This is a genomic window from Limnobacter sp. (assembly GCF_036846585.1).
Taxonomy (GTDB): Bacteria; Pseudomonadota; Gammaproteobacteria; order Burkholderiales; family Burkholderiaceae_B; genus Limnobacter.
Map to the genome: position 1 here is coordinate 56031 of NZ_DAIUBR010000007.1, position 54684 is coordinate 110714.

Annotated in this window: 51 protein-coding genes (1 of these 51 cut by a window edge); 19 read left to right on the forward strand and 32 right to left on the reverse strand. The window is 54.4% G+C overall.

Annotation, left to right across the window (positions count from 1 at the left end; genetic code table 11):
* A protein-coding gene (locus V7028_RS05210) for an acetyl/propionyl/methylcrotonyl-CoA carboxylase subunit alpha (RefSeq protein WP_334119045.1) crosses the window boundary here: on the reverse strand, positions 1-1581 show its 5' portion. The gene continues 474 nt to the left of window position 1, outside the view; the window shows 1581 of its 2055 coding nt (coding positions 1-1581); its start codon is at positions 1579-1581; its stop codon lies beyond the left edge, outside the window.
* A 213-nt stretch (positions 1582-1794) separates the two neighbouring features.
* Between V7028_RS05210 and V7028_RS05215 the strand changes: the two genes are divergently transcribed.
* Positions 1795-2346, forward strand: a complete 552-nt coding sequence (locus tag V7028_RS05215) for a porin family protein (RefSeq protein WP_334119046.1) — start codon at positions 1795-1797, stop codon at positions 2344-2346.
* A 7-nt stretch (positions 2347-2353) separates the two neighbouring features.
* Here V7028_RS05215 and V7028_RS05220 read toward each other — a convergent pair whose 3' ends face one another.
* The 4 genes from V7028_RS05220 to V7028_RS05235 form a co-directional block, all read right to left on the reverse strand.
* Positions 2354-3151, reverse strand: a complete 798-nt coding sequence (locus V7028_RS05220) for an enoyl-CoA hydratase-related protein (RefSeq protein ID WP_442918684.1) — start codon at positions 3149-3151, stop codon at positions 2354-2356.
* 30 nt (positions 3152-3181) lie between these two features.
* On the reverse strand, positions 3182-4792 hold the full coding sequence (locus tag V7028_RS05225; protein ID WP_334119047.1) for a carboxyl transferase domain-containing protein: 1611 nt from the start codon (positions 4790-4792) through the stop codon (positions 3182-3184).
* A 2-nt stretch (positions 4793-4794) separates the two neighbouring features.
* Positions 4795-5403, reverse strand: coding sequence for a 2-hydroxychromene-2-carboxylate isomerase (locus V7028_RS05230; protein ID WP_334119048.1), 609 nt, complete (start codon positions 5401-5403; stop codon positions 4795-4797).
* Between the two features lie 82 nt (positions 5404-5485).
* Positions 5486-6154, reverse strand: a complete 669-nt coding sequence (locus V7028_RS05235; RefSeq protein WP_334119049.1) for an exopolysaccharide biosynthesis protein — start codon at positions 6152-6154, stop codon at positions 5486-5488.
* Positions 6155-6333: 179 nt separating this feature from the next.
* Here V7028_RS05235 and V7028_RS05240 point away from each other — a divergent pair, with 179 nt between their 5' ends.
* A complete protein-coding gene (locus V7028_RS05240) occupies positions 6334-6819 on the forward strand; it encodes a hypothetical protein (RefSeq protein WP_334119050.1) in 486 nt (161 codons plus the stop codon).
* 145 nt (positions 6820-6964) lie between these two features.
* Complete coding sequence (locus tag V7028_RS05245) at positions 6965-7579, forward strand: hypothetical protein (RefSeq protein ID WP_334119051.1); 615 nt, start codon at positions 6965-6967, stop codon at positions 7577-7579.
* A 41-nt stretch (positions 7580-7620) separates the two neighbouring features.
* Here the strand turns inward: V7028_RS05245 and V7028_RS05250 are convergent, their stop codons facing one another.
* On the reverse strand, positions 7621-9144 hold the full coding sequence (locus V7028_RS05250) for a flavin-containing monooxygenase (RefSeq protein WP_334119052.1): 1524 nt from the start codon (positions 9142-9144) through the stop codon (positions 7621-7623).
* 132 nt (positions 9145-9276) lie between these two features.
* Between V7028_RS05250 and V7028_RS05255 the strand changes: the two genes are divergently transcribed.
* Positions 9277-10026 (forward strand): nitroreductase, encoded by a 750-nt coding sequence (locus V7028_RS05255; RefSeq protein ID WP_334119053.1) that lies wholly within the window; start codon positions 9277-9279, stop codon positions 10024-10026.
* Positions 10027-10125: 99 nt separating this feature from the next.
* Here the strand turns inward: V7028_RS05255 and aceK are convergent, their stop codons facing one another.
* Complete coding sequence (aceK, locus tag V7028_RS05260; protein ID WP_334119054.1) at positions 10126-11955, reverse strand: bifunctional isocitrate dehydrogenase kinase/phosphatase; 1830 nt, start codon at positions 11953-11955, stop codon at positions 10126-10128.
* Positions 11952-13136, reverse strand: a complete 1185-nt coding sequence (locus V7028_RS05265) for an isovaleryl-CoA dehydrogenase (RefSeq protein ID WP_334119055.1) — start codon at positions 13134-13136, stop codon at positions 11952-11954. The genes aceK and V7028_RS05265 overlap by 4 nt, the downstream gene beginning before the upstream one ends.
* A gap of 95 nt (positions 13137-13231) precedes the next feature.
* Here V7028_RS05265 and V7028_RS05270 point away from each other — a divergent pair, with 95 nt between their 5' ends.
* The 3 genes from V7028_RS05270 (at position 13232) to dksA (ending at position 15798) form a co-directional block, all read left to right on the forward strand.
* Positions 13232-14254 (forward strand): MBL fold metallo-hydrolase, encoded by a 1023-nt coding sequence (locus V7028_RS05270; RefSeq protein WP_334119056.1) that lies wholly within the window; start codon positions 13232-13234, stop codon positions 14252-14254.
* Positions 14255-14351: 97 nt separating this feature from the next.
* Positions 14352-15320, forward strand: coding sequence for a CobW family GTP-binding protein (locus V7028_RS05275; RefSeq protein ID WP_334119097.1), 969 nt, complete (start codon positions 14352-14354; stop codon positions 15318-15320).
* Positions 15321-15372: 52 nt separating this feature from the next.
* Positions 15373-15798: an RNA polymerase-binding protein DksA gene (dksA, locus tag V7028_RS05280; protein WP_334119057.1), complete on the forward strand. Its 426-nt coding sequence runs from the start codon at positions 15373-15375 to the stop codon at positions 15796-15798.
* Between the two features lie 111 nt (positions 15799-15909).
* Here the strand turns inward: dksA and rsmI are convergent, their stop codons facing one another.
* A complete protein-coding gene (gene rsmI, locus V7028_RS05285; protein WP_334119058.1) occupies positions 15910-16839 on the reverse strand; it encodes a 16S rRNA (cytidine(1402)-2'-O)-methyltransferase in 930 nt (309 codons plus the stop codon).
* On the opposite strand from rsmI, the gene V7028_RS05290 reads away from it, so the two are divergent.
* The 4 genes from V7028_RS05290 to V7028_RS05305 all read left to right on the forward strand — a co-directional run bounded on the left by V7028_RS05290 (position 16838) and on the right by V7028_RS05305 (position 19195).
* Positions 16838-17341, forward strand: coding sequence for a YraN family protein (locus V7028_RS05290; protein WP_334119059.1), 504 nt, complete (start codon positions 16838-16840; stop codon positions 17339-17341). The two genes, rsmI and V7028_RS05290, sit on opposite strands and share 2 nt — an antisense overlap.
* Positions 17342-17430: 89 nt before the next feature.
* Positions 17431-18033 carry a phosphoheptose isomerase gene (locus tag V7028_RS05295; RefSeq protein WP_334119060.1) on the forward strand — a complete coding sequence of 201 codons (603 nt, stop codon included), beginning with the start codon at positions 17431-17433 and terminating at the stop codon, positions 18031-18033.
* Positions 18023-18700 carry a BON domain-containing protein gene (locus V7028_RS05300; RefSeq protein WP_334119061.1) on the forward strand — a complete coding sequence of 226 codons (678 nt, stop codon included), beginning with the start codon at positions 18023-18025 and terminating at the stop codon, positions 18698-18700. The genes V7028_RS05295 and V7028_RS05300 overlap by 11 nt, the downstream gene beginning before the upstream one ends.
* A 3-nt stretch (positions 18701-18703) precedes the next feature.
* Positions 18704-19195, forward strand: coding sequence for a peroxiredoxin family protein (locus V7028_RS05305; protein WP_334119062.1), 492 nt, complete (start codon positions 18704-18706; stop codon positions 19193-19195).
* A gap of 23 nt (positions 19196-19218) precedes the next feature.
* Here the strand turns inward: V7028_RS05305 and V7028_RS05310 are convergent, their stop codons facing one another.
* From V7028_RS05310 to V7028_RS05380, 15 genes are all read right to left on the reverse strand, one after another.
* Positions 19219-19674 carry an RNA-binding S4 domain-containing protein gene (locus V7028_RS05310; protein WP_334119063.1) on the reverse strand — a complete coding sequence of 152 codons (456 nt, stop codon included), beginning with the start codon at positions 19672-19674 and terminating at the stop codon, positions 19219-19221.
* A 60-nt stretch (positions 19675-19734) separates the two neighbouring features.
* A complete protein-coding gene (locus V7028_RS05315; RefSeq protein ID WP_334119064.1) occupies positions 19735-20379 on the reverse strand; it encodes a hypothetical protein in 645 nt (214 codons plus the stop codon).
* Between the two features lie 87 nt (positions 20380-20466).
* On the reverse strand, positions 20467-21864 hold the full coding sequence (locus V7028_RS05320) for a caspase family protein (RefSeq protein ID WP_334119065.1): 1398 nt from the start codon (positions 21862-21864) through the stop codon (positions 20467-20469).
* Positions 21839-24508, reverse strand: a complete 2670-nt coding sequence (gene tssH, locus V7028_RS05325) for a type VI secretion system ATPase TssH (protein ID WP_334119066.1) — start codon at positions 24506-24508, stop codon at positions 21839-21841. The genes V7028_RS05320 and tssH overlap by 26 nt, the downstream gene beginning before the upstream one ends.
* Positions 24505-25509, reverse strand: a complete 1005-nt coding sequence (tssG, locus tag V7028_RS05330) for a type VI secretion system baseplate subunit TssG (protein WP_334119067.1) — start codon at positions 25507-25509, stop codon at positions 24505-24507. Before tssG ends, tssH begins: the two co-directional genes overlap by 4 nt.
* A 15-nt stretch (positions 25510-25524) precedes the next feature.
* Complete coding sequence (tssF, locus tag V7028_RS05335) at positions 25525-27390, reverse strand: type VI secretion system baseplate subunit TssF (RefSeq protein ID WP_334119068.1); 1866 nt, start codon at positions 27388-27390, stop codon at positions 25525-25527.
* Between the two features lie 20 nt (positions 27391-27410).
* Positions 27411-27914, reverse strand: a complete 504-nt coding sequence (tssE, locus tag V7028_RS05340; RefSeq protein ID WP_334119069.1) for a type VI secretion system baseplate subunit TssE — start codon at positions 27912-27914, stop codon at positions 27411-27413.
* A complete protein-coding gene (locus tag V7028_RS05345) occupies positions 27907-28389 on the reverse strand; it encodes an Hcp family type VI secretion system effector (protein ID WP_334119070.1) in 483 nt (160 codons plus the stop codon). The genes tssE and V7028_RS05345 overlap by 8 nt, the downstream gene beginning before the upstream one ends.
* A gap of 20 nt (positions 28390-28409) precedes the next feature.
* Complete coding sequence (locus tag V7028_RS05350; RefSeq protein ID WP_334119071.1) at positions 28410-28892, reverse strand: Hcp family type VI secretion system effector; 483 nt, start codon at positions 28890-28892, stop codon at positions 28410-28412.
* A 39-nt stretch (positions 28893-28931) separates the two neighbouring features.
* Positions 28932-30422: a type VI secretion system contractile sheath large subunit gene (gene tssC / locus V7028_RS05355; RefSeq protein ID WP_334119072.1), complete on the reverse strand. Its 1491-nt coding sequence runs from the start codon at positions 30420-30422 to the stop codon at positions 28932-28934.
* A gap of 2 nt (positions 30423-30424) precedes the next feature.
* Positions 30425-30937: a type VI secretion system contractile sheath small subunit gene (gene tssB, locus V7028_RS05360; protein ID WP_334119073.1), complete on the reverse strand. Its 513-nt coding sequence runs from the start codon at positions 30935-30937 to the stop codon at positions 30425-30427.
* A 42-nt stretch (positions 30938-30979) separates the two neighbouring features.
* The gene (locus V7028_RS05365; RefSeq protein ID WP_334119074.1) at positions 30980-32086 is read right to left on the reverse strand and encodes a type VI secretion system protein TssA; all 1107 of its coding nucleotides are present in this window, start codon (positions 32084-32086) and stop codon (positions 30980-30982) included.
* Between the two features lie 364 nt (positions 32087-32450).
* Entirely contained in the window at positions 32451-32636 is a 186-nt protein-coding gene (locus V7028_RS05370) for a hypothetical protein (RefSeq protein WP_334119075.1), read from the reverse strand.
* 176 nt (positions 32637-32812) lie between these two features.
* The gene (gene gorA / locus V7028_RS05375; protein WP_334119076.1) at positions 32813-34174 is read right to left on the reverse strand and encodes a glutathione-disulfide reductase; all 1362 of its coding nucleotides are present in this window, start codon (positions 34172-34174) and stop codon (positions 32813-32815) included.
* A gap of 48 nt (positions 34175-34222) precedes the next feature.
* The gene (locus tag V7028_RS05380) at positions 34223-36370 is read right to left on the reverse strand and encodes an FAD-dependent oxidoreductase (protein ID WP_334119077.1); all 2148 of its coding nucleotides are present in this window, start codon (positions 36368-36370) and stop codon (positions 34223-34225) included.
* Between the two features lie 157 nt (positions 36371-36527).
* Here V7028_RS05380 and V7028_RS05385 point away from each other — a divergent pair, with 157 nt between their 5' ends.
* Positions 36528-37325, forward strand: coding sequence for a DODA-type extradiol aromatic ring-opening family dioxygenase (locus tag V7028_RS05385; protein ID WP_334119078.1), 798 nt, complete (start codon positions 36528-36530; stop codon positions 37323-37325).
* Here V7028_RS05385 and V7028_RS05390 read toward each other — a convergent pair.
* From V7028_RS05390 to V7028_RS05405, 4 genes are all read right to left on the reverse strand, one after another.
* Positions 37308-38804, reverse strand: a complete 1497-nt coding sequence (locus tag V7028_RS05390) for a choice-of-anchor X domain-containing protein (RefSeq protein WP_334119079.1) — start codon at positions 38802-38804, stop codon at positions 37308-37310. The two genes, V7028_RS05385 and V7028_RS05390, sit on opposite strands and share 18 nt — an antisense overlap.
* A complete protein-coding gene (locus tag V7028_RS05395; protein WP_334119080.1) occupies positions 38801-39652 on the reverse strand; it encodes a hypothetical protein in 852 nt (283 codons plus the stop codon). Before V7028_RS05395 ends, V7028_RS05390 begins: the two co-directional genes overlap by 4 nt.
* Before the next feature lie 106 nt (positions 39653-39758).
* On the reverse strand, positions 39759-40358 hold the full coding sequence (locus V7028_RS05400) for an NUDIX hydrolase (protein WP_334119081.1): 600 nt from the start codon (positions 40356-40358) through the stop codon (positions 39759-39761).
* Between the two features lie 17 nt (positions 40359-40375).
* The gene (locus tag V7028_RS05405) at positions 40376-41557 is read right to left on the reverse strand and encodes an SUMF1/EgtB/PvdO family nonheme iron enzyme (protein ID WP_334119082.1); all 1182 of its coding nucleotides are present in this window, start codon (positions 41555-41557) and stop codon (positions 40376-40378) included.
* 154 nt (positions 41558-41711) lie between these two features.
* Here V7028_RS05405 and V7028_RS05410 point away from each other — a divergent pair, with 154 nt between their 5' ends.
* From V7028_RS05410 to V7028_RS05420, 3 genes are read left to right on the forward strand one after another with little or no spacing between them, the layout of a single operon-like run.
* Positions 41712-42419: a FadR/GntR family transcriptional regulator gene (locus tag V7028_RS05410; RefSeq protein ID WP_334119083.1), complete on the forward strand. Its 708-nt coding sequence runs from the start codon at positions 41712-41714 to the stop codon at positions 42417-42419.
* Between the two features lie 22 nt (positions 42420-42441).
* Positions 42442-43023 (forward strand): hypothetical protein, encoded by a 582-nt coding sequence (locus V7028_RS05415; protein ID WP_334119084.1) that lies wholly within the window; start codon positions 42442-42444, stop codon positions 43021-43023.
* Between the two features lie 40 nt (positions 43024-43063).
* Positions 43064-43651 (forward strand): NnrU family protein, encoded by a 588-nt coding sequence (locus tag V7028_RS05420; RefSeq protein ID WP_334119085.1) that lies wholly within the window; start codon positions 43064-43066, stop codon positions 43649-43651.
* A gap of 8 nt (positions 43652-43659) precedes the next feature.
* Here the strand turns inward: V7028_RS05420 and V7028_RS05425 are convergent, their stop codons facing one another.
* The 3 genes from V7028_RS05425 to V7028_RS05435 form a co-directional block, all read right to left on the reverse strand.
* Positions 43660-44934 carry a putative Na+/H+ antiporter gene (locus V7028_RS05425; protein ID WP_334119086.1) on the reverse strand — a complete coding sequence of 425 codons (1275 nt, stop codon included), beginning with the start codon at positions 44932-44934 and terminating at the stop codon, positions 43660-43662.
* Positions 44935-45061: 127 nt separating this feature from the next.
* Positions 45062-45604, reverse strand: coding sequence for a response regulator transcription factor (locus tag V7028_RS05430; protein WP_334119087.1), 543 nt, complete (start codon positions 45602-45604; stop codon positions 45062-45064).
* Positions 45601-46920, reverse strand: coding sequence for an ATP-binding protein (locus tag V7028_RS05435; RefSeq protein ID WP_334119088.1), 1320 nt, complete (start codon positions 46918-46920; stop codon positions 45601-45603). Before V7028_RS05435 ends, V7028_RS05430 begins: the two co-directional genes overlap by 4 nt.
* Before the next feature lie 138 nt (positions 46921-47058).
* On the opposite strand from V7028_RS05435, the gene V7028_RS05440 reads away from it, so the two are divergent.
* Both V7028_RS05440 and V7028_RS05445 read left to right on the forward strand, forming a co-directional pair.
* The gene (locus tag V7028_RS05440; protein WP_334119089.1) at positions 47059-49113 is read left to right on the forward strand and encodes a TonB-dependent receptor family protein; all 2055 of its coding nucleotides are present in this window, start codon (positions 47059-47061) and stop codon (positions 49111-49113) included.
* Positions 49114-49160: 47 nt separating this feature from the next.
* Positions 49161-51086 carry an esterase/lipase family protein gene (locus V7028_RS05445; protein WP_334119090.1) on the forward strand — a complete coding sequence of 642 codons (1926 nt, stop codon included), beginning with the start codon at positions 49161-49163 and terminating at the stop codon, positions 51084-51086.
* Here V7028_RS05445 and V7028_RS05450 read toward each other — a convergent pair.
* Entirely contained in the window at positions 51083-52060 is a 978-nt protein-coding gene (locus V7028_RS05450; protein ID WP_334119091.1) for an HPP family protein, read from the reverse strand. The genes V7028_RS05445 and V7028_RS05450 overlap by 4 nt on opposite strands.
* 128 nt (positions 52061-52188) lie before the next feature.
* On the opposite strand from V7028_RS05450, the gene V7028_RS05455 reads away from it, so the two are divergent.
* Positions 52189-53205, forward strand: a complete 1017-nt coding sequence (locus tag V7028_RS05455; RefSeq protein WP_334119092.1) for an acyltransferase family protein — start codon at positions 52189-52191, stop codon at positions 53203-53205.
* Between the two features lie 213 nt (positions 53206-53418).
* The gene (locus V7028_RS05460) at positions 53419-54609 is read left to right on the forward strand and encodes a Fic family protein (RefSeq protein ID WP_334119093.1); all 1191 of its coding nucleotides are present in this window, start codon (positions 53419-53421) and stop codon (positions 54607-54609) included.
* The last annotated feature ends 75 nt before the right edge of the window (positions 54610-54684 follow it).

Below are 54684 nucleotides of genomic sequence, written 5' to 3' on the forward strand. Positions count from 1 at the left end.
CACGTGGGTATGGGTCGCAAAAATATGATCGCGTTCTGCCCATCGGTCTTCGCGCAACGGGGGCGCACTGGAATAAAACCCGTCCAGCATGGCCAGCGGGTCACTGGTTTTCTTGTGCCTGATTTGGCTGTGCAAGGCCCAGCGCGCCAAACCAGCCAAGGCCTGCACCGTGTGGGTTTCAATGCTGCTTGCCGGGGTTTTTGTATTCATGGTCATTCTGTCGATCAACCCTGTGTCGTATCCACCTGCTGCAAATTCCGGGTGCAGGCACAAACTGCGCAACCAAGCCAGGTTGTTTTTTACGCCAACACAACGCAATTGTGCCAGGGCATCGGCCAGCTTGTTCAAAGCCGCTTCGCGCGTGGGTGCCCAGGTAATCAACTTGCCCACCATGGGGTCGTAGTACGGCGACACTGCAAGACCAGAACGCATGGAAGAGTCCAAACGAATACCGGCGGTTCGGCCTGCATGCGTACCGGTGCGAAACTCGATTGAATCCGGTACCTCCCACAACTCAACCATACCAATGGCCGGCAAGAACCCCTGCTCGGGGTTTTCTGCGTACAGGCGTGCTTCAAACGCGTGACCGTCGATGTGAATGGTTTCCTGCGTGGCTGGCAGCGGCAAACCGGCTGCAATTTCGATTTGCCATTGCACCAGATCGAACCCGGTGATCATTTCTGTAACCGGGTGTTCCACCTGCAGGCGGGTGTTCATTTCCATGAAATAGAATTCACCGCGGGCATCCAGCAAAAATTCCACAGTACCCGCGCCCACATAATTCACAGCCTTGGCCACTTGCACTGCAGTGCGCCCGAAGGCTTCGCGCTGTTGTTCGGTAAGACCGAATGCTGGTGCTTCTTCAATCACCTTCTGGTGGCGACGCTGGGCTGAACAATCCCTTTCAAACAAATGCACCACATTGCCATGCGTGTCGGCAAACACCTGCACCTCCACGTGGCGCGGTTTGATGATTTGCTTTTCCAGCATCACGGTGGCATCGCCAAATGCGTTTTTGGCTTCGCGCTGGCAGCTTTCAAGTGCGGCCTGCAAGTCGCCAGCACTGTTCACAATTCGAATGCCCTTGCCACCACCACCTGCCACCGCCTTGATCATCAGCGGAAAACCGATTCGTTCAGCTTCCAACTGCAAGGTATTCAGCGATTGGTCTGCGCCAAAGTAACCGGGAATCAGCGGCACGCCTGCGGGTTGTACACAGGTCTTGGCTTCGCTTTTGCTGCCCATGATGCGGATGGCCTCCACACCGGGGCCGATGAAGGTGATGTGCGCATTGGCACAGGCCTGTGCAAAAGCCGCGTTCTCGGATAAAAACCCGTAGCCGGGGTGAATGGCCTGCGCGCCGGTTTGCTTTGCAGCGGCAATCACTTTGTCGATGTTCAGGTAGCTTTGCGCAGCCTCGGGTTCGCCAAGGCATACGGCTTCATTGCATTCCTGTACATGCAAAGCTTGCGCATCGGCCGCGGAGTAAACAGCCACGGTTTGAATGCCCATGGCTTGCGCGGTGCGGTTGACTCGGCGGGCAACTTCGCCCCGGTTGGCAATCAATATTTTGGTGAACATCTTGCAATGGGTCCTGGGCCCGGGTTTTTCTGATTATAGGATTAACACACACGCCACCAGGCGTGCCGAACAAAAAGTGACCGATGCGGGCCACACTGTCCTTTAAGCGAACTTTCAGCCCATTGCTTGTTACCAAGTGAAGTCTGTGGTTTGTAAATCTCTTGTTCACCACGCCCCATTTCATTCCATTTTCCAATCAATCGAGTTCAACTGATGCAAATCAAAACTTTCTTCACAGCGGCTGTGGCTGCTTCTTTCACAACACTGTTCGCCTTGCCCGCTTCTGCACAAGACGCAACGCACAAACCTTCACCATTCATCGGGCTTACCCACACCTCGTTGAAAATAAAATTCGACAATCTTCCCGACACCACCTGGAGAACAGATGCAGTCGGTGTCAACGCAGGCATCCCCCTGACGAACAATGTGTGGCTTGAAGCCAAGGCTTTGAAGGGCACCAGCGGCACAACCCAAAGCAATGTTCGCATGGAACTTGACCACTACCTTGGCATTAACCTGATTGGCCGTTTACCAATCATCACCACCGGTTTTTCACTTTATGGCTCAATCGGTGCTGGCAAAACCAAACTGACCGCCAGCGGCCCTGGTTTTCAGGCCAGTGCATCTGAAACAGGCCTGGGTTATGGATTTGGCGTCATGTACAACACAGGTCCTCTGAACTTCCGAATTGGCTACGAAAACCTTTACAGCGATGAAGGCGCTGAAATCGACGGTGTAAATGTCGCGGGTTCTTACCGCTTCTAAACAAGCACTAATTCATCCACACTGGTTTGCGTTTTTCCATGAATGCCATCATGCCTTCTGCTGCCTCGGCGCTGCCGCGCACAGCAGCAAGGCGTGCAGCAACTTCAGCATGTGTTTCGTCGGCAGAAATGTCCATGCGGGAAACATCCCGAACCAGTTTTTTGCAAGCTGCCATGGCATCGGGTGCACAGCTGCCAAGCTCTGCAAGAATCGATTCCAGCTTGGCGTCCAGCATGTCGGGTGTGGTCAGTTCATGCACCATGCCCAATTCACAGGCTTTTTCAGCCGTGAATGTTTCACCGGTAATGAAGTAGCGGCGCGCAGCCTGCACGCCCATGGCTTGCACCACGTAGGGGCTGATGGTGGCAGGTATCAAACCGCGCTTCACTTCTGGCAGGCTGAACTTCACATTGTTGCTGGCCACAATAATGTCGCTGGCGCTGACCAGGCCAGTTGCACCGGCCAGGCACAAGCCATGCACACGGGCCACCACCGGCTTGGGGCATTCGGCAATGCCGCGAAACAAGCTTGTGAGAGTGATTCCACTTTGTTGGTTACTTGCGGCTTGCTGGGCCATTTGCATCATGTAGCCCAAATCAGCACCTGAACAAAACGCATCACCGTTGCCCGCCAGCACAATGGCGCGGGTGTCGGGGTCGCTGCCCAAACGTTGAAAGGCCTCGACCAACATGGCAATCATTTCGCCGTTCATGGCGTTCTTCACTTGCGGGCGGTTCAAGGTTAACCACACGGATTTTCCCTTGCGGGTTTCAATCACGGGTTTTTCAGTCGACAGTTCACTCACGTCAGTGTCTCCGTTCTTTTATTGTTGGAATTACATTCGGTACACGCCGAACTTTGTTTCCGGAATATCTGCATTCAGGCTGGCGGAAATGGCCATGCCCAGAATGCGGCGCGTGTCTGCAGGGTCGATCAGGCCATCATCCCAAAGCCTTGCAGTGGCGTAATATGGCTGGCTTTGTTCATCAAACTGCTTCAAGGTGGGTGCCTTGAACTCGGCCTCCTCTTCCTTGCTCCAGCTGCCCCCCTTGGCTTCAATCTGGTTGCGTTTTACGGTGGCCAATACACCTGCGGCCTGTTCACCACCCATTACACTGATGCGGGCGTTTGGCCACATCCACATGAAGCGCGGGCTGTACGCGCGGCCACACATGCCATAGTTGCCGGCACCAAAGGAGCCGCCAATTACCACCGTGAATTTGGGCACTTTGGCGCAGGCCACCGCCATCACCATTTTCGCGCCATGGCGGGCAATGCCTTCGTTTTCTACCTTCTTGCCCACCATAAACCCGGTGATGTTTTGCAAAAACACCAGCGGAATTTTGCGCTGACAGCACAGCTCAATAAAGTGCGCGCCCTTTTGGGCTGATTCAGAAAACAAGATGCCGTTGTTGGCCACAATGCCCACCGGCATGCCATACAGGCGTGCAAAGCCACACACCAAAGTGCTCCCAAAGCGGGCCTTGAATTCATCGAACTCGCTGCCGTCTACAATGCGGGCAATGATGTCGCGCACATCGAACGGTTTTTTGGCGTCAGTCGGCACAATGCCGTAAATTTCTTCGGCGCTGTACAGGGGCTCTTTGGTTTCACTCAAAGCCCAAGGGTAGCGCTTCTCGGGGCGACCCAAATTGGCCACAATGCGGCGGGCAATTTCCAAGGCATGCTGGTCGTTCTCGGCCAAATGATCGGCCACGCCGGAAAGCCTTGTGTGCACATCGGCACCGCCCAGTTCTTCCGCGCTCACAATTTCGCCCGTGGCGGCCTGCACCAAGGGTGGGCCACCCAGAAAAATCGTGGCCTGATTTTTCACGATAATGGCTTCGTCGCTCATGGCGGGCACGTAAGCGCCGCCGGCGGTGCAACTGCCCATGACCACGGCAATTTGCGCAATGCCCTGTGCGCTCATATTGGCCTGGTTGAAAAAAATTCGGCCAAAGTGATCGCGGTCGGGAAACACTTCGTCTTGGTTGGGCAGGTTGGCCCCACCAGAATCGACCAGATAAATACAGGGCAAGTTGTTCTCAGCCGCCACTTCCTGTGCGCGCAGGTGCTTCTTCACGGAAAGTGGATAGTAGGTGCCGCCTTTCACCGTGGCATCGTTGCACACAATCATGCAATCCACACCACTTACGCGACCAATGCCTGCAATGGCGCCGGCACCGGGCGCTGCGCCACCGTACATGCCCCATGCAGCCAAAGGTGCCAGTTCCAGAAAAGGTGAACCGGGGTCGAGCAAACCAGCCACCCGCTCGCGGGGCAACAGCTTGCCGCGTGCGGTGTGGCGTTCATTGGCCTGTTTGCCACCGCCTTGCGCCACCACGGCCAAATTGGTTTTCAGCTCGTCGACCAGTTTCTTCAATGCAGCCTGATTGGCAGCAAAGTCGGGGCGGTTTTTAACGTTGTTGGAATCGAGCACGGCCATGTTTAGAATGGCCCCTGTGCAACCCAGCGGCGCAAATGCTCCATGCGGTCCTGGCCCCAGAAGGCTTCGCCGTCCACCACGAAATACGGCGCACCAAACATGCCCGCGTCGATGGATTCCTGCACCGCGGCTTTCATTTGTTCTTTCACTGCATCGGTTTGCGCACCCGCCACCAAGGCAGCACCGTCCAGTCCGATTGATGTGGCCACCTCAGCCACCACGTTGTCCTCGGTGATGTCTTGCCCGGTTACAAAGTAAGCCTTGTAAAGGGCCCGGGTCAGCGCACCAGCTTTCTCGGGCTGAGTGTTCAACACATGCAGAATTGCGCGTGAACCGGTGGTGGCATTGATCGGGAATTTCTTGGGCCAATTGATTTGCAAGCCATGAAAGCGCGCCGTGCGGGCAAAGTCTTTCGCAGAATACTTGCCCTTGACGGGGTTCATCATGGGCGGTGTGTTGCCTGTGCTTTTGAACACAAAGCCAAGCAGGGTGGGCTTGTAATTCACGGTGCGCTTGCCAGCGGCGGCAATTTCTTCTATTTGCTCGGCAGCCACATAGCTGTAGGGGCTGGTCAGGTCGAAATAGAAATCAATCGTTTGTTTGGTAGTCATGGTGCTTTTTGGCTCCAGATTGGGGGTGTTCCAGTGATTCTATCGAAGTTAGCGTGAAGTTAACGGGCTTGCTTGCGCCTTATCAGGAAAAAAGCCAACCTAGCCACTGGCTGACCCACGGTTGCTTTGAAACCCACAAAAACACGGCATAACCGCCCCACCACAACAGCGCCACCAGCAGGGCAGCCAGTGCTGTGAACAAATAACCGGCCAGCACCAGCCTGCCGTCACGCACCCGCAAACCAAAGGTGATGCACACCATGGCGGCGGCGGGCAGCACATTGTCGAAAGAAGCAAAAGGCACAGGTGCCGCCATGGTCAGCCCCGCAAAAGCCAGCACCAGCCCGTTGACCGGGCGCATGCGTGGGTGGCTCATCACGTACAAACGCGGTTTGCTGTGGGGTGCCACCCTGCGAATAAACACGCCCAGGAACTTCTTCAGCACGCCTGCTGCCTTGGGTGGCAAGCGTTTCTCGCCGATCGACTTGGGGATTGGCATGCCAAAACCCAGCGCATAGCCCAAACCCAGCAGAAAAGTAACGTACCCCAAACTGGTGGCAACACCCGGAATTCCAAAGGGAAGCAACAGCGGCAAAGCGGCCAAACCGATCCAGGTCAGCTGTTGCTTGGGGCTACGGCCAATGGCATCGGCCACTCTGGCTTGGGCCATGTTGTCGGCGAACATCACCACGCGCCGCCAAGCGTAGGGCAGTTCTTGCAGGGATTCGTCTAAATTGGCTCGGCTGCTCAAAGTAATGGTGGTGAATTCATGGCATTCAATCTTAGGCGAAATTGAGCAAGCCTGCCGAGCGGGCACATCTAGAACGACGGACGGAATACCTATTTATAGTGAAGGGTAAGCCCGATGGACAAGATAATCACAAAAGCATCACTCTAGATGATGAAGACGCCCTCACTCTTGGAGTCGCCATGCTCAAACGTATATTGCCCTGCATCGCCATCGCCGCCAGCGCCCTGCTTGGCCAACCCGCCTTGGCTGAACGATTCCCCGATGTGCCCCGTCCCATCGACTACTTCGTGAACGGCGAGGAAATTCTGGCCGTGAACACCCTGCGCGATGAAATTCGGACACAAGGCAATTTTCCGCTGGCCAAAGCCCTGCTAACAATTGGCAGAGACGACCTGCTGGGCTTGAACCGCAGCCTAGACAGCTTCGACACCGGCACACTTGAAACACCCCTGGGCGGCGAATTTGAGGTGGACAAGGAACAAGTTGCCGAGTTTCGCACTGCACGTGCGCAACGCGCCAGCCGGGGTTTGAACAGAGGGTTCGACACACCACTGGGTGGTAACCTCAGCGAAAGCAATATGGAACAAGCCGTGCAATTTCGCAGCGAACGCGCCATGCGTGGTACGCGTGGGTTAAATCGCTTGGGGTACAGAAGCGGGTTCTAAATGAGGGATTCATCAGACCAGGGTAACTTTTTGCAATCCTAGGTGCAATTGTTACTCTTCGGCCTACACCCTCTTCAACATCATGACTTCAAATGCAGACCAAACATTATTGCGACGGAAAGTTGCCTATTAGAACCGCGGTAGTGTGCTGACAAAATTCAAAGGATCTCAAATTTATTACCCCGGCATTTTGCTGGCGATTAGCGCGTGTACGGCAGACCCTACCGCCACCCAAAAATCATTTGTATATGAAAACTTTGTGGGTGAAGGTCGCCCGGAATACAAAACCACCGCGAATCAAATTGAACTGCGCGAATCCCCCGACTCAGGCTCCGCGATTGCCAACAAAGCATCTATTTCGAAAGAGCAGGCGCTTACTTTTGAGCATGCGATTACCCGCACACTGAAAGCGGGACAAATCGAGCTGCAAGGAAATCTATCGATACAGGTCAGAGAGTTTGGCGAAATCGACACCTTGCCAACAGATCGGTATTACGACGAATCAATCACATGGGTTGAGAAAAAGATTACCGCAAATGATAAGCCTACGTTACTGATGTGGATGGCTGAGGGAAACTGCTTGATAACAATCAAGCAAACCGTGAATGAGAGCAATTCGTGCCCAATAGAATCGGACCGCCATTGGAAGCTAACAAGTCAACCAACTACGGAAAGCTGGATTCAAGTGAAAATCAGCGATTCAAAAGGGTGGGTTAAAGTTGACGGCCAGCAAATCAAAGAGGTTTCCAGAGGCTTCTGATTTCAAAGAATCTGTTATTTTGCTGGCCGCCAATCGTTCTATCAAGCAGCCTGCTTGGTGACCTTCTTGGCCTGCACCTTGCGGGCCGAAGTTTTATTGTCAGTCGCAGAACCTTCCCTCACAAACTCCAGCACACCGTCTTCAAGCTTGCCTTTCTTCAACACCGGGCGGTCGGCCAGGTAGTTGTTCACCACGGTCCACGGTGCGGCGGGGCCTTGCTTGGGCAAACGGTCAGCGGCACGCTTCATGTAACCTGCCTCTAGGTCAAACATCGGCGTGTCGTCGGTTTCAACACCTTCGGCATTGGGCACCACGCGGGTGTAGCCGTGCTTGTCCATGTGGTTCAACACACGGCAAACGAACTCAGCCGCCAGGTCGGCTTTCAAGGTCCACGATGCATTGGTGTAACCAAACACCATCGCAAAGTTGGGGATACTGCTCATCATGACGCCCTTGTAGCTCATCACCTCGCCCACGTTCACAGGCGTGCCATCGACTGTTGCGGTCAGGCCACCCAGAATTTGCAGGTCAAGCCCGGTGGCGGTAATGATGATGTCGGCTTCCAGCACCTGGCCGCTTTTCAGCTTGATCCCGTTTTCAACGAAGGTATCAATGTGATCGGTCACAATGTCGGCCTTTCCTTTCTTCAACACCTTGAACAAATCACCATCAGGCACCACGCAAAGGCGCTGGTCCCAAGGGTTGTAGCTGGGCGTGAAGTGCTTCATGTCGAAGTTCTTGCCCATGCGTGCGCGGGTTGCACCCAACAGCAGGCGCTTGATCGCTTGTGGGCGTTGTTTGCTCAGCTTGAAAATCAAACGCTGCAATCCGATGTTACGGGCACGGCCAATGTTGTACACCCAGGTATCGGGCATGAACTTCTTCAACACCACGGAAACCGGGTCTACAGAAGGAATGGATGCGATGTAGGTTGGCGAACGCTGCAACATGGTCACATGGCCCGCGGTGTCGGCCATGGCCGGCACCAGCGTAATGGCAGTTGCGCCGCTGCCAATCACCACCACGCGCTTGCCGGAATAGTCCAGGTTTTCAGGCCACTGCTGTGGGTGCACCACGGTGCCCTTGAAATTCTTGATGCCAGGGAATTCGGGGCTGTAGCCTTTGTCGTAGTTGTAATAACCGGTACAGCCCAGCAGGAAGTTGCTGGTGAACACCTGCTTCTCGCCGGTTTCCTCAACAATGCCTTCCACGGTCCACTGGTTGGCTTGGGAATCCCAGTTGGCGGCGGTTACCTTCAAACCAAACTGAATGTCTTTGCTTACATTGTGTTCTTTGGCGGCTTCGGTCACGTACTCGCGAATTTCCTGCCCGTTGGCCAATACTTTCTCGCCCTTCCAGGGTTTGAAACTGTAACCCAAAGTAAACATGTCGGAATCAGAACGAATGCCAGGGTAGCGGAACAAATCCCAAGTACCGCCAATCGCTTTGCGACGCTCCAGAATTTTGATGCTTTTGCCCTTGCAGTTTTGCTTGATGTGGCAAGCTGCACCGATGCCAGACAAACCGGCGCCAATAATCAGCACGTCTACGTGTGGATTGTTCATTGCTTTGTTCCCCTTATGTGACCGTCTATGTGACTTTTTGTATTGTCAGTTGAGAGAATAGTGGCGAGCCGGGTCTGTTGGCTAGTAAGAAATACTCTAAACTGGGCCAACTATTACACAGAGCAAGGAAAAATGGAATTTCTTGAAACACTGAAACAGCGCCACAGCGTGCGCGCGTTCGACCCCAAACCAGTGCCCCAAGACGTGCTGGATCGTCTACTTCAACAGGCTGCACTGTCACCGAGTTGGTCCAACACGCACCCCTACCGAATTGCCCTGGCCACCGGCGAAACACTGGAAAATTTGCGCAGCGAACTGTATGGGCGCTTTCAGGAAACCATCAAACTGCAGCGTGGTGGCAAGCTGGCGCAAATCAAAGGGCTGCTGAGCCGCAACAAAGGCATTCCCGATGGTGATGTGAAGCCCGTGGTGAACTACCCCAAAGACCTACAAGCCCGCCGGGTTGAATGCGGCAAAGGCCTGTATGGCGTGCTGGGCGTAGAAAGAAACGACCTGAAAGCCCGCGACCAGGCCATGGCAGAGAACTTTCGCATGTTTGGTGCACCTGCCGCCGCTTTCGTGTTTGTGCACCAAGGTGTGGGCATTTACAGCGCGCTGGACGCCGGTATTTTTTTGCAAAGTTTAATGCTGGCCGCCACCAATGAAGGCTTGGGCACATGCGCGCAAGGTGCGTTGGGCTTGTTCCGCAGCCCCCTGGACAAACACTTTGAAATTCCCAAGCAATACAACTTGTTGTGTGGCGTGGCGATTGGATACGAACAGGATGTGCCGGTGAACAAGTTTCAGCCCGAGAAAATAGCGGCGAGTGAATTGATGTTGCCACAGCGCGGGTTCGGCCAACTCGGTAGTGGGTTTGAATGAAGGCTTCAATGTTCTCGCTTCGCGACACCCAAGACCCGACCGACGCGAGTTGACCGATACACCGGCCGGGTTTCACGCAACAAGCACAGGGCACCGATTTCAGCGCTTTTTGATAAACCGGTTCGTAAACCGCACTGCCTCGGAATACGGGAAGATGTCCTCAATATGCCCCTGCGTAATCCTGTCCTTACGTTCCTGCCAAAACTCGTATTCCAGCAAATCCCGGTGTCGGTTCAAAAATGCTTTTCGTACCCGTCGGTCGCCCAACAAGAAATGTCCAAACTCTTCGGGGAATACGTCTTTCGGACCGACGGTGTACCACGGCTCTGCAGACATTTCTGCCTCGGGGTTGGGCGCATCGGGAATGCGACGGAAATTCGAATCGGTCATGTATTCAATTTCGTCGTAGTCGTAAAACACCACCCGGCCCAGACGCGTTACACCAAAATTCTTGAATAGCATGTCGCCCGGAAAAATATTGGCTGCCGCCAGTTGCTTGATGGCGTTGCCGTATTCGGTAATGCCGTGCTCCACTTCTGCATCCGTGCCCTGCTGCAGGTAAATGTTCAGCGGGGTCATGCGCCGTTCAATGTACACATGCTTGATCACCACTGTGTCGTCTTCAAACGTCAGCGAGCTTTCGCAAGTGTCTTTCAGGTGGTCAATCAATTCCTGTGAAAACCGGTTCAGCGGCAAACCCACATGGCTGTATTCCCAAGTGTCAGCCATTCGGCCCACGCGGTCGTGTTCTTTCACCAACTGGTACTTGCGCATCACCCCCGCCCGGTCAATTTCTTTGCTGGGCGCAATTTTGTCTTTGATCAGTTTGAACACGTACGGGTAAGAAGGCAGCGTGAACACCGCCATCACCAAACCCTTGATACCGGGCGCCACAATAAACTCGTCGTGCGAATGTTTCAGGTGGTGCAAGAAATCGCGATAGAACAAAGTTTTACCCTGCTTGTGCAAACCCAGCATGGTGTACATCTCGGCCTTGGGCTTGTTGGGCAACAGGGTGCGTAAAAATTGCACGTATGCGCCCGGCGTCTCCATGTCGACCAAAAAGTAGGCGCGCGTGAAACTGAACAACGTGGCAATTTGCTGCACATTGAACAGCACCGTGTCGATGTACAACTTGCCCGACGAATCCCGTAAAATGGGAATGGCAAAAGGCTGCGGCATGTTGGCATTAATAAACTTGCCAATGACGTAAGCACCCTTGTTTCGAAAAAACAGGCTGGAGAGCACCTGGATTTGGCAATCGGGATCCACCTTGATGGGCCGTGGCATCACTTGCCGCGCGGCATGCACCACGTAACGCAAGTCGCGTTCCAAATCCACAAATTCCGCATTCAGTGAAAAGTCACGTACCAGGCGCTTCAGTGTTTTGCGCAAGCCACCGCTTTTTGGGTTGGCCGGGTAATAGCTGCGGTAGGAAGGCGGGTCGCTTTCCACGTAATCGGTACTTACTGCGGGGCGCACGAACAAAAACCGGTTGTGGTAATAATCGCGGTGCAAAATTTTTGTCACCGCGGAGTTGAAAAATGTTTCCGCCAACTCGGGCTGTTTGTGATCCACCAAATAGGTCACAAAACGGGTTTTGATTTTTGCCCACACCGATTCCGACATCAACAGCGAACCATAGTTGCGGCGCAACAGGTCCACCGCCTCTTTCACTCGCTCGTCGTAAAAATCAATCCGGTCACGGGCCAGTTGTTGAATCAAATGCCAGTCGCCTTCTTCAAACAGTTTTTTGGTTTGCTGGGCGCAGTAACGAAACAGCCTGTAGTGCTTGTCAAAGCCTGCCAGAAGGTCAGAAGCCACTTTTTTGGACAATTCGCGCTCTTCGTCCTCGCTCAGGTGACTGGTTTCGCTGAGTTCACCAAAATCTTCTTCCAGCGTTTTCAGATCCAGGGGCAGACTACTCATAACATGGTTTCCGCAAACAATTCCCGGCCAATCAACATGCGGCGAATCTCACTGGTGCCTGCGCCAATCTCATACAACTTGGCATCGCGCCACAAACGGCCACAAGGGTATTCGTTAATGTAGCCATTGCCGCCCAGAATTTGAATGGACTCGCCCGCCATCCAGGTGGCTTTCTCAGCCGAAAACAAAATGGCACCCGCACAGTCTTTGCGCAGCTTGCGCACTGTTTCCGATGTGGCCTTGTCGCACGCCTTGCCCACTTGGTACACATAAGCGCGGGTGGCCATCATGGTCGAATACATGTCGGCCAGTTTGCCTTGAATCAACTGGAATTCACCAATACTTTGGCCAAACTGCTTGCGATCATGCACGTAGGGCACCACCACGTCCATGGCAGCCGCCATAATGCCCAGTGGGCCACCGGAAAGCACAGCGCGTTCGAAATCAAGCCCGCTCATCAGCACATTCACACCACGGCCTACTTTGCCCAGCACATGGGTTTCGGGCACTTCACAATCCTCGAACACCAATTCGCCCGTGTGGCTGCCACGCATGCCAAGCTTGTCGAGCTTTTGCGCAACTGAAAAACCCTTGAAGCTTTTTTCAATCAAAAAGGCCGTAATACCATGCGGCCCTGCGGCCAAATCCGTTTTGGCGTACACCACCAATACATCGGCATCGGGCCCGTTGGTAATCCACATTTTGTTGCCGTTCAGCACATATTTGTCGCCCTTTTTGTCGGCGCGCAGCTGCATGCTAACCACGTCTGATCCCGCACCGGGTTCGCTCATGGCCAAAGCGCCAATGTGCTCGCCAGAAATCAGCTTGGGCAAGAAGGTGTTGCGTTGCCATTCATTGCCGTTACGACGAATCTGGTTCACACACAGGTTGGAATGGGCACCATAACTTAAAGCCACTGAAGCACTGGCACGCGAAATTTCTTCCATGGCCACCATGTGGGCCAAATAGCCCATGCCGCTGCCGCCCAGTTCTTCTTCAACCGTCAGCCCCAACAGCCCCATGTCACCCATTTTTCGCCACAAATGCATGGGAAACTGGTCTGTTTTGTCCATTTCTGCAGCCAAAGGCGCAATCTCTTTCTGGGCAAAAGTTTGCACCGCATCGCGCAGGGCGTCGATGTCTTCTCCAAGATCGAACTGAAGCCCGGGCAAATTCAACATATCAAAGTCTCCGCAGAAGTTATGTTTTTTTGAAATGATGCCCTACAATCAGCCCCTTGATCCACACAAATGGCTGAAAAGTCACCAGAAACCTCATGGGAATTGAACGTTTGTTTGAACCGCCCGTTTTGGGCCAGCCAACCCCCGTTGCACCCGGTGTGCTTTGGCTGCGGTTACCGCTGCCGTTTGCGCTCGATCACATCAATGTGTGGTTAATCGAGGAAGAAAACCAATACACCCTGGTGGATTGCGGCGCCGGCCTGCCTGAAGTGGCCGCCATGTGGGAAGAAATCGAAAAAACCCTGTTCACCCGCAAGCCGCTGGGCCGCATCATTTGCACCCACGCCCACCCCGACCACATTGGCATGGCTGGCCCGCTGGCACGCCGCCACGGCGTGCATGTGCACATGTCCACCGGCGAATACTTCATGGCCCGCGGCCTGTGCGCCAACCTGCCCGGCTTTGACGGCAACACCCTGGGCACATTCATGGCAAGCCATGGCCTGGTGAACGAGAAAAAAGCCGATGAAACCAAAGAAGCCCGCGGTGGCCTGTTCTCCAAACTGGTGCCCGAACCACCGTTGAACTACCAGCGCATTCAGCATGACGATGAAATTGAGATTGGCGGCCACTTGTGGCGTTGCCACGCCGGTTTTGGGCACAGCCCGGAACACATCAGCCTGGTGTGCGACAGCCTGAATTTGATGATCAGCGGCGACATGCTTCTACCCACCATTTCAACCAACGTGAGCGTGTACGGCATTGAACCCGAAGGCAACCCTCTGTTGCTGTTTTTAAAATCGGTTCAAAGCATGGCCCACTTGTCGGATCAACTCACCGTGCTGCCTTCGCATGGCGTACCCTTCAAAGGCGTGCACGACCGGTGCGCACAATTACTGCGCCACCACGACCACCGTTTGAATGAATTGCTTGAAGCATTGAAGGAAAAACCGCTGACTGCCCGCCAGGCCATCACCGTGCTGTTCAGGCGCGAAATGGACGGCCACCAAATGAGCTTCGCCATGGGCGAGTCCATCGCCCACCTGCACTACCTGTGGTACAAAGGTTTGGTGAAGCGGTCAACCATTGAAGGCGTATGGTCTTTTAAGGCTGCTTAATCACAAGCTGACCCTTTAAATTCGCACAAGCAACCCCATTTCTATCGTTGACCCAATTTTTGCAGCACACAGCACCATGAACAAAGCAGCCCACAACATGATCCCAGTCACCATTCTCACCGGTTTTCTGGGCAGTGGAAAAACCACCTTGCTGAACCGAATCCTGAAAGAAAACCACGGCATGAAGATCGCCGTGATTGAAAACGAATTCGGCGAAGAAGGTGTCGACAACGACCTGCTGATGCAAAACGAACAGGAAAACATTGTTGAAATGAACAATGGCTGCCTGTGCTGCACCGTGCGTGGCGACCTGGTGCGCATTCTGGGCGAAATGGCCGCCAAGCGCCTGGCAGGTACCATCAAATTCGACCGCGTGGTCATTGAAACCACCGGCATGGCCGACCCCGGCCCCGTGGCACAAACGTTCTTCGTCGACGACCTGGTGGCTGAAAGCTTCATTCTGGACGCCGTCATTACCGTGGTCGATGCCAAACACGGCATGCAGCAACTCGATGAGCACCGGGAAATTCAACAACAAGTGGGTTTTGCCGACCGCATTCTACTGTCCAAAACCGACTTGTGTACGGAAGACGAAGTCACCGCCCTGAAACGTCGCCTGGTTAGAATGAATGCGCGCGCCGAAATGATGATTTCTGAATTTGGCGTGGCCCCCATCGACAAGCTATTGGATGTGCGCGGCTTTAACCTGAATTCGATTCTGGACATTGCGCCCGATTTTCTGGACGAAGACAAACACACTCACAACGATGAAATTCAAAGCTTTGTGTTCAAAAGCACCAAGCCATTCGATGGGCAAAAGTTTGAAGAATTCATGGGCTCGGTCACCCAGGTTTACGGGCCCGACATGCTGCGCTACAAAGGCATATTGAACATCAAGGCCAGCGACCGACGCGCCTTGTTTCAGGGTGTTCACATGCTGATGGGGCTGGACTGGGGCAGAAAATGGGACAGTGCCGAGAAGAAAGAAAGCAAAATCGTGTTTATTGGGCGTAAACTCCCCAAGGAATTTATCACCCAAGGGTTAGAGCTTTGTCTGGCCCGATAGCGGATATACTGGTATATAGTCAATAAAAAACCAAAGGACTAGAGGCTGTGCTATGACCACTGAAAAGACGCAAGTCATCACCGAGAAGCAATTGCTCGCGATGAAAGAAGACGATTACATGAACGAGGTGCAGCTTGCCTTTTTCCGCCAGCGCCTGCAGGACATGGAAAAAGAACTGCTGGCCAATGCAGGCGAAACCACCGAGCACCTTCGCGAAACTGTCGTGGTACCCGACCCCGCAGACCGCGCCACCATCGAAGAAGAGCACGCACTTGAACTTCGCACCCGCGATCGAGAGCGCAAGCTGCTGAAAAAAATTCAGCAATCCATTCAAAAAATTGATGCTGGCGAATACGGCTGGTGCGAAGAAACAGGTGACCCCATCGGCGTAGCCCGCTTGCTGGCACGCCCAACAGCCACGCTGTCGCTGGAAGCCCAGCAACGTCGTGAACTGAAACAGCGCATGTACGGGGATTAACCCCTTCGATTGGCTGGTGTGGTGCGAGAAAGCACGTTGACCTTGGTTGGCGTGCTTTTTTTAAGCAGAAATCGTTTCTGGGCCGGTGATTATGAACAACGCCACTTCAGCTCAAGAGTCACCAGCACTTTTCAACACCAACGCCCTGTCATACACAGTATTTTTGGCCAAGCCAGTGGCCTTCACCACCACCGCCACCGCTGTTTTCAAAGGCAGTTCGGCCAACAGCAAGCCAAGCAACGTGTCCAGGTCGGCACTGGCCTGGGCAGTTTCAGCGTCGCTTTCAGAAACAGAACTAGCCCCGATCACCCACGCCCACTCACCACGCTCGGCATTGGCATCTTGCCGAACCTGCTCGAACACCACATCGCCCATGCCACGGTAAAAAGTTTCGAACTGCTTGGTCAGCTCGCGCCCCGCACACATGTCGCGATTGCCCGCACCCAAAGCCTCCAGGTCGGCCACCAATTGCATCACGCGGTGAGGTGCTTCAAAAACAACTTGGGGTTCTGGGCAGGCGAGCCATTTCTTCAAATCATCCAGCCGGCTTTTGCCCTTGGCGGGAAGAAAACCCCGAAAAGTAAAAGCGCCATCCACCAGTCCACTGGCCGCCACCACCGCCAACACACTGCTGGCACCAGGGACCGGCACCACCTTGAAACCGGCCTCGGCCACGCAACGCACCACCACTGCGCCGGGGTCGGAAACAGCAGGGGTGCCCGCATCGCTCACCAAAGCCACCGACTCACCCCGCTGTAAACACGCCAACACGCCTTGTGCGCTCTCTCGCTCATTGTGGGCATGGTGTGCCATCAATGGCTTCTTGATTCCCAAGGCATCCAGCATGCGGGCTGTGTTGCGGGTGTCCTCGGCAGCAATTCGGTCCACCTGCTCCAGCACCGCGCGGGCACGCAAGCTTAGATCACCCATGTTGCCGATGGGGGTTGCCACCACATAGAGTGAGGGTTCACGCCTTGTCTGATCCTTTGCGTCAGAATTCACTGCATCCTTCACAACATCCCCATCACCGGCTTTCTGCATGGCGTTCACACCCAAATCCAAAGTTCCTGAATTGTCCGGCATTCCATGGGCCACACGCAAATCAAGAACACGAAAACCCACAATTCCTTGGTCTGCCCCCAAAGAAAAGACCCTAAACACACCCGTTGAACCCAACGCGCACAAACTGGCCATTCTCGCCCAAGGCCAACAAGCTGAAATACAGGCCCTTCGGCTGCTTGAATCCAAAGGCCTGGTACTGGTTGCCCAAAACCACCGCTGCCGCTGCGGCGAAATCGACCTCATCATGGCCCAAGGTGACACAGCCGTGGTCGTCGAGGTGCGCTTGCGCAGCAACAGCCGCCATGGCGGCGCACTTGAAAGCATTTCCCGCCAAAAACAAAGCCGCGTGGCGCGTTGCGCCAAGTTGTGGTGGGTGCAGCAGGGTCAACGCAAGTTCCAGCACCTGCGTTTTGATGTGGTCGCACTGGAAAACGGCACAGATACGCTTTGGGTTCAAAATGCGTGGCAAATCAGCAACTAAACCCGGATCAAACCGCTACACCAAGCAAAATGCCTGCAAGCGGCTCACCTATAATAGAAGGCTCGATAACCGCCAGAAGGCCTGTCGCCATGGACCTGATTACACGCATTACCCAACAATTTGATGAAAGCATTGCTGCCAAGCAGGCAGCCACCGAAGAACTGTCTGGTCCCATTGCCCAAGCCATTGAGCTGATGGTGAATGCGTTGACCAACGGCGGAAAAGTACTGGCATGCGGCAACGGCGGGTCGGCTGGCGATTGCCAACACTTTGCCGCCGAACTGGTGGGGCGTTTCGAACGTGAACGCCCGGGTTTGGCTGCCATTGCCCTGACCACCGACTCATCGGCAATCACGGCAATTGGCAACGACTACAGCTTCAATGAAATTTTTTCAAAGCAAGTGGCTGCAATCGGCCAACCCGGCGACGTGCTGCTGGCCATTTCAACCAGCGGCAACTCGAAAAACGTACAACTGGCCATTGAAGCCGCCCAAGCACGCGACATGAACATTGTCGCGCTCACCGGCAAAGGCGGCGGTCAAATGGCCCAACAACTGAAAGAAAGCGATGTGCATGTGTGCGTTCCACACAAGCGCACTGCACGCATTCAGGAAATACATTTGCTGGCGATCCATTGCATTTGCGATGGCATCGATCTAAGCCTACTTGGAGAAGAAGAAAATGAGTCGTAAATCCCAGTTTTTCGCCCGCACCAAGTCTTCTGCCATCAGCGCCATATTGGTGGCATCACTGGCAGCGCCGCTGCTGGGCGGCTGTTTTGTAGGTGCCATGGCTGGCATTACAGCAGGTTCACTGGCCGCAGCCGACCGCCGCACCGTGGGCACACAGGTTGAAGACCGCACCCTGCAAGTGAAAGCAGAAAGCGCCATCCGCGAAAGCTTTGGTGAAAAAGTGCACATCAACGCCACCGTGTACAACCGCCAAATTTTGCTGACCGGTGAAACACCTGACGAAACCATACGCAGCCAGGTTGAAGCCCGCGTATCCACCTTGCCCAACATTCGCCTGATCGTGAACGACATTCAGGTCGGCTTCAAAAGTTCGCTGTCGGCCCGCTCAAACGACGCCTTCATCACTGGCAAAGTCAAGGCCTCGCTATTGGATGCCCAAGACATTTTCGCCAACTCATTCAAAGTCACCACCGAAGCCGGTGTGGTTTACCTGATGGGCCTGGTCACTGAGCGAGAAGCCAACCGCGCGGCCTCCATTGCCGCAGGCGTGCCTGGCGTGGTGAAAGTGGTCAAAGTGCTTGAACTGATTTCGGAAGCTGAACTTTCCCGCCTCTCGGCCACTCCAAACAACGGAACCCAACCACCGGCTGACAGCGGCCCCCGTTAAAACATGATCAAGAAGTTTATTTCCCTGTGTTCAACCCTTGCATTGGCGGCCCTGTTGGCCGCCTGCGGGGGCGACAAGGCACCGCAGGTGGATTACACCACCATCAAGGGCCTGACCATTACGCCTGCCGATTACCAAGGGCAGGTGATGCTGGTGAACTTCTGGGCCACCAACTGCCCAACCTGCGTGAAGGAAATGCCCGACATTGTCGACACGCACAACAAGTTCAAAGACCAGGGGTTTCGAACGATTGCGGTGGCCATGAGCTACGACCGCCCCGACTACGTGGTGAACTTTGCCGAAACCCGGCAGCTACCGTTTGACGTAGCGCTTGATGTCTCGGGCAGCATTGCCAAAGCCTTTCACGACGTAAAAATTACGCCTACCACCTACGTGATCAACCGCAAAGGCGAGATCATCAAAACCTATGTTGGCGAACCCGACTTCGCAGCGCTGCATGCGCTGATTGAAAAATCACTGGCCGGGAAAGTTTAAAACCCGCGCCCAACACCGAAAAACTACTCGTCACCCCACTTGAAGTCGTCCATCACGCGGCGGTCCCGTTTCGTGGGCCGCGCCTTGATTTCCAATGCAGGGTCTTTCATCAACTTGCGATTGGCCGCACGCTCAGCGCGCTTTTTCGCGCTGTCCATGGTTTCTTCGTACAAGCCCTGCGCAATGGTCGCGCTGCCACGCTTGTCGCCCAAACCTTTCACCACCAGCACCATGTCGTCCCAACCCACGGGCACGGTCAGCACATCGCCCACCTGCACGCCATACGCTGGTTTCACGCGCTCGTCATTGCACTTGACCTTGCCACCTTCCACCACATCGGTGGCCAGCGAACGGGTTTTGAAAAAACGTGCAGCCCACAACCATTTGTCAATGCGCACTTTCGCACCCGGCGCTGAAAAGTCGGTTGTGCCTTTCGGTGTTTTGGCAGGTTCGGGGTTTCTGTTTTTACTTCGGCTCAAATCGGGTATTCCCACATGAATGCTTTCACACGGAAATTATGCCTGAGCCACAGCACAAATTCACTGCGCCCCGTTTTTGGCCAAATACCAACCGGTGTTGGTGGGGCGAAGCGCCATTTCAATGACAAACGAAGGCTGCAGCGTGGCCGCCACAGCAGTGCCTGAACTTAATGTAAACACGCTGGGGTCGAACGACTCCACTTTCAGGTTCTTGAAGTGATTCAGCATGTGGGCGTCTTTCAAAGTGGCCTCGAACCGGGCAGACACCGCGTCATCCAGACCAAATGGTTTGTTCTGAAGATAATCCACGGTTTTTTCAACCCACAGCCGCCCGAAACACAGAGCTTCGTTGTCGCCTTGGGGGCCTTGCCTGAAATGCACGCCCTCCAGTTTTTTCAACCCCTGGGAAGGCATGATGACCCAGCGACCATCGCGCGTTTGCATAATGTCCAGCAGGCCAGACAAATCCCATGCCCTTACATCGCGAGCCACCGCACTGTTGGCAGGCACTGCATTGCGGGAATATTGGTCAATGGCCTCTGGGCTGGGCAAACGGGCGCACAGCGCACCATGGTTCAAAATGAATGTTTCGGCGCGCGCGCCCTTGAGCAAATTCTCGTGGTTCAGGCTGGTTCGGGGGTTGCAGGCAGCCAGCAGGCCAAGGGTCAACGCAACAGGCAACAGGGCAAACACGCGGCGGGTCATTTTTTGGTTCCTTTTTCACTTGCTTACAGTGTGAACCTTCCAAACCGTTTGCAAAACAGCAAGAACAGCGGAAAACCCGTGCCATTTTCACTTTCGCTCATGCCCCAGGGCACGGGGGGGCGAATAACCCAACTGCCGCGCCCGCGCTTCAGCTTGCGCAGCCATCAAGGGCTGGGCGCTTTCGCGGTAATAAAGGGCCAATTCATAGCTGGCAATGCCGTTGCCCAAGCCACTGGCGTATTGCAACCAACCGATGTACCGCAACAGCCCTTGCTCGGTATCCAGTTCGCGGTGAAGGCGAGCTATCCGTGCTGCGGCATCTTTGTCGCCACGGGCAGCGCGGCTTAATTCATGCTTGCTGGTGCTAGCCAGCTTTTCTTTTGGCACCACAAAGCTGGTTTTGAACAACTTCACCTCCTTGGCCCGCAACACCCTCAGCGAATCAACCGCACCAGCCTGGTACAAGGCAACTGACTTCGCCTGCGCACTGTGGGGGTACTTTTCAAGAAACGCTCGGCAATGCTTGAGCAAATCAACAGGCCATTGCGCATTTTGAATTTCAAGCCACGCCGCGTCTTCCTGCGGATCCACTGGTTCTTGCTGCACGGGCAGTTGCGTTTCCGCGCGCCAGGACAAGGGCACCTGAACACGCGTGTTGTCCGCGATAAAAGGGTATTGCACCAATTGTCGAATCGCAGACAATGGGTGGTTCAACATGGTGCGCTCTACATCGCTTTTAACCATCCGAAACAGGTCATTGAATGTAATGTGATCAGCAGCCTCCAGAAGCTGCCTGACCAGCGATGCCGTGTAAAAAGTATTCTGGTCGGCGCTGGCAGGCGAAACGGCAGGCCGCCCTGCCCCGGTTGAAAAGCACACCATGCTGCCCAATGGTGCCTCCATCTGGTTCAAACCCTCCCCATCGCCCAAGGCATTGCGCAAATCGGTTCGACATGCATCGATCACTGTGATGTTCAACGCTTCGGGCCGTGGTGGCAATGCGGCCAGCAACTTTTGCTGCAACACCAGTGAACGCGACACCAAATCTTGCCGTGACGCGGTGGGGTTGGAACCCGAACCCAACAACAGGTTATTGGAATCAACTTGCAAACCATGCCCAGCGTAATAAAACAGGGTGACCGAATTGTCGGGTGCGGCGGCCACGCGCCTTACAAATTCTGTCACGGTGATCTGCAAACTGGCTTCATCCAGGTTCATGGCCTGGGTCACATCAAAGCCGCGAAATGCCAGGGCTTCCCCAAGGTCCATCACATTTTTGTGAATGGGCGGCAGATCGTGAGGTGCCGGGTAATCGCCATTGCCAATCAGCAGCGCAAGGCGGTGCTCACCAGAACTGGAGGCATGTGCACGCCTGAACACTACGGGTGCCGCCGCCAGCAGGCCTGCCAAACCCAACATGCGGCAAATCGCATTGCGCCGGGCGGGCGACTGCAAGGTGTTAGTGATAGTGGTAGGTGAACTCATTGCCATCGGTGTCAATACTCAATTGGGTCACCGGCTTGCCTTCCAGAGTGGCCTGCAAAAGCCGGCGGCTGACAGTGGGCAATACGGTGTTGCTTAAAATTGCCCCCACCATTCGCCCGCCTGAATCGGCTTCATTGCAACGCGCCACAATCCGGTCAATCACCGACGGCGCAACACTCACGGAAATTCGATGGGCACTGGCAATGCGCTGTTCAATTCGAGCAAGCTGCAAACGAACAATTTCAGCCAGCATGGCACTGGAAAGTGGGTAGTAAGGCACCACTTCCAGTCGACCCAGAAGCGCAGGTGGAAACACTTGCAACATGGGTGCACGCAAGGCCTGCACAAGTTCCTCGGGTGCAGGGTTTTCTGCGCCGTCCTGTAGCCCTTTTTTGCACAACGCCATCAAGGTGGAGGTACCCACATTGGTGGTCAGCAAAATCAGGGTGTTGCGAAAATCAATCCGGCGCCCCTCACCATCTTCCATCCAACCCTTGTCGAAAACCTGAAAAAACAGTTCATGTACATCAGGGTGGGCTTTTTCCACTTCATCCAGCAACACCACGCTGTAAGGTTTGCGGCGTACAGCCTCCGTCAACACCCCACCTTCGCCGTAACCCACATAGCCGGGGGGTGCGCCTTTCAACGATGAAACCGTGTGTGCTTCCTGGTATTCGCTCATGTTGATGGTGATCACATTGTGTTCACCACCATACAAATTTTCGGCCAGTGCCAATGCGGTTTCCGTTTTGCCCACCCCGGAAGTGCCTGCCAACATGAACACGCCCACGGGTTTGTTGGGGTCGTCCAACCCGGCACGGTTGGTTTGAATACGCCGCGCAATCGTTTCCAGCGCATGCGGCTGCCCGATAATTCGCGCCCCCAGTGCACAGGCCAGGTTCAACACGTTTTCAATTTCATTGCGCACCATGCGACCCACCGGAATGCCCGTCCAGTCTGCCACCACCGACGCCACACACTGCGCATCCACCTGCGGGTGAATCATGGGTGTTTCACCTTGCAGGGTTTTAATTTCGCATTCCAGTGCTTTCAATTGTTCAAGACTGGCCTGCGCCTGCTCGATGCCTTGCACATCAGCGTTCGCATTTTCAACCTGCCCACGAAGCGTCAACAAGGAATCCAGAATGCGCTTTTCTTGTTCCCATTGTGAATGAAGCCGCTCAAGTTCAGTGCGGTGCTTACCGGCAGCCTCCTCTATTTCAGAAAGGCGCAATGCATGTTCACGACCAAATGCCGATTCTTTCTCAATCGCCTCACGCTCCACATTCAGCGCGTTCAGTTGTTTTTGAATCAGTTCAATCGGTGCCGGGGTGGCGTGCTGGGAAACCGCCACGCGCGCACAGGCCGTGTCCAGAAGACTGATCGCTTTGTCGGGCAACTGCCGTGCCGGAATGTAGCGGTGTGACAAACGCACTGCCGCCTGCACGGCTTCATCCAAAAGCCACACGCGGTGATGGGCCTGCATGGCCGTGGCCAAGCCGCGCAGCATGTCGATGCCTTTGGTTTCGGAAGGCTCTTCCACTTGCACAACCTGAAAGCGCCGGGTCAGCGCCGGATCTTTTTCAATGTACTTTTTGTATTCTGCCCACGTGGTTGCGCCAATCGTGCGAAGCGTTCCACGCGCCAAGGCGGGTTTCAGCAAATTGGCTGCATCGCCGGTGCCCTGGTTGCCCCCGGCACCCACCAGCGTGTGCACTTCATCGATAAACAGAATCGTGCTTTGTTCACTGGCCTGAATTTCGTCAATCACCTGCCGAAGGCGCTGCTCGAACTCGCCTTTCATTGACGCACCCGCCTGCAGCAAACCCAGGTCCAGGGTCAGAATGCGCACGTCTTTCAAAGCGGGGGGCACATCGCCCGCCACCACCTGCAGGGCAAACCCTTCCACCACAGCCGTTTTTCCAACACCCGCCTCACCGGTGATCAGCGGGTTGTTCTGCCTGCGACGCAACAAAATATCGACGATCTGGCGTACCTCCAGTTCACGCCCTGTTACCGGATCAATGTCGCCTTTGCGCGCTTTCTCGGTCAGGTCCACCGTGTAGCGTTTCAATGCCTCTTCACCACCCAATTGCGCAGCATGCATTGCACCACTGGCCTCACCGGGTACAGCGCCTTGAGGCAAATCGGTATTGTGCAAAGCATGCTCTGCGGAATGCTCAACCATGTTTGCAAAATTTTCACTAAGCACCGCTTCGCGGATCTGTTTGAAGCGCGGTGAAATGCGCAACAACTCTTGTGTCAGAAAATCGGTTTTCAGCAAGGCCACCAACACATGGCCAGTACGCACTTTGTGCACCCCGTACATCAGCGAGGCATACACCCACGCCCGCTCTACAGCATTGGTAATGGATTCCGACAAATCGGAAATGCCTTGCGCCCCGCCGGGCTGGCGTTCCAGTGCCCGCTGCACATCGGCAAGCAACAGCCCTGCGTCCACCTCGAAGTGGCGAAGAATGTGATGCCAGTCGCTGTCGTCTTGCTGAAGAATTTGTGCCACCCAGTGCACCAACTCCACATACGGGTTGCCACGCAACTTGCACAGCACGGTGGCGCCCTCAACGGACTTGAATGCAATTGGATTTAACTTCGCGAACAGCGAAACACGGCTGATGTTGCTCATGCGGAACTCCGGGACAAGGAAGATTGGGAAGGCACAGCGGGGCATTTCATGCGCACCCTGGCAGGCAGTTGTTGGCGCTGGTGAATGCGCATTTCACCCGCCCATGCGGTTCGACCCAGTTGGGCCGTACCATTCAAACGGGCTTGGGGAATGTGATTGGTGTTGATTTGAATGTCATAATCGCAATCAAATTCAAGGCCCAAATACGCGTGGGTGGCTTGAATCAATTGCATGCGCCCTGCCGTGCCGGGCAACAACTTTTGGTAGGCCGAATACGGCATGGGGCCAACACAAATGATGATTTTGCTTTGCGCACACCACACCCGGCTGCCCAGCATGGCACCCCTGCCCAAGGCTTGCACGCTCGCCTGCTTCGGCAACTGCAACCACTGCGCCTGAAATGGTTTCACATGAACTGGCTGCCCGGTGCACGCGGACAAGGCACAGGCCAAACCTTCCTGTGTTTTGGTGCTGCGGCTAAAGTGCCCTGCCAAACCAGCTCGAAAGTGTGTGGGCAATTGTTCGCGCCCCCAACTGCTTTGTACCCCGTGACCCACCAAACTGTTCAGGCGTTGCGCAAACGGGTTGTGTGATTTGCGGTGGTAACCAATGTGCGGCTGCGATTCTGCCCATGCCCTGTAAAACAGCAGATAAGCGCGGTGGTGAAACACGTCCAGAAACTCAGAAAACGTGGGGTCATTCCAGTGGTGAATCCGCGTGTAAGCATGTTCGGTGTAATGCAAAGGCAGCGCGCCATTTGGACCAAGTAAACCGAAGTTTTGAACATACAGTTTCTGAACAGCGCCCAGACGCCCGGCTTGAATGGTTTCCTCACGCTGAAAATCTTGTGTGGCGAAATCAAGGTGCGGGTGTTGGCCCAGGCGTATGGGGTCGTCCCGCAAGCGCAGTGAAGTTCCCAGCAAGGGCTTGCCCGGGTTGGCATGTTCGATTTGCCGCAACAGTGCGAAAAAATTAGGGGCTGGGGGAAGCGACCTGCTCATGTGTTCACACCGCCACTACAACAATGGCCGGTTTCCCGACATGGCCGGGAAGTCAAACACCGCACCGGTGTGCTGGGTTCGCACACGTGTTTGCACAAACGAATTCACCGACACATGCGCGGAAAGGTAGCGTGCAAGCACGCTGCCCAAAACAGCCACGCCCGCGCCCTGCATGGCCAGTTCATCCACGGTCAGCACCACGTGCAAACCACGCACTACCGCAGGTCGCCCTTGCCGCACAATGCGTGCAACCATGGGTTGCGATTCAACACCTTGCACCGCACGTGCCATCTGCTGGTGTGCCGGCTGTGCCGGGTCTGCGTGTAGCGCAAGCAACTGGGTCAGCGCAGCGGCACCGTTGCCTTGCTGTGAATCGCCCTGATCAATCAGGCCGAGGTAATTCAGCGACAAATGCTCAATCAATTGCCAGCTGGCCTGCCCGCTGTGTGTAGGTGCCTTCGGGCGGCTGGGGCCACGTAAAAAACGGATGGATTGCAAAGGCAAATTGCCAGGCCAGGCCAGATCGGTTGGCCCTTGCCCCACGGGCATCAACAAGGGCAAATCGCGATTGGTGCACAATGCGCGAACAGCCAGTTGCTGAAGACCGTGGCCCTTGAGCAGCTCACCCGTAGGCAGTGTCAGCCCCAGGTACACTTCGCTGCCAATGTAGGAGGAACGCCCGCCTTCGCGGACCTGTTTTTCGGAAACCTGTGTGGGCACCCGCCGGGACATGAAGCGGGGCAAATCGGGATCGTTCTCTTCGGTGTTGCCATACAGGGTGGGAACTGGCTGCACCCGGTTCTGCCCATGCCCCTGAACACTCAACACGCTGTGCACTTCAAAATCCTGGGGCTTGCTGCGGTTGGCCAACACGTGCACCTCGTGAAGCTGCTCGTCCAGCAACACCCTGTCACAGCTTTGCTCGAACAGGTTGATTACCGGGGTGCAGTTCAGTGCCAGTGAATCGGTATCGACAACCCGGTCCAGTTCAGGATTCGGGTCAGTGAAACACAAAGCCAGCTCGAACGCAGGCTGATTGCAATCAGCCAAATGACGCTGCAGGCCCTGAATTCGAAAGAACAAAAAACGCTGGGGAAATGCAAAAAATTCCTGGAGCAAACGGGTGCCACTGAATTGCATTGCATCTGCAGGCAACAGGGCTTCGTCGTCGCTCAGCCCCAAGGGTTGAAGTTGCTCGCGCGCAAGGTAAGTCCAAGTGCTTTGCCCCGATACGCGAATACCCACCAACGCAGTTTTGTAGCAAACCCGGTCAAACAGGGTGTAGGCATATTCATCGCCACAACTGACATGCAGGTCAAGGGCATCAAGGGGCACTTGCGACATGGGCGATTGCGTGGTGTTTTCAATTCTCAAATGCAAGGCCGAGCGCACCACCCCATGCCCCTGCACCTTCGGGGGCACCCCCTTGAAAGGCCCATGTTCAATACTGGCAATGGCCAGTGGCCACAACGTGACTGAATGCCCCACCTTGAATTTGCACGGGGTTTGTATGCCTTTGGCCACCTGGCTTTGCAATACGGTGCCCGCTTTGACTTCAATGCCTTTCTTCAAGGCTGCATCAATGGTGTTCGGATTGAATTGAACCACCCCCATGGCGGGCACGGGCGCAAGAAAATTCGGGCTGATGCGGTTTAACAGTTGCTCGGTGAATCGCGGAAACTCTTCGTGCAGGCGAAGCTGGACACGCGCAGTAAGAAACGCGAAGCCTTCAAGCAAGCGCTCCACGTAGGGGTCATGAACTTCAGTGGCGTCCATCGCAAGGCGAGACGCAATTTTCGGAAAACGATGCGCGAACTCTGCCCCGGTGTCGCGCACGTGGGCAAGTTCCTGGGTATAAAACTGAAGCAGCCGCGGATCCATGGTGGGCAGGTTCTGTGTGATCAGAAACCGGACAGGGGCATTAGCAGCACCTTGCCGGTTTCAAGATCCACTTCCGTGCGCAACATCAGTTCAATGGGGTAAGGTTGTGCCCACAACAAACCGGAAATGCGCAAGCCAATCACATTGTGCAAATGCATTAAACCTTGCTGGGTTTCTGCCTGCACTTTGAGGGATTGACCATCAATGCGTGGTTCGAAACGGCGGATCAAATCTTCCACGGTTCGCTCGAAATCCTTGACATCAATCATCGATGCGACCTGTCCGGCCACCGGCGGCATGCCATAGGCAAGCACCGAGTTGAGCAACTGCGGTTGCTGCTGCAGGTGTTTGCTTTCAATCACGCGGGTGGCATTGAGCAACTGCTCAAGATCCCGAAGCACCATGTGGCGCAAGGCCTCTTTGGTGATGAAGCGGCTGTTCGACGATTCAGTTTGACGCGAGGGCTCGTCGTCTTGCAGACGATCCAGCAAAGCGGGTTGCAGCGCGTCTCGGGATTTACTCATACACGTCAATGTAAGTGCATGCACCAGCCTTCAGATTGGCGGCTGATTTGGGGGTGTACACCACTTCAATTTCCTTGAACGCCATGGAGAAAGATTCACTGACCTGTCGCCCTTCGCTTGCGCTGCCCGATATTTCATAATCGCAAATGCGGGCCTTTCGCAAGGTAATGCGCAGGTAATCAATGGTTAAAATTCCACCGGGGTCGCGGCACGTTAGTACCACTTTGCTAAGTATCTCGGCAGACTTCAAGGCGCTCATGATGGCGGTGCTTGAACTGTCAATGGCTTTTTGCACATTGATTGTTCGCACCGAGGCTTTGGATGCCAATTGGGAAGACGAGTGGACTTGCTGGGACATGCCCCAGGACCAACCCTGAATTTCAATCTCACCCATGTGACCACCGACCTGGCTTTCACCCTGGATGGCTCCCTGACGGGAACCCTCCAGAGCCAGGAACATATCGACTTTCGACATTGTGTTTCCTGGCTATCCGATTACTTCTCGGAGTTGGTTGCGATGTTGAAAGTCGCTTCAACCTTGCCATCGGGTCCGCCATCTTTCTTCTGTGGCACGTACACGTAGCTGAATTCAGCGAAGTTCAGGGTCACTGTTTCTGTCAAACGGTCTTCACCGCCAGATCCGCCTTGGCTAACATTGGAAATGATCACGTCTTTCATGGTCAAAACAACGTATTCCAAAGGCTTTTCACCGGCTTTGCGCACAGTCAAAACTGCTTCGTCAAAGTGTTTGCCGTTGCAACAGGCCTTGATCAGATTGGGCGTGGCTTTGTCGATGTACTTGGTCACGTTGATGTCTTGCACGCTCACCTTGCCTGCACCACCGCCACGACCCACGTGGGTTGTGCCGGACTGGGACATGCCCCAGCTCCAGGCTGCAATATCAATTTCCTTGGCGTGTACGCTGTCCACGGATTCGCCATCCACACCCTTGATTTTCAAAAACATGTCTACGGACATTTGATTCCCTCTGTAATTGATTGGTTAATAGTTCAAGTTTTAAGACGCTTTGGCGGATGGCAACTTGCTGACCAAACGCAAAGACACGGTAAGCCCTTCTAGCTGGTAGTGCGGGCGCAAATAAAAACGGGATGCGTACATGCCGGGGTTGCCTTCAATTTCTTCAACCACCACTTCGGCTGCGGCCAGTGGGCGGGAGGCCTTCACCGCCTCGGAGGAGTTCGCAGGATCGCCATCGACGTACTGCATGATCCAGTCTTGCAACCAGCGCTGCATGTCGGCCCGTTCTTTGAATGAACCCACCTTGTCGCGCACGATGCATTTCAGGTAATGCGCAAAACGGCAGGTTGCAAACAAGTAGGGCAAGCGTGCTGCCAATTTGGCATTGGCTGTTGCATCGGGATCTTCGTATTCAGCCGGCTTGTGAAGGGACTGCGCACCGATGAAAGCAGCCAGGTCGCTGTTCTTTTTGTGAATCAAGGGCAGAAAACCACTTTTGCTGAGTTCTGCTTCACGGCGATCCGAGATGGCAATTTCAGTGGGGCATTTCATGTCCACACCACCGTCATCGGTCGGGAAAGTGTGCGTGGGCAGATTGGGCACCGCGCCGCCCGATTCAATGCCGCGAATTCGCGAACACCAGCCATATTCCTTGAATGAACGGTTGATGTTCACCGCCATGGCATATGCAGAGTTCGCCCAGGTGTAGCGGCTGTGATCGGCCAGACCGGTGTCTTCTTCGAAGGCGAATTCCTCAACCGGGTTGGTTTTTGCACCATAGGGTTGACGTGCCAAAAAGCGTGGCATGCTCAAGCCCAGGTATTTGGAATCGTCGGCATCGCGCAGGCTGCGCCACGCTGCGTAATCGGGCGTGGAAAAAATCTTGGTGAGGTCGCGCGGGTTGGCCAGTTCTTGCCAGGAATCCATTTGCAAGGTGGCGGGCGATGCGGCCGACAGGAAAGGTGCATGTGCCGACGCGCTGATTTTGGCAAGCTCGCCCAGCATTTCAACATCGGGCGGGGAATGGTCGAAGTAGTAATCGCCGATCAGGCAACCATAGGGTTCGCCGCCAAACTGGCCGTATTCGTGCTCATAAATTTTCTTGAATACGGGGCTTTGATCCCAGGCCACGCCTTTGTAACGCTTCAGGGTTTTGGCCAGTTCGGTTTTGGACACATTCATGAAACGGATTTTCAGGAATTCGTCGGTTTCCGTGTTGTTGACCAGGTAATTCAGGCCACGCCATGCGCTTTCCATTTGCTGGAAGTCATCGTGGTGAATGATCTCGTTGATTTGTATGGACAGTTTTTGATCAATGGCCGCAATCATGCGCTCGATGGAATCAACCACATCGTCGCCAATCAATTCAACGCCTTCCAATGCCTGTTGCGCCAAGGTAAGCACCGCAGACTCCACCTCAGACTTCGCTTCGTCGGTTTTGGGCTTGAATTCTTTTTGCAGTAGGGAAGACAGTTCGCTGCCTTCCAGTTCGATCACATCCAGCGCGCGATTTTGCAGTTGTTCAGACATGGTTACTCACCTTGAGAAGAAGTTGATTCAGCAGGCTTCTGTGTAGCCGACAGGCTTTTCAGCAGGGCCGGGTCGGCCAGCAGCTTTGCCAACAGAGCTTCTGCACCGTTTTTCCCATCCATGTAGGTCAGCAGGTTGCCCAGTTGCTGGCGGGCTTCGAGCAGCTTGCGCAACGGCTCAACCTTGCGGGCAATGGCAGCGGGGCTGAAATCGTCCATGGATTCGAAGGTGATATCGACTGCCATGTTGCCTTCACCGGTCAGGTGATTGGGGGCATGAAAAGCCACGCGTGGCTTGATGCTTTTCATGCGGGCATCGAAATTGTCGACATCGACTTCCAGGAAGTCACGTTCAGCAACAGGCGCCAGTGGCACTTCTGACTTGCCGGACAGGTCAGACATCACGCCCATGACAAAAGGCAGTTGCACTTTTTTCTGGGAACCATACACTTCGACGTCGTATTCGATCTGCACGCGTGGTGCACGGTTGCGCCCTACAAATTTTTGTCCGCTCATTGAAAAATCTCGCAAGTAAGAGTGGTTGAACGCAGGGCGACTTTATGCATCTTCCTGCTCGAGAGAATCGGGATTGACCCCCATGATTTTTGCCACCTCGGCCAATGCTTCCGGCGCAAGGTCTTTCATCAACTGCATGAAGTTTTTATCGATCAAGCGGCGTGCACGCTTCAGCAAAAGCTGCGCGGGATTTGTGGGCTCGGCGTGTTCGAGATAACTGCACACCTGGTCGATGGCAGCCAATGCCTGCGCACGGGACTGAATTCCCTGCGCGCCGTTAAACCCCACCTGCCGGGCGTTTGTCGCTTGATCGCCATTCAAAGTTGAATCAGCCAAACCACTTGGTGGCATTGCGTCGGTGGTTTGTTCCATTTTCTGAAGTGGCAGGCAGGATTGCAGATAACCAAGCAGCGCTTTCAGTTCAGGCAGTTGCGGTAAACGGTCCATGTCAACATGGGGAGTCAATGCAGCGAGAATTCGCGTCAAGGCAGACAGGCTTTCCTGCACCACGCTGCGCAGTTCAATCGCCATTCCCTCGGGAGAACGAAAAAACTGCTCGACTTGTTCGCGCACCACCGGCAATTCCGTACCAGGTGAATTGCCGGTAAGCACTTCAAAGTCTTTCAGTCGGATCTCGCCAATGCGCGGGTTGCGTACCACAACGCAATTGCGCAAGGACTGAAAGAAAGAACCACCAAAACCAAGGCTTTCAACCACATTCAAGCGGGCATAGGGATCGCCGTCATCCAGCCGGGGGTTCACAGAGGGCCATGCAGTTTCCAGCAAAGCTGCAAATGCATTCAAGCCTTCCGGCAAGCGGGAAAGTCCTTTCAGGTTGAGCTGGGATTCGGCCCACAACACCACCAGCCGTAAATCGCGGCTTTTCTGAAGCAGGGCCAATGAACCGGTTTCAACCGCATTCCAGTCTGGTGGGGTGGCAGGCTCGAATTGAGTTTCCGGCCTGCCCCGCGCGGCTTGCTGCAACTCAAGGAATGCATTGTCGTATTCCAGATCAGGCCCGCATTCGCCATTGTCGAAAGGCAATGCCCAGGCGGGAACCGTCGCACTGAACGATTCTGGCAGCCCTGCTGATGGCGGTGGAAGAAATGAAAAAGACACGTTGTGCAAAGCCCCGAATGGTAAAACCATGCGGGACTCTAACAACCAAATATGAAGTTGGCGATGGGTCTAACCTGAGTGACATCACCACATAGAGTGAGAGAGGGATAAGAATCCCTCACAAGCTGGCAGCTAGGGGGTCTCTACAACCCTTTCGCAAACTGGCTTGGAGAAACGACTTGATTGAATCTGATAAACACACTCAACATCGAAACCCACTTCGGTCAAAGGGAAATATTCAATTTGCAAACTCAACGAATCTTTGCTCAATTTAAAATCACTGAGGAAAACCGCACTGACCTGATCCAGATTCAAACGCTCACCATCCCTTAAGATTAGTGATTGTTCTACAAGCACCTGATCCAGCAGGTGACTTGACGGTGTGAAAAACAGCTCAAGAACCACCAATCAACAAACGGACTTCTGAATTGAACTGGATCACCCGTAAAATGAGAGAACTCTCGGTGCGCAGAGTGGTTGCCTCCACAATCATGGAATCCAGATAAGGCTTCACTGGCGATGCAACAGCCACCGCCCAAGATACGGTTAAAGACAAAGCAAGAAAAATGTATGTGATCATTATTGGGCAGCCTTACAAAAATCGACTCTACGCTTAAATCGGTCGGCAGGAACTACCCCGGTTTGCGCCAGTCGGCTTCTCATGAGTTATAGATGCCTTCAATAAGTTTGAGTTGTTGAACATTACCAGTCACCCTGCGAACTATCAAAAAAGGGAGTGCGCCACCACCAACAGAGTTAACCCACCCTCCGAATCACCTCTCGCAACAACACCCATTCCTCGGCAGAACTGGGGTGCACTGCAATTGTTTTGTCAAAGTCGGCTTTGGTGGCACCCATGGTGTAAAGCACGCCGAGCAGTTGGATCATCTCGGGCGAATCGTCGCCCAACATATGAATACCCACGACACGGTCGGTGGCGTCATCCACCAGCAGCTTCATATAGGTTTTTTGTTCACCGCCAGAAAATTTGGTTTTCATGGGTGTGAATTCTGTTTCATACACACGTATTGGCATCTGTTTGGCTGCTTGCTCTTCGGTCAAGCCAACACTGCCGATGGGTGGCGATGTGAAGGTGGCTGTGGACACGCTGGTGTGGTCTACCGTCATGTCTTTGCCATTGAATTCGTTTTCTGCCAGAGCACGCCCTTCGGCAATGGCCACCGGGGTGAGGTTCATTCGATTGGTGACGTCGCCAACGGCATACACACCCTTAATTCCGGTATGGCTGTATTTGTTGACTTCAATTTCACCGCTTGGGCCAGTGCGCAAGCCAATATTTTCGAGGCCCAAGCCCTGTGTATTCGGGTTGCGGCCAGTGGCATTCAACACGAAATCAAAGGCGTGCACGCCTGCTGCCGTTTGCAGATCAAACCCCTCGCCCTGCTTGCGAAGTGCCTGAAAATCAGTATTGGGAAACAGCTCGATTCCCTGCAAGGCCATGGCAGTGACCAAGCGGTTTCGAATGCCTTCGTCGAAGCCGCGCAGTGGAAGATCGCCACGATAAAATACCGACACTTCAGAGCCCAGACCGCGCAAGATACAGGCGAACTCAAGCGCGATGTAACCCGCACCAATAACGCCAACTTTTTTAGGCAGCACAGACAGGTCGAGCAATTCATTCGATGTGGCGGCCTGCTCAAGTCCTTCAAATGCGCTGCGGTTGGGTGCTGCACCACTGGCAATCAGGATGCGCTGGGTAGACATGGTTCGATCGCCCACCCGCACTTCGGTGGCCGACTTGATCACACCGTGACCACGAATGGTTTCCACACCGCTGTTCTCAAGCATGCGGGCGTAAATGCCCTCAAGCCGATCGATTTCCTTGCCTTTGGCTTCCTGCCACTGGGCCATGGAGAAATCGGCCTGGGCCACTTGCCAGCCCGGCTGCAAGCCTTCGCGCAAGGTTTGCCCGAACTGCGCGGCATACATCATGAGTTTTTTGGGCACGCAACCACGGATTACACAGGTACCACCCAGGCGGCTGGATTCGATCAATGCCACTTTGGCGCCGTAACTTGCCGCACGGCGGGCGCTGGCAACGCCGCCGGAGCCGCCGCCAATAACGATGAGATCGTAAGGTGTGCTGGATGTGGTCATGGTTTGCTCCTTGGGTGCTGCATGTAATTACTCATTGTAACGTGCAGGTTACCCCAACCGCCACGCATGGTACTTGCCCAGCAACACCAGCAGCTTCTGTGGTGCATGCGCGCGCTTCCATTCTCCTGCTGCATATTTGTTCGCTTCAGCCAGTGTAGGGTAGGTGTGAATGGTGCCCAGAATTTTGTTCAAACCCAAACCGTGTTTCATGGCCAGCACAAATTCCGCAAGCAGATCACCTGCATGCACGCCTGCAATGGTTACACCCAGAATTTTGTCTTTGCCCGGCACGGTGAGCACTTTGACCACACCGTGTGCATCGCTGTCGGCAATCGCACGATCCAGGTCGTCGATGCCGTAGCGTGTTACTTCGTACGCAATGCCTTGTTCTTTGGCATCTTGCTCGTTCAAGCCAACGCGTGCCACCTCGGGATCGGTGAACGTGGCCCAGGGAATGACCGAGTAATCGGCCTTGAATTTTTTCAGGTGCCCAAACAAGGCATTCACAGAGGCGTACCAGGCCTGGTGTGCCGCCACGTGCGTGAACTGGTAGGGCCCGGCCACATCGCCAGCGGCGAAAATATTCGGGTACAGGGTTTCCAGATATTCGTTGGTAACCACGGTTCGGTTGGTTTCCACACCGATGTCTTCCAGGCCATAGCCTTTCAGGCGTGCTTTGCGACCCACCGCGCAAATGATGTCATCGAACTCGATTTCAACGTTGCTGCCTTTGTGTTCGGTGACCAGAATTTTTTGCTCGCCCCTGCGTTCGAACCGAACTGCTTTGTGCCCGATCAGAATATTCACACCATCAGCACGCATCGATTCCATCGCCATGGCTGAAATTTCAGGGTCTTCGCGAACCATAATCCGATCTGCCAGCTCCACTTGCGTGACCCTCGAGCCCAAGCGCGCAAAAGCCTGCGACAGTTCACATCCAATGGGGCCGCCACCCAGCACCACAAGGCGCTTGGGCAGCTCTTCGCGCTTGGCAAATTCATCCCACAGGGTGTCGCTGGTCAGGTAGCCACTGGTTTCAATACCAGGCAAAGGTGGCACCATGGGTTCGGCACCTGCGGCAATCACAATGCTGCGGGTAGTCAGGCGGCTGGTTTCGCCACTGTTGTGTTTTACTTCCACGGTCCACGGGTCGATAATTTTTGCGTAGCCTTGAATAACATCCACACCCAGGCCTGTGTAACGCTCCACACTGTCGTGCGGCTCGATGGCTTTGATGATGCTGTGCACGCGGGCCATGACCACTTTGAAACTGAAACCGGGTGTGGTGGCGTGCAAGCCGTATTTCGCGGCGTGGCGCATTTGGTGAGCCAACTTGGCGCTTTTTATCAGGGCCTTGGAAGGCACGCAACCGAAGTTCAGGCAATCGCCACCCATTTTGTGGGCTTCGATCAAGGTTACTTTTGCTTTGACGGCAGAAGCAATGTAGGAGCTGACCAAGCCGGCTGCTCCAGCACCGATCACCACCATGTTGCGGTCAAATTTCGCGGGCTTATTCCATTGCGCATACACCTTGCGAGCCTTGATTTTGTCGGTCACTTTTTTGGCGATCAACGGGAAAATGCCAAGCAGCACGAATGAAAGGATAAGGCCAGGTGAAAGAATACCGCCCAGGCTGTCGATTTGCGCAAGTTCAGTGCCCGCATTCACATACACCACGGTGCCTGCCAGCATGCCCAGTTGGCTGACCCAGAAAAAAGTAATCGCTTTCATGCTGGTCAAACCCATGAGCAGGTTGATCAGGAAGAATGGAAACACGGGCACCAGTCGAAGTGTGAACAGGTAAAAAGCGCCCTCTCGTTCAACGCCTTCATTTATTGCTTTCAAACGGTTGCCGAATTTGGCCTGCACGCTGTCGCGCAGCAAATACCGCGCGCCAATGAAGGCCAGCGTGGCGCCAATGGTCGATGCGAATGACACCAGAATCAAACCTTGCAGCAAACCGAACAAGGCACCCGCTGCCAGGGTCATGACTGCAGCACCCGGAATTGAGAATGCTGTAACCAGCACGTAGGCGGCGAAGAAAACACCTGCAACCATGAATGGCGATTCGGCCTGAAATTCGCGGAACTGCCCCAGACTGTTTTTGAGACTGTCGAGCGTGAGCAGGCTGTGCAGGTCAAAGGCAAAGACCGCCACAACAGCCGCCACGATGAGCAGCAGTATTATTTTTTTCATGTCAATTCCTTGGTTTTTCTACGCAGTGTGTTGTCAATAATGCATGGTCTTGGCAACTTGTACAGATGGTTTCGGCGAGTCGTACAAAAAAGTTACCTCGATCTGGAAAGATAGTCGGGTTAAGCTAAAGCAATCATGTTTCAAGACTTCGTTCACGATGAGCCATCGCATTGAATCCATATTTGTCAGCCACGGGGCACCCACTTATGCACTGGAGCCCGGATCGCCCGGCCAAGCGCTTGAACAGCTTGGACAGCAGCTGATCGCGCAAGACACAAAGGCTTTGATTGTGCTAAGCCCCCATTGGCGCAGCGCAAAGTTGGCGGTGACCAGCCATGAAGCGCCGGTGATTGTGCACGACTTTAATGGTTTCCCCAGAGAATTGTATGCCTTGAAACCGGAGATTTGCGGTGCGCCTCAATTGGCCGCGGAACTGGCTGCAGAATTGACTGCTGAGCTTGCCCCCCAGCAAGGCTTTGATCACGGTGCGTGGGTGCCTTACATTCACCTGTTTCCAAACGGCGGCCCACCCATGTTGCAACTGAGCATGCCCGCGCAATGGAATGGGCAAACCGCCATGGACATTGGCGTTGTTGTGGGCCAATTTGCGCGCAAGCATGGCGCTGTGGTGGTGGGCAGTGGCAGCCTGACGCACAACTTTGATGACATGGATTTGCGGGGTGATCAGCGGGGCGAACCTGCTCCCGCCTATGTAAGTGAATTCACAAACTGGATACAAAACCGCTTGCAGTCGGAAGACCGCAAAGCGATTGCCGAAGCTGAATTCGGTGCACCACACTTTGCACGCGCCCACCCGGATGACGACCATTACCTGCCCTTGCCATTTGCAATGGGCGCGGCATCAACCGGTTCACGGGTGGACGCATTGCCTGACGATGTGCGTTACACCGCATTGTCGATGCAAAGTTTTGCGTTTCTAAACCACCGTGATTGAGCCCTGTGCCGTTAGCGGGCAAGGCAAGGTTGGATCAAAGGTGATGGACACGGCACTGGCCACAAAAAAGCCGCCGATGTGTTGGGCCGCAATTTCAGGTGGTGTGCCGGGTTTGGTCAGGTTCACGTCTTGGGCGAACGCATATACGCGCCACAAGCCACGTGGATCCAGCCTGTATTGCAACAAGCGGCGCATGGCTTTTTTAATGTCCAGAGAGCCCGCATAAACACCATCATTGGCCCCCGGATCAAAACCCAAGCCATCATCAGTCAAAGGCACAACGAAAGTAAGCCCCCCTGGGGAACGCAGCAGTGCGAAGGCGTACAGGTCTGTGCCTTTGAAAAACTTGCCCTCTGTGCGCATGAACTTGGCTCGAATCCACAAAGGTTCGCCCAATCCAACAGTCACAGGCGTTTCTAGTTCCACGCCATCAGACAAATGAATGTTCGTTTGCGTTTCCCGAACTGAATACTCGTAGGTTTTCCCCGTGGTGAAGCGGGTGTAGGTCCATTCAACATCAGCGGTGTATGCCTTTCCCGCATTTGGCGCGTCAGGCAATTTCCATTTGGCAACCACCTTTTCGCCCACAGTCAGTTCGTCTGCCCTCGGTAGGGTGTGGGCTTGTCCTCGCCAGAATGGGTCTGCTTCATCAGACAAGGCCACACCCAATGCGACAGTGGCCACCACAGACGCTACACCAGCAACCGTAAATTCTTTTTCAGGCCCGGCGTCCACATCGGGGGTACAGCAATCGATGGACGGATCGGTTTCCTCGAATGTTCCACTGACCCCAAATGATGCGGTACCCGCTCCCATTACTGCAGCAACTATGGCAACAATGGCCGCGATGACGGCAACAATGATAGCAAGTACTTTCCACCACGGATCAGAAAACGGCAACTCCGCATGCATGCCGCTGTAAGCCGGGTTCGGTGACCAGGCCAGTGTGACACCTGTGGGTATCCATGGCCCAAAATCAGGTGGGCATTCGCACTTGCCTTCGCGGTCTTTCCCCCATTTCGGATTCTGCACAATGGCACTGATGTTCGACATGGTAAGCACACCTTCCTCGATACTGCAGGTGTAGGTGTTGGAAGCAGAATCAAACCGGGTTTGCGAAACAAAAATTTGTTGAATGGTGCGCCGGGAGTCAAATCCATCGGCTTTGGCAACAAAGCTCACCAAACGTTTGCCCGGTGTGGCATTTTTGAAATTCGCATCCCACATCACCAGCACAGCTGCGCCAGCAGGAATGGACGCAAAGTGAAAAGTTTTTGCCACCGGTACAATGCCGGGATCACCAACGCTTTCGAGATAGATGGTGACATTGTTCAGCGTTGCGCCGGACATATTGGTGTAGTGGCAAGCAATGCGCAAATTGTAGATGGCATTGTCGAAGATACCGTCAGGCAACATGATGTTGGTAACGGGCTCAATCGCAAATGGACGTGTCAGAACTTGCAGGGGGGTGGCACTCATGCTGCAGTCTCCTTTTCTGTTGATGCATTGCCTACAACAACAAAACCGAGCCCACCCAATACCTCTTGGCCAGTGCGCTCAACGATGTGGATAAACTGGTATTCCTTCGCTGCAATATTTTTGGCGCGAACTGCCACATGCAAACCCGCGCTTGTGCCTTTGGGAATCTGCATTTTCAAACGGCCTTCACCAATGGAATCTTTCTCGCAGACGGTGCGCGGCGCATCAGAAAGCCCCACTTCCACTATGGATTTTCGAGCGGGTTTGAAACCTTTCAAACCCAAACCAAGCAGGGTTTTCTCATCCAGCTTACCCCCCACTTCGGCAGTCACTGTGATTGTTTTGTCAACACGCGGCAAAGCAGACACCGTGAGTGTAAACATCAATGCACGGGCCGACATGGCCTGAATGACTGTGAGATTTTTCTGCGCGACCTGTGGATAGGTCGGCGGGTCAAATGCATCAGGCAAGGGGCTGGGCAAAGAATGGCCCGGATGATTGGCCACTGCCACCAAACATTCATGGCCACCGTTTACGATCACCGGAACCCATGGCACCAGACACAAAGCATTTTGTTGGCCACCGGCGGGTACGTCTGCGTAAGCCGAGCCCACCAAAGTCGCATTGCTGCGCGTAACTTGCAGCGCCGGGTTGGCCCAGTAAAAATCAATTCGAACGCCGTTGGCTTGCGTGCTACCGTTGTTGGCCACACGTGCCCAGAGGTAGGCAGATTGCCCTGCGACCGGGCTACCTGGTGAACCAGCCGGGTCGCTCCCGGGAACAACCCAGATGTCGGGACTTAAATACCAATGGGGATCTCCATCCCGAATGAGCAAATCAACAGCCATCGTAATCTCCTTGAAAAGGAAGCATCAACTACTGCGATTGATTTGAATTTTTAGCTCAAACGATTTAAATCACCACCCCCCAAAATGTCCCCCACTCCGTTCTGCTTCAAACGCCTCTTGAAAGCTGAGTGGGATTGCAGTTGATGGTTTCGGGCAGCACGCCATCCTGCAGGGCTTTTTTAAGCGATTCCACACCACGATTCCACAAGGACACTTGCAATGGTTCACCTTGCACTGTGGGCAAGATAAGGGCTGCATCTTCCGATCCATCAAACCGATTCAGGGCACGCACCAAATCAAGGTGGCGAACCCACACCCATTGGCTGCGTTCAATGTCGACGCACTGGCGAGTTTGGGCGATGATATCCACCGGCTTGAACGGCACTTCGGTGGTGTACAGGTGAAACGGCACGCCAGGGGAAATGGACGGGCCTCTCAATTCGCCCGCCTGCAGTTCTTCGGCGTTGTAGGCGCAATTTGATTCTTCGGTGAATTCCCGAATGGCAGTTTGGGTCGGGGTTTCACCTGGCTTCGCACCACCGCCCAGCGTGGCCCACGCACGCCGCGCCGGGTGCGGATCAAAGGCCATCAAATGCAAGGCTTCACCGGTCACGCAACTGTAGGCAATTAAACCAGCAGGGGGTGCGCTGGATGATGAACAGGCCGAAAGGACAAGAACTGTAAGCAGGGCTAAATGCAATCGCATGGGTCAGTCTGTTGTATTTAACTGCAGGTTCGGAAACCGGACAACACATCTTGCCGGTCGGGCTGGAAGTAGTTGCGGTATTTGGGATGTACCATTTCAGCCGAGGTGGCCCAGCTTGCGCCTTTCAACACTTTGCGATCGTGAAACCAGGGTTTGGAATAATCGACGTAAGGGTGCATTTCGAACCCGTCGAAGGGCAGGAAAGTGTTGGCCGTCCATTCCCACACCTGACCCCATTGCATGGCGACCTGCGTGTGCGCGGCGTATTCCCATTCTGCCTCCGTGGGTAGCCTGCGTTGCGCCCATTCACAGTAAGCCTGTGCATCCAGCCAGCTGATATTTTCTGCCGGTGCATTCAGGTTCAAGGGCAGTTGCTGCCCGTAACTTTGATCAATCCAGTCGCCATTTTTGAAGGCAACAAAAGGCGGTGTGGCATGTCGGGCTTTCTCGGTGAACTGCAGAAACTGCGCCCACGACACCGGGCGGGAGTCTATTTCAAAGGCGTCGATTTGCACAGTAAAGGCCGGCACTTCATTGTCGAACGCAAAACCATCGCCTTGCCAGCCAAGGGTCCACTGTGTTGCGGACATTTGCAATTGCTGCAGATCACCACAGGCCGGTACGCCGGGGCGCTGTGCGTGGCGCTGGCTCAAGGGAATATTCAACTGCTTGGCCATGAACACGGCGGCCTCGTTGTGCATTTGCTCGTGCAACACACACAACCGGAAAAAATACAAATACAGGTCGGCTTTTGCGGGCTGCTTGCAACACAGCTCATCGGCCTTTTCCAGCAGTTGCAGTGTGTCTTTTAACGACGCCGCAAGGTATTCGCGGGTGCCGTATAAATTGGGAAGGCCAATTTCCCAACGGGTGTCGTGCGCAATGGTGCTTGAATTCAGGCGGGCATCTGCATTGGCCAGGCGGGATTCAAGTTTGGATGCGTCGTGGCGGCACTGCACACCCAAAGCCCAGTCCGGGTTGCGGGCCAGCCACCAATCTTGAAACCAGGCAACATGGCACAGCTCCCACAATGGCGGGTTTAGTTCCGGGCGGCGCGGTACCTGGCATTCTTCGCCCAGTGCGGCCACGTAATCGGCCAGCAAACCCAAAGTGCGTTCGCGCGTGCGCAGCAATGCATCCCGAAGAAATGCGGCGTTCGATGTTCGGGCAAGTTGTGCTGGGTTGATGCGGTTGTTCACGGGGCAATGCGTTGTACACAAGCGAATAGTGTACGACAAATAGAAACCATGCCGAGCCCTTGCCCAACCGTTGCAGACCTGCTTGATTTTTTAATTTACACTGGTATGATGAGTTTACCAGAATCAACCCAGTTTATAAAAAAGTAGACAAGCCATGGAAAGTATTCAAAAAATTTCGATTTCTGAGCAAGTGTATATTCAACTTCGGGATCGAATACTTAAAAAGGTATTACCAGTTGGAACTGAACTTCCTTCTGAACGGGAGTTGTCTGAAACCTTGAAGGTAAACCGCGGTGCCGTGCGGGAGGCCATCAAACGCCTGCAACAGGCACGCTTGGTTCGGGTGCGACATGGCGGTGCCACACAGGTAGAAAACTTTGAGGCCGAAGGCGGGCTGGAATTGCTGCCCAGCCTGATGGTGAATTCTCAAGGCCAGGTTAATTTGGAAGTAGCGCGCGGTATTGTGGCCATGCGCAAAGCCTTGGCACCGGTGGTGGCCGGGCAAGCCGCCGTTCATGGCGGAAAGGCGCTGGCTGAAAAGCTGAAACCATTGCTTGATCAAATGCAACGCACCAGCGAGCTACCGGAACTTCAGCGATTGGCCTTTGATTTTTGGGCGCTGTTAGTGCAAGGCAGCGGCAATGTGGTGTTCAAACTGGCCTTCAATTCCATGAACCAAACTTACCTGGCCGCCTGGAACACGCTGACGCTGGTGATGCAAGACGAATTTCGGGATGTGGCCACGCTTGCGCAACTGGCACAGGCCATTGAATCAGGCGAACACCGACGCTGCGAGGTGTTGGCACGGCAACATGTTGAGCTGGGTAGTCGCGCGCTGAATATGGCGCTGGGTCAATCATAACAAGCAAATCGGAGACTAATTCATGTTGGGAATTCCCTTGGGCCTTTTGACGGCCAACGCAGTGGAATGGAGCATGCACAAATACGTGCTGCATGGTTTGGGTAAAAAACGAGGCACATTCTGGGCCTTTCATTTTCATGAGCACCACAAAGAAGTTCGCGAGCATGGTTATTACGATCCGAACTATGAACGCTTCCCCTTGGGGCTACATGCGCAGGGCAAAGAGGCTTGGGCCTTGATTGCCGGTGCAGTGGCAGTTGCCCCGCTATTTCCAGTGGCACCATTTTTTGTAGGCACGCTGTGGTATTGCAGCTTGAACTATTATCGGGTGCACAAAAAAAGCCACATGAACCCAGCGTGGGGCGAACAACGTGTGCCTTGGCATTACGACCACCACATGGGCAACAACCCCGGCGCCAACTGGTGTGTCACGCGACCGTGGTTTGATTACATCATGAGAACCCGCGTGTTTACTGAAGGCGGTGCGCGCGAAAACAATGTGCTGGGGCTGAAACGGGTTCCAGCATTCCTTGCCCGAATGCTGCCCAAGCCTGAATCGCTCGGCACCCTCGCACCAAAACCGGCAACACGGCGCGCTGCGTAAGCCTGTGACATAATCGGTTCACCACAAAAAGGAGAACTGAATGGGCTTGTTGATATTAACCGCGGGGCTGGTGCTGTTTCTAGGCATGCATGCCGTACGCATTCCGAATGATCAAAGGCGTTCAGGCATGATGGCCCGGCTTGGAAAAGACAAATACCGCACCCTTTTCACCGTGGCATCCATTGTCGGTTTGGTGCTGATTGTGTACGGGTATGGGCAGGCACGGCTTGATCCGGTTTTTGTGTGGAGCCCGCCTGCCGCCATGCGCCATATTGCAGCGCTGTTGATGTTGTTCTCCATGATTTTGCTTGCGGCCTGCTATGTGCCCATGAACCATATCAAGGCAAAGCTGCAGCACCCGATGACCTTGTCAGTGAAAGTGTGGGCGCTGGCTCACTTGATCGCAAATGGCTCACTGGCCGACATTGTCCTGTTCGGATCATTCCTGGTGTGGGCAGTGCTGCTGTTCAAATCAGCCCGCAGGCGTGCCATTCCCATGGGCTTTGCAGGAGATGGCCCAACCAAGGTGGGCACCTTGATGACGGTAGTAGTGGGCGTGTTGGGCTGGCTGATTTTTGCGGCCTGGTTGCATGTTTACCTGATCGGTGTCAGCCCCTTTGGCCGCTAACTAAACTTTTACAGAAACCAGAAACACGCTGCAGCCACTGCCGTGGGCCCCAAAGCCCCGGCCAACAGGCCCCCTGCTGACACGGCTTCATCGGGGAACTGCCGTTTCAAAAGTGACAGCCCAGCAGGGTTGGGGGCATTGGCAATGACCGTCAAACCACCACCGGCCACGGCACCCGCCACCAAGGCGTAGCGGAAACTTTCAGAAGTACCCTCAATCAGCGAACCAAGGTATGTAAGCGCGGCGTTGTCAGTGATCGCGGTCAACGCCATGGCTGCGATAAACAGCACACCGTCATTCAGGTCACTGACCGCAGGCTGCAACCACCACTGCTGCATGCCGCCCAACACCACCAAACCTGCGAGGAAGAACGCCACCAGCAGACCTTCCTTCAACAGCAAACGCGACTGAAATGTGCTGTACGCAGCGGTAAAGCCCAGGAAGAAAAGGAACACGCCGAGAAACACTGCGGGGTGATGCGCAGACAACACCACAACACCCAGGAAAGCCAAATGAATGACCATGGCCCACCAAGGCACGGGGGCCAGTGGTTGACCGTCTTCACCCAAGGCCTCGGGCGTTTTCACCTCAGCGCCCAGATGCTTGGCAGCGAAGAAAATAAACATGGTGGCATTAATGAACACACCGATTGCCGCTTTCCAGCCAAAATTTGCGGCCATGAAAGGGGTGTCCCAGTTCCAGGCACTGGCCACCATCAAAACTGGCGGTGCCGCGAAGGAGGTCAGCACACCACCGATTGAAATATTCACAAACAGCACGCCCAGGCCCCAGTAACGAATGAAGTTGGGCACTGATTTGGAAAAGAGCACATCACGCAACAACAGTGCAGCCAGTGTCATGGCCGCTGGCTCGGTAATGAAGCTGCCCAGCAAGGGCACCATGAACAGGCCAAGCCAGGTGAATGCAACACCCTTGTTGACAGGCATCAACTTCGCCAAGCCTTCGACCAACAATCGGGAAGCATCCAGCACAGGGCGGCTTGCCGCCACCACCATGATGACGAATACGAACAGGGGTTCGGTGTAATGCCGGGTGTCCACATATTCCACTGCGGAATCCAGATTGACCGCGAAGGCCATGGCCACAACGAGAAACAAAGCCCAGATGCCGAAGACGGCCTCAACTTCGCCGAGCAAGTGAAACAAGCCGCTGTGGTGTTTGCTATGGTGGGCCAGGTGCTCAAAGTAGCTGGCAGAAAAGGTGTGAACAAGCGCGCCGGCAAATAGAAAGGCGGCAATCCATTGAATTGTGGTTGCTGTCATGTCGGTGGTCTTTTTGTGTTGTTGAAAGAAAACTGCGAGGGGGTCTATAAAGTGAGCCTATCACAGACTTAAAGTTCCCCGACTTCACAATAAAAAAGGCGTGCTGCGGAAAACACGTGGCGTGAGCCTACCGCCCCACGGGCTTCTTTGTCAATTTGCGTTGCAGGGTTCGCCGGTGCATGTTCAAGGCGCGCGCGGTGGCTGACACATTGCCGTCGTGTTCATTTAACACGCGCTGAATGTGTTCCCACTCCAGGCGCGACACGGACATGGTTTGAAATTCAGCGGAATCCGTTTCGTTCACATTGAAATCAAGTACGTCTTCGTCCAGCGCGCGCAGTATGGCTGCACTGTCTACGGGCTTGGCCAGGTAATTGTCGGCCCCCAGCTTGATGGCTTGCACGGTGGTGGCAATGCTGGCATACCCGGTAAGCACCAACAGGTTGGCTTGGGGTTGCAGCTTGCGCAATTGCGTGATCAGTTGCAAGCCGGACTGTTCGCCCAGATTCAGGTCAAGCGTGATGTCGGTGAACTGTTGCTGGCCAGCCGCCAGAAGAGTTTGCTCTTTGTTCAAGGCCACGCAGGTTTGAATTTGCTTGAGCGCAAAGGAACGCGCCAACGTGGTGGCAAATATTTCATCGTCATCGACAATCAGGATGAATCGGTTCACAGGGGCAACACCGGCAAACTTAGACTGGCGCACACGCCGGGGTTCAGGTTGCGAAGGTTCAACTTTCCACCCTCACGTTCAAGCAGGTTGGCGAGCAAAAACAAGCCCATGCCCTGCCCGTTGTCCTGAAACAATTGCTGTCCAATTTTCGGAAGCAGCTCTGCATCCACACCACCGCCCGCGTCGTTCACAAACAGGGTCAGGCTGGTGCTGTCGCATTGCATGCCCACTTGCAACACAGCCTGCACGTTTGCGCGTTGCTGGCTTTGCGCGGCATTGTCCAACAGGGTGATCAAACCCAGTTCAAGCAATTCCTTGCGCACTTTGAACACGCCTGCAATTGATGCGATGCTGGGTAGCAGGCGCACCTCGTGCTGCGGGTTGCGCGTTCGCCAAACCGACAATGTGGCTTGCAGCCATTCACTGGGTTTGATCAGTTGTGCATCTGCATTGTGGCGTGGGTCGACATCAATTTGCGTACGCAGTTGGGCAAGTGTCTCGGTGATCGATTTCACCTGTGCACCCAGAACATTCATTTCGCGTGAACTCGCCTGCATGGCCGGATCGTTTTTCCAGTCTGCAATGATGGTGGCTATTGTAGAAACAGGCGTGCCCAACTGGTGTGCGATGGAGGCGGCCTGATTGCCCAGCGCCGCCAAACGGGATTCACTGGCCAAACGGCTTTGCGCACGGCCCAGGGCTTGATCGCGGTTTCGAATGGAAGAACTGAGACGCGCCACAAAACCAACCAGAATCAGCACGCTGACCAGAAAATTCAGCCACATCCCCACCAAGTGAAAATGCACACCATCGTCTGGATTGGCCAGCACCAGTGGCATGTAATTGCTCATCAACACGGTGTAGGCCATCACACTGAAAAATGCCAGAAATGCCACCTGCACCCAAGGCAGCAAAGCTGCAGCCAAACCCAGTAAAGGCAGGTAAAGCGACACAAAAGGATTGGTAACGCCACCCGTAAAATATAACAGAAGGCTGAAGGCTGACAGGTCAGCAAACAATTGCGCTGCAACTTCAAAACTGCCGATCGCATTGCCTTGGCGCAGCCGAACGAAAGTGATTGCGTTGAGCAAAGCCAGCGCACCCAAAATGGTTGCCAACACGGGCCAGGGCAAGGTGACTTTCAGCAAGAAGCCCACCACAGCGAACAACAACACCTGGGCGACAAGTGCAAGCATTCGCGTCCACATCACCGTGGCCATTTGTTGTCGGCGCACGGATGGATCGCTTTGGTCTGCCAGGCCTTCGGTCCACAGGCGCGTCAAAGGGTGGTGTTCGGAAAGGGAAATGATTTTCATGCTGACATTCTAAGTGGCTTCTTCAATGGCCGTGGGGAAATCATCTGTTGCGCTGCGTCGCTGCGACAATATGCCGCATTCCCGACACGGCAAGGCTGACGTATAAACCGGGTTGGTCTACCTTGCCCGGAATACGTGATGCCAGTACACAAGCCCTTCAAATTGCGCCCCCTTCAACTCGGTTTGCTGCTGGGCCTTGCTTCCTGTTCACACGCTTTGTTTGCAAACCCTGCGCTTGACGAAGTTGAAGTGAATGCGCAGCACGAGGCATTGAGCGCAGCCAGCGTACGGGTTGCGCAGGAGAAACTGGCACAAACCGCAGGTGGCACTGCAGTGGTGAAGGCAGAAAGTTTCGAGTCCGGCAAATCCGTGACCATTAAAGACATGCTGGACTTTACACCGGGCGTGTTTGCGCAAAGTCGCGTCAATGAGGAAGCGCGACTAAGCATTCGGGGATCGGGTTTGTCGCGCACGTTTCACATGCGGGGCATTCGCTTGCTACAGGATGGCATTCCCATCAATCTCGCCGACGGTGGATCTGATTTTCAAGACATTGACCCGCTGGCCCTTCAACACGTGGAGGTGTACAAAGGCGCCAATGCCTTGCAGTACGGCGCGGCCAGCTTGGGGGGTGCAATCAATTTCGCAACGCCCACCGGGTACACCACGCCCAACAGCGTTGTGCGTTTGGATGCGGGTAGCCACGGGTTTGCCCGTGCACAATTCAAAACGGGCAATGTGGTCGGGGATTGGGATTATTTTGCGTCTCTGTCGCAATTGCGTTCTGACGGGTTTCGCCAATTCAGCGGACAGAAAAACACACGTTTAAATGCGAATGTGGGTTTGAAAATCAACCCGCAACTGGAAACGCGTTTCTATGTAATTCACGGCGACATGAATCAGGAATTACCGGGCAACTTGACCAAGGCACAACTACAAACTGACCCCACACAGGCCAATGAGGCCTCAGCGGGCAGCAATTCGCAGCGCAATTTTCTGATTACCCGTGTGGCCAACAAAACCACGTGGATTTCCACGGCAGGCGTTGAATACAATACAGGCCTGTATGCCGTGGACAAAAACCTGTACCACCCTTTGAGCTTTGGTTTGATTGACCAGCAAACCCGCGACCTTGGCACCTTTGGCAACCGTATTGCACAGGGTGAATTGTGGAACATGCGGCACGACACCACGCTGGGATACAACCTGGTGCACGGTGTTACAGAAGCGCGTATTTTTAACCACCAGCAAGGGCAGCGAATCAGCCTTCGCAGTTTTGAGGACCAGAAAGCACACAACGTTGAGTTGTACGGCGAAAGCCGGTTGCACGTGAACAGTTCGCTGCAATGGATCAACGGCCTGCAATGGGCCCACGCCACACGAGCCGCAAATGATCAGTTTTTGAGCGATGGCGATGGCAGCTACCAGCGCCGCTATGCGCAGTTCAGCCCGAAAACCGGCTTGCTTTGGCAAGCCACTGAGAATGTACAGGTATTCGGCAACTTAAGCCGGGCGTTTGAGCCCCCCACGTTTTCTGAAACCAGCCCAACGCGTGCGCTTGAAGCACAAGAATCAAGCACTTTCGAAGTGGGAAGCCGCGGCATTGCCAATGGTGTTCGCTGGGACATCAGCATCTATTACAGCCGCTTGAACAATGAGTTTGTGAGCTATCAGCTCAACCCGCTTGTGCCAGGCTTGAGCGCCATTTTGAATGCAGACGACACCGTGCACCAAGGTGTTGAAATTGGGCTGACGGGGCCGTTGATGGGTTTGTCGAAGGAGTATGCCTTGAACTGGCAACTGGCGTATACCTTCGGACGTTTCCGTTTCGACAAAGACCGCGTGTATGGCGATGCTGCCATTCCCGGCATACCAGAACAGTACCTGCGCGCAAAGCTGGATTATTCACACACGCAGGGATGGACGGTTTCCCCCAACATTGAGTATGTGCCACAGGGTTATTTTGTGGATTTGCAAAATACGTTGGTGACAGATCCTTACTTGCTGTTGGGCTTGAATGCTTCTTACAAATTCAGCGACAAATTGCGTGTGTTTGTGGATGCCCGTAATTTGACCAACAAAGTGTATGCCGCCACCACAGGTGTGATTGTGAATTCGAATGGAGCGGATTCGGCGCAGTTTGCGCCGGGTGAAGGCAGGAGCGTTTACGCAGGCGTGGAAGTTAAGTGGTGAGATTTGGGCGTAGTATCAACATCTTGATTAGAATTGATCCGCAGCACATGTTCAACTTCACCCACCTCGCCACCGCCACTCTGCTTGCACTCTCCGTGTCGGGCTGCGCCATCGTCAGCGTAGGCTCAGTCAGTTCGGAAGATTACCTGTCGGCCCGCCGTGGCGATGTACTCACCACCGGCAAGCTCAGTGCCTCTGCGCGCACCGCACTGCAAGTGGTTGGAACCGACGAAGGCCGCTGCAACACGGATAAGTCTGCCTGCCGAAAGACACTGATCGCATCCATCGGATTAAGCGATGAGCAACGCCTGTCCACCATTTCCGAACTGTGGCTTCAAGAAGCCTTGCAAAATGAAGAGGCCCAGAAACTGGAGCCTGCAAACGATGCCCTGAAAACCGCCACATTATCGGCTTACCTGGAAAGTGCAAAACACGCTTACTCCTACCTGTTTTTCACCAACCGCACACCCGACCTGCGTGCGCTGGAAGACCGGCAGGCCCAAGTGCGCGACTACTACAATTTTTCAACGCAACAGGCTGTGGTGGGTTTGTTCAACCGCTACCGCGATCAGCTTGAAAAATCGGTGTCAGAAGAGAAAACCTACCTGCTCGATTTCGCCCCCTGGCAGGTTAGGGGTAGCACCGCAGGCCTGAGCCTGAGCCACAAGGGGCAGCTTCCAAACGAATTGGTGGCAGCATCGTCCCTCACGTTCAAAGGTTTGCGCAACCAATACCGCCGCGACGGTTTGGGTGCTGAATTGGTTGCTGTGTTTGCCCGCACGGTGGTAAAGCGCGAAGATGAAAACAAACCGTGGAGCGAAACACCATTTCCCTCGGTCACCGTGATGTTGCGCTTTCCCGGCGACAGCATTGAAACCGTGCTGGCGGATAACCGCGTGGAATTGCAGGGCTTCGACCCGCACCGCAGTGCAAGTGTCGACGTGCGCGGCATTCGTGTACCGCTTGCAGCGAATTTCACATCGGGTCACGGACTTTGGCTGGCGCGGTCAGGCTTTGCGCAGGAAAGTTTGTTGTCACTGATTGGCCGCAGTGAAACGCTGGAAAAGCCCCGCATTTATCTGATGCAACCCTTCGACCCCAACCGCCGCGTTATTTTGATGCTGCACGGTTTGGCCAGCAGCCCCGAAGCCTGGGTGAACGTGGCCAACGAGGTACTGGGCGATGAAGAGCTGCGCCAGAACTACCAAATTTGGCAGGTGTACTACCCCACGAATTTACCGCTGCCGTTCAATAACCGTGAAATTCGCGAGGCAGTGAATTCAACACTGAAAAACTTCGACCCCCAAGGCAACCGCAGGGCATCCAGAGACATGGTCTTGATTGGCCACAGCATGGGTGGCGTATTGGCCCGTTTGATGGTGTCGAATTCTGGTGACCAGTTGTGGGAATCGGTGCTGGAGCGTTACAACATTTCGCAACAACGCGAAAAAAAGCTGCGCCAGAAAATTGAACCATACGTAATATTTTCTGCCATGCCGCAACCCACACGCGCCATTTTCATCGCAGCGCCGCACCGCGGCACGCCCTATGCAGAGAACCGCTTCGCACGTTTCGTGTCAGGCATCATTCGCTTACCCGCCACCGTGCTAAGCCGCGCCACTGAAATTGGGCAGCTTTTGGTGAACCCGAATGAAGCATCCAATGAACCCTTGGTTGAATCGATCAACAGCATCAAAAACCTGAGCGACCAAGACCCCTTTGTGCGGGAATCATCGAAGCTGCCAATTGCAGAGAAAGTGATTTATCACTCCATTATGGGCAACTACACACCGGACGTTATTCTGGAAGCAAGTAGTGACGGCGTGGTGCCCTACGCCAGCGCGAAGCTGGAAGGTGCAGCCTCAGAGCTGGTGGTGAATTCATGGCACAGCGTGCAGGAAAAGCCCGAGGCCATTGTTGAAATTCGCCGCATTCTGCATGAACATCTGGATTCGCTGAACATCGCTTACTAAACCGCTTTTACCGGCAACCAGCGGCCATCTTGCAGCACCACCTCGTAACGGGCCCAACGCTTGAAAGCCTCGACATTGCTTAAACCGGTTTCGTACAAATCAGCGCCAGCCACGTTCTTGAAAATCACCTGTTGGCCCGCCTCGCCCTTGTAAGGCGTGGTCAAGGACATATCAAGCAACTCCCGTACACACCAGCGGTAACCCACTTGCCCGTTGCTGTAAAACGAGCCCACCGTCAACCTTTGCGGGTGGGTGCTTTGTTCATCGGCGTGCTTGGTTGCGTACTCAAACAGCTCGGCCAACACATCGGCGCTTACGTCCACATACGAATCCATGCGGGCAATGGCGGCAGCGAAATCTTCGTGCGTCAGGCTGGCCCCGGTTTCTGACAAAGCCTCCACTGGCTTTTTCTGTTTGCGTGCAAAGTGGTTGGGGTAACGCCGCCATGAAAACAGCGCATTGAAACTGATGGCCACCAACAAAATGGCCAGTGTGTTCAACAACACAGGGTAAATCATGTACCAGTAACCGAGGTTGGCAATGGATTCACCGCCCAGCACGGCAGTTAACGCAGTGGCACCGCCTGGCGGGTGAATGCAGTTCGCCCAGTACATCACACCCACCGACAACCCCACCGCCAACGACGCCGCCAGGAATGGATCGGGCACATGGCGCGCGCAGGTAACCCCAATCAGCGCCGACACAAAATGCCCGCCCATCAAGGCCCAGGGTTGCGACAGCGTGCCGTGCGGCACCGCGAACAACAACACCGCCGTGGCCCCCATGGACGCCACCACCAAAATTGCATCGGTGCCCTGCACCACCAAGCTGGACACCCAGCACACCATCAAAATGCCAAAGAAAGCGCCCAGCCCGGAAATCGCCTTCTCGCGGGGGCTGGTGGAATTGGACTCGAAGCCCAGAATGGACCGCGACACCGACAAGGCGCGCAGGGCACGGATAGACAGTTTCATGCCAAAGATAATACGCGCGCAGATCCACCATTGGCACCAAGTTGGTGCAAAACTGTGGCTTCAAAACAGCGAAGGGGGTCTGTTTCAGGCCGTATACTGCCAGCTTGCCAACACCTGCCATTTGCCCCGTGCGCAACTCAACCATCGACCTGCTGAAAGTGCTTGCATCACAAATTATCGTGATTCACCACCTGCTGCTGTACACCCCCATGTCGCCCGTTTTGCAGGCCGAGTGGCCTGCGCTGCTGGGTTTGATTGCTGATGAAGGCCGCTACATGGTGCAAATTTTTCTGGTAATTGGCGGCTTTTTGGCAGCGCAATCCCTGTTGGGTTTGCTGGGGAAGGCACGAGACGTGGCGGTTTGGCCCCTGTTCAAAAAACGCTATTTGCGCCTGGCCAAACCATTCTGGGTAGCCATTGCCGTGGCCGTGCTGCTGGGCTGGCTGAGCAGCAAAATTGCAATGCACAGTGAAATTTCTGATTTACCCACTTTGGCGCAACTGCTTGCCCACGTGTTTTTGCTGCACGACATTGTGGGCGTGGAAGCCTTGTCGGCCGGGGTTTGGTACGTGGCCATTGACCTGCAGCTTTATGCGGTGCTGGTGTTGATTGCTTGGGCAAGCCAGAAAACCGGGCAGTTGAAGTTTCTTGAACCTGCCCATGCCCTGTTGCTGCTGGCAAGCGCCATGGCACTTGCATCGCTGTGGATGTGGAATAGGAATGCCGAACACGATGAATGGGCCTGGTACTTTTTCGGAGCATACGGCCTGGGTGTTGTGGCCCATTGGGCGCAGCGGGAAAGCAAGATTGTATTAAGCAGCTTGCTGATAGCCTGTGTTCTGGGCATTGCCATGTGGATTGAGTGGCGCGAACGCCTGTTGCTAACCGGTGTTACCGCACTGCTATTGATGAACAGTGCGCAGATTGAGCGCTTTGTCACTTTGATTGTTCAAGGCCCAGTGCGCTGGCTGGGCGACATTTCATACTCGGTGTTTTTGATTCACTACGGTGTTTTGGTGTTTGCAAGCTCGGTGGTGATCGCCTTGGGCTTGACCAGTGTTGCTGAAATGTTGCTTGCGTTTGTGGCCACGTGGGTTGTTAGCGTGGCTGCGGGGTGGGTGTTGCATCGGGTGGTTGATCGATAAAAACATCGCTAGTTTTTATTTTACATTTAAAATTACACAGAAAATAAAATAAATATATTCATATTAATCAACATATTGAAATAAAACACCACCCAGAAATTAGCAAAATTATCGACAACAAGATCGCTCGTTTTGTGATAAATTAAGGGAAATTATTTTCACTAAGGTTCCAAGGTGTCTACGCGCAGCCCATTCCCATCGGGAATTCAGTCCATGGAACCCATGTCACTTTCCTTTCGCCAGGGCGTGACCGAGAAACTGTACGGTCTTGTTTCCGACCTGCTTGCTGCATCTGGCGAAGCCTACCCGCAACTTCCCGCCTCCATTCAACAACGCCTGGCCACACTGGTTCAGGGCATGAACTGCTACTACAGCAACCTGATTGAAGGCCATCGAACCCTGCCAATCGACATTGAAAAAGCATTACAGGCAGCACAAAACAAAACAAAACCAGAATCGGGCTACTCGCAAGAAGAACTACGCACACTGGCCAAAGCCCACATAGGCACCACCGAATGGGCCAAAACCGCAAACCTGCACCAAATGGGCATCAACAACTTTATTCTGGAGGCACACCACATTTTTTGCACCGGCCTTCCCGAAGACATGTTGACTATTGAAGGCACCAGCAAAGCCATGATCCCAGGCCAATACCGCGACATAGAGGTGCGGGTCGGAGAGCACATTCCACCCGCCGCACAACAAGTACCACGCTTTATGGAACGGTTTGAACAGGTGTACTCCCCGTTCTTGCAAAAAGAAATGCAGGGACAAAACCGCGTGGCAGCCATAGCACACGGCTTTATTGCACACCACCGCTTGGCGTGGATCCACCCGTTTCCAGATGGCAACGGACGCATCTCCCGAATTTTTCTGGACAAATGGCTTTCAGAATGTGCGCTGCCGGGTTTCTCCGTGTGGTCTATGTCAAGGGGCTTTGCACGCAACAAAGGCGACACATACAAGGCCAAACTACACAACGCTGACCAACCGCGCATGGGCGACCTGGACGGGCGAGGCAACCTGACCGAGAAAGGCCTGATCGACTTTGTCGAATACTGTGCGACACAAGGAATTGACCAAGCCAACTTCATGGCAGGGCTTTTCCGGCTTGGCACCATGATTGACAACGCACGGCTGGCCTTTGCCCTGAAATACAAAGACCTGAAAGCCGAACACTTCAAAATTTATGAGCGGCTGCTGATTGACGGGCAACTTGACCGGGGTGCTGCGGCCGATGTGATTAACAAATCCCCCGCCACCACACGAAAGTATTTCAAGCCGCTGTTTGAACACAAGCTGATCAGCAGCCCGAGCGAAAAAGGAACCCTTTACCCAGAATGTCCAAGCGGAATACTGATGTACCTGTTTCCAGAGCTATACCCACCAAGCGAGTTTGTGTAGCGAAGTAATTGAATTTAACCCAGAAGTGGCCCGGCAAAACTGAACAGTTGAGATAAGTACAAATTGGGGTTTTTA

Excerpts from the sequence above, each read along its gene's own strand:
- V7028_RS05240 (WP_334119050.1), top strand. The coding sequence starts at position 6,334 with ATGCTCAAACGTATATTGCCCTGCATCGCCATCGCCGCCAGCGCCCTG.
- aceK (WP_334119054.1), bottom strand. The coding sequence starts at position 11,955 with ATGAGTAGTCTGCCCCTGGATCTGAAAACGCTGGAAGAAGATTTTGGT.
- V7028_RS05370 (WP_334119075.1), bottom strand. The coding sequence starts at position 32,636 with ATGATCACATACATTTTTCTTGCTTTGTCTTTAACCGTATCTTGGGCG.
- V7028_RS05390 (WP_334119079.1), bottom strand. The coding sequence starts at position 38,804 with ATGAGTGCCACCCCCCTGCAAGTTCTGACACGTCCATTTGCGATTGAG.
- gorA (WP_334119076.1), bottom strand. The coding sequence starts at position 34,174 with ATGACCACATCCAGCACACCTTACGATCTCATCGTTATTGGCGGCGGC.
- V7028_RS05435 (WP_334119088.1), bottom strand. The coding sequence starts at position 46,920 with ATGAAAATCATTTCCCTTTCCGAACACCACCCTTTGACGCGCCTGTGG.
- V7028_RS05225 (WP_334119047.1), bottom strand. The coding sequence starts at position 4,792 with ATGGCCGTGCTCGATTCCAACAACGTTAAAAACCGCCCCGACTTTGCT.
- tssF (WP_334119068.1), bottom strand. The coding sequence starts at position 27,390 with ATGGATCCGCGGCTGCTTCAGTTTTATACCCAGGAACTTGCCCACGTG.
- V7028_RS05380 (WP_334119077.1), bottom strand. The coding sequence starts at position 36,370 with ATGAAAAAAATAATACTGCTGCTCATCGTGGCGGCTGTTGTGGCGGTC.
- V7028_RS05460 (WP_334119093.1), top strand. The coding sequence starts at position 53,419 with ATGGAACCCATGTCACTTTCCTTTCGCCAGGGCGTGACCGAGAAACTG.
- V7028_RS05255 (WP_334119053.1), top strand. The coding sequence starts at position 9,277 with ATGGAATTTCTTGAAACACTGAAACAGCGCCACAGCGTGCGCGCGTTC.
- tssH (WP_334119066.1), bottom strand. The coding sequence starts at position 24,508 with ATGAGCAACATCAGCCGTGTTTCGCTGTTCGCGAAGTTAAATCCAATT.
- V7028_RS05425 (WP_334119086.1), bottom strand. The coding sequence starts at position 44,934 with ATGACAGCAACCACAATTCAATGGATTGCCGCCTTTCTATTTGCCGGC.
- tssE (WP_334119069.1), bottom strand. The coding sequence starts at position 27,914 with ATGAGTAAATCCCGAGACGCGCTGCAACCCGCTTTGCTGGATCGTCTG.
- V7028_RS05250 (WP_334119052.1), bottom strand. The coding sequence starts at position 9,144 with ATGAACAATCCACACGTAGACGTGCTGATTATTGGCGCCGGTTTGTCT.
- V7028_RS05350 (WP_334119071.1), bottom strand. The coding sequence starts at position 28,892 with ATGTCCGTAGACATGTTTTTGAAAATCAAGGGTGTGGATGGCGAATCC.
- V7028_RS05415 (WP_334119084.1), top strand. The coding sequence starts at position 42,442 with ATGTTGGGAATTCCCTTGGGCCTTTTGACGGCCAACGCAGTGGAATGG.
- V7028_RS05400 (WP_334119081.1), bottom strand. The coding sequence starts at position 40,358 with ATGCGATTGCATTTAGCCCTGCTTACAGTTCTTGTCCTTTCGGCCTGT.
- rsmI (WP_334119058.1), bottom strand. The coding sequence starts at position 16,839 with ATGCAGAAAGCCGGTGATGGGGATGTTGTGAAGGATGCAGTGAATTCT.
- V7028_RS05410 (WP_334119083.1), top strand. The coding sequence starts at position 41,712 with ATGGAAAGTATTCAAAAAATTTCGATTTCTGAGCAAGTGTATATTCAA.
- tssC (WP_334119072.1), bottom strand. The coding sequence starts at position 30,422 with ATGTCTGAACAACTGCAAAATCGCGCGCTGGATGTGATCGAACTGGAA.
- dksA (WP_334119057.1), top strand. The coding sequence starts at position 15,373 with ATGACCACTGAAAAGACGCAAGTCATCACCGAGAAGCAATTGCTCGCG.
- V7028_RS05230 (WP_334119048.1), bottom strand. The coding sequence starts at position 5,403 with ATGACTACCAAACAAACGATTGATTTCTATTTCGACCTGACCAGCCCC.
- V7028_RS05265 (WP_334119055.1), bottom strand. The coding sequence starts at position 13,136 with ATGTTGAATTTGCCCGGGCTTCAGTTCGATCTTGGAGAAGACATCGAC.
- V7028_RS05440 (WP_334119089.1), top strand. The coding sequence starts at position 47,059 with ATGCCAGTACACAAGCCCTTCAAATTGCGCCCCCTTCAACTCGGTTTG.
- V7028_RS05305 (WP_334119062.1), top strand. The coding sequence starts at position 18,704 with ATGATCAAGAAGTTTATTTCCCTGTGTTCAACCCTTGCATTGGCGGCC.
- V7028_RS05215 (WP_334119046.1), top strand. The coding sequence starts at position 1,795 with ATGCAAATCAAAACTTTCTTCACAGCGGCTGTGGCTGCTTCTTTCACA.
- V7028_RS05345 (WP_334119070.1), bottom strand. The coding sequence starts at position 28,389 with ATGTCGAAAGTCGATATGTTCCTGGCTCTGGAGGGTTCCCGTCAGGGA.
- V7028_RS05300 (WP_334119061.1), top strand. The coding sequence starts at position 18,023 with ATGAGTCGTAAATCCCAGTTTTTCGCCCGCACCAAGTCTTCTGCCATC.
- V7028_RS05445 (WP_334119090.1), top strand. The coding sequence starts at position 49,161 with ATGTTCAACTTCACCCACCTCGCCACCGCCACTCTGCTTGCACTCTCC.
- V7028_RS05395 (WP_334119080.1), bottom strand. The coding sequence starts at position 39,652 with ATGGCTGTTGATTTGCTCATTCGGGATGGAGATCCCCATTGGTATTTA.
- tssB (WP_334119073.1), bottom strand. The coding sequence starts at position 30,937 with ATGAGCGGACAAAAATTTGTAGGGCGCAACCGTGCACCACGCGTGCAG.
- V7028_RS05320 (WP_334119065.1), bottom strand. The coding sequence starts at position 21,864 with ATGAGTTCACCTACCACTATCACTAACACCTTGCAGTCGCCCGCCCGG.
- V7028_RS05295 (WP_334119060.1), top strand. The coding sequence starts at position 17,431 with ATGGACCTGATTACACGCATTACCCAACAATTTGATGAAAGCATTGCT.
- V7028_RS05450 (WP_334119091.1), bottom strand. The coding sequence starts at position 52,060 with ATGAAACTGTCTATCCGTGCCCTGCGCGCCTTGTCGGTGTCGCGGTCC.
- V7028_RS05315 (WP_334119064.1), bottom strand. The coding sequence starts at position 20,379 with ATGACCCGCCGCGTGTTTGCCCTGTTGCCTGTTGCGTTGACCCTTGGC.
- V7028_RS05270 (WP_334119056.1), top strand. The coding sequence starts at position 13,232 with ATGGGAATTGAACGTTTGTTTGAACCGCCCGTTTTGGGCCAGCCAACC.
- tssG (WP_334119067.1), bottom strand. The coding sequence starts at position 25,509 with ATGAGCAGGTCGCTTCCCCCAGCCCCTAATTTTTTCGCACTGTTGCGG.
- V7028_RS05365 (WP_334119074.1), bottom strand. The coding sequence starts at position 32,086 with ATGGTTTTACCATTCGGGGCTTTGCACAACGTGTCTTTTTCATTTCTT.
- V7028_RS05385 (WP_334119078.1), top strand. The coding sequence starts at position 36,528 with ATGAGCCATCGCATTGAATCCATATTTGTCAGCCACGGGGCACCCACT.
- V7028_RS05420 (WP_334119085.1), top strand. The coding sequence starts at position 43,064 with ATGGGCTTGTTGATATTAACCGCGGGGCTGGTGCTGTTTCTAGGCATG.
- V7028_RS05290 (WP_334119059.1), top strand. The coding sequence starts at position 16,838 with ATGGCGTTCACACCCAAATCCAAAGTTCCTGAATTGTCCGGCATTCCA.
- V7028_RS05275 (WP_334119097.1), top strand. The coding sequence starts at position 14,352 with ATGATCCCAGTCACCATTCTCACCGGTTTTCTGGGCAGTGGAAAAACC.